Raw genomic sequence first — 50,554 nt, 5'->3', positions numbered from 1 at the left:
GACCTCGATGGATCTGGTGTGACCGAAGGACGCCTTCGTCTCGATCGCCTTGACCGCAACGGCCGCTCACAACTTTCTTCCCCTGCGAACAGGTTCGCATTCCTCGCGCGACCAAGAAAGCCGCTCCCGGCCGTCCTCCACTGACGGTTCCGGCCGCCAGGCGGTGCGGTGTCGATCGCCCCCGGTCTTAACACCGTCATCGAGGCCGCGATCGGCGCGGCCCGAACAACCGGAAAGGAACGCGACCATGGCAGTCATCGGCGAATTCACCACCAACGGCAACAACTCGATCGTCGGCACGGTGCGCACGCTCACCGTCAGCATGAAGGCCCGCCTGAACCCGATCGAGCGCGTCTCACGCGACGCCCCGGACTTCCGCATCACCGCCGGCAACGGCGTCGAGGTCGGCGCCGGCTGGAAGGCGGTCTCCAACGACGGCGAGGAATACATCTCGGTCAAGCTGGACGATCCAAGCTTCAATGCCCCGATCACCGCAGCCCTTTGGCCGGGCGAGAAGGACGGCGAATACGCCCTCATCTGGAACCGCCCCAAGCGCGAGGCCTGAGACCGCAACCCAAGGAGCCTCGTCGGACAAGGCGGGGCTCTTCTTCCTGTGCCGCATGGCGAAACCGGCCGCGGGCATCGAGCCCGCCTCCGGCTTTCCTGGTCTCGCACAGGGCTGGATATGGAGGCCCTTTTCGCCTATATGGATATTATGGATATTCTGGACAGAGGCCGCTATGAAATCATTCACCACCGCTGATCTCAACAAGCATGTCGGCGACGTGACCACCGCGGCACGGCGCGAGCCGGTGTTTATCACCCATCATAAGAAGCCGAAGTTCGTTCTCATGGCGATCGAGGATTATGATCGCCTGCGCGGCGAACAGGATCAACGTCGTGCCTTCTCGCTCGACACGATGCCCGGCGATATCGAGGACGGGCTGCTGGCACTTGCCGACTCCATCGAAAACGATGGCGCCAACGATGATTGATCCCGAAACCGGCCTCGTCATTTCCTATCATTATCTCTGGACACATCAACATGACCGCGGCGAGGAGAGCGGGCGAAAGGCGCGGCCCGCCTGCGTCGTTGTTCCCGTCACATCCGATGGCAAAAGCGTCGTCATCTTCCCTTTGACGACGAAGGAGCCGGGACCGGACCGGCTGGCAATCAAGGTACCCGATACCGAGCGCAAGCGTCTGACGCTGAGGGGGCGTGGCCCAACCTGGCTCATTCTCGATGACGCCAATGCGGACGTGCTTCCGGGGTCCTTTCACGTCGAACCTGTCAGCTACGACCCGCTGACGATCAGCTATGGCAAGTTCAGCAAACCGTTCATGGACCTGGTCATCAAGACGGTTGCCAACGCAATCCGTGCCAGGAAGATCCAGATCGCGAAACGCAAGCGCTGAAGTCGGCCGTTCTGAACGAACCTTTTCAGTACCAGGCCAAGCCGGGACTGACCTTGCGGATCGGCGAATAACGCGTCGACCATGCGCCGTTTTCGATCCTGGTGCAACGATGATGCGACCGAGGACGTCGGCGATGGCATCGAGGGCGGAAGCGGGCCTGCAGCGCTGACGAGGGCATGATCATAGGCACGAATGTTGCGCAGCCTGATGGCGGATGATCGTCAATCCGGTTGCCGCGCATCGCGTTCCATCCACCCCGAGCCGGCCACACCGACGCGGACCTCGATGGATCTGGTGTGACCGAAGGACGCCTTCGTCTCGATCGCCTTGACCGCAACGGCCGCTCACAACTTTCTTCCCCTGCGAACAGGTTCGCATTCCTCGCGCGACCAAGAAAGCCGCTCCCGGCCGTCCTCCACTGACGGTTCCGGCCGCCAGGCGGTGCGGTGTCGATCGCCCCCGGTCTTAACACCGTCATCGAGGCCGCGATCGGCGCGGCCCGAACAACCGGAAAGGAACGCGACCATGGCAGTCATCGGCGAATTCACCACCAACGGCAACAACTCGATCGTCGGCACGGTGCGCACGCTCACCGTCAGCATGAAGGCCCGCCTGAACCCGATCGAGCGCGTCTCGCGCGACGCCCCGGACTTCCGCATCACCGCCGGCAACGGCGTCGAGGTCGGCGCCGGCTGGAAGGCGGTCTCCAACGACGGCGAGGAATATCTCTCTGTCAAGCTGGACGATCCGAGCTTCAATGCCCCGATCACCGCAGCCCTTTGGCCGGGCGAGACGGACGGCGAATACGCCCTCATCTGGAACCGCCCCAAGCGCGAGGCCTGAGACCCAATCCCGAGGAGCTCCGCCAGACATGGCGGGGCTCTTTTCCTTGTGCCGCATGGCGAAGCCGGCCGCGGGCATCGAGCCCGCCTCCGGCTTTTTAGGTGCCATACGGGGAGGAGAAGTCTGCTCAGAATGACCAATCGTGCCGGAGAGCCGGGAAAGCGTCGAAGCACGAGCGGTACCCCCAAAATGCTGGCGCATTTCGGCTCCCCCACTCGCCGGCTCCGCCGGTCGCCTCTGGCGATGCTTGACCCTGTCCCGTCTCCCCGACCGCGGACGCCGTCTTTCACGAAACGTCAAGGAGACGAACGATGACGATGGAACTCGAAATGCAACGCGAAGAGCTTAAAGCCGAACTCAGGAACGCCTGCGACGCGAACGAACGCCGCCAGATTGTGGCGGAGCTGGAAATCGTGTTGGCCGAGCTTGCGGTCATCGAGGCCGAACAGGACGGCCGCTTGGGCACGGAGCCTCCCTTCTGAGGAGGCTTCCTTCATGCTGCCGGAAACGGCAGCGAATTCGCCTCAGCCGTTCAGCGCGTCCTTGACCGCCTTGCCCGGCGCAAACGTCAGCTTCTTCGACGCGGCAATCTTGATCGTGGCGCCTGTTGCCGGGTTGCGGCCTTCGCGCTCCGGCGTTGCCTTGAGTTTGAACTTTCCGAACGAAGGTATGGACGTCTCCGAGCCTACCAATGCCGCATCGGTGATCTGCTTGAACACGCTTTCGACGATCGCCTTGGCCTGCGCCTTGGTCAGGTTCTGCTCGGATGCGATCTTGTCGGCGATTTCGTTGGTGGTCGTCATGATTGGATGGTTCCCTCGTTCTGGTTTATCCATCCGGTATGACGAAGAAGATGGTCCGAGGATAGGGGTGAAGCTCGAGGCGCTGCCGCAAACGCCTCAAAAACCACAGGAAACATCGGGTTACCGGGTATGACACCCTCAATCGGCGAGAGCGACGTCGCGATAGCCGCGCTTTCTTTTCGTCCGCTCGAGGCGTGAGAACGCTTGGTCGGCGTCCTTCTGGCTGTCGAATGTCTCCATCATCATCTGGCCGTTCGCTCCGATCCGGCCCCAGTTCCTGATGACCGAGGCGCCGCCAAAGAGCGTCGGCTGGATCGAGAGCGCATAGAAGCGGCGCATGTTTTGTGTTGCGTCGATACGATGAAGATGAACCGGGTTTGTAGCCTTTTTCTCCATGGCCGGATTGTCGCTTCCCGACAAAGCGGCGTCCAACAACTTATATGAATCGCTCAGGGCTCATCGATTCATCTTCCTGATGTGTTTTCCGTGGCCTTCGGCTCGACAAAACTTTAAGTCGCGCGGCAGATATTTTCGGGAGAAGATCGTGGAAGAGACTGTACAAATCGGCAGCCGCGGCGACTTCGGCCTCTGGGCGATTGAAGTTGCCAAGCAGATCGTCGGCGAACAAGGCTTTGAGCTCGCCAGGGCAGCGCGTGACGGTACAGAGGACGATGTACGGGCGGCTGGCAATGCACTGGGGCAGGCGATCACCAATGCGCTTCTCGAAGTCTTTGACGGGCTCCTCGAAGACGCGCCTGCCGACGCGTCCTGAAGCTGCGGCATTACTGCTTGTCTCTGCTGTCGCGGAAGAACCGACTCGGATTGACGCAGGCCTTCATCTCCTCGCGCCTGAACCAGATGGCGCGGCCGCACTTAAGCGGCGGATTGCCCGATGTGAAGACGATCTGCTCGTCGGCGCGCATACGCAGGACCTCGTGCGGCAGGATCAACGGCCGTCGGCTCAACTGCTTCGAGCGCGACCGCGACGACCCCTTCATGCCGGACGAACGATTGGTCTGGTCGACCTCGACGGTGGTGTCGCCGCAGCGCTTAGAGATGTAGTCGGCGGTCTCGGGATCATTGATCGCCGAAAACGAAATCCAGCTGGCGCTTTCGAACCATTTCGAGGTTGCGTCGCGGCCGCCATAGGCCTCGCGCATCTGGCCGATCGACTGGAAAATCATCGTCAGCGTGATGCCGTATTTGCGGCCGGCGTCGCGGGCGGTTTCGAGGATGCGCAGGTAGCCGAGACGCGCCACCTCGTCGAGCAGGAAGAGCGTTCTTCCTTTCACGTTTCCATTGCGATTGTAGATGGCGTTGAGCAGCGCGCCGATGACGACGCGGGCAAGTCCCGGATGGGCTTCGAGCACCTTGAGATCAAGCGCGATGAAGATGTCGGTTTCGCCGTCGGCGAGATCGTCGGTCGAGAAACTGTCGCCCGACACCAGCCCGGCATAGCTCGGATAGGAGAGCCAATGGGTTTCCTTGACCGCATTGGCATAGACCCCGGAAAATGTCTCCGGCGTCATGTTAACGAAGACGGAGACGTTCTCCTTCACGAAGTCGGATTGCGACTGTTCGTAGATGCGCGTCAGGCGCTCGCGCAGTTTCGGTTCCGGCTCGGAGAGATTGGCGCGCACGCGCCTCAGCGTCTGGTCCTTGTCGTCGGTATGGCCGGACAGGCAGACGTCGGCGATCAGCGCCGTCAGGAGCTGCATGGCTGAGGCCCGAAAGAAGTCGTCGCGGGCAGACGCGGTGCGCGCATTGTCGGTCATGATCCAGGTGGCGACGGCGACGATATCCTCTTCCCTCGTGTTGCCGTGGCGGCCGATCCAGTCCATCGCGTTGAAGCCGGCGCCGGACGCGGAGGGATCGAGAACGATCACCTTTCGGCCGGCCTTGCGCCGGTGCTCGGCGACCATCGGCGCGACCTCGCTTGAGGGATCGAGCACAACGAGCCCGCTGCCCCATTTGAGCGCGGTCGGGATCGTCACCGATGTCGTCTTGAAGCCGCCGGAGCCGGCAAAGACGATGCCGTGCGAGGAACCGAAGGAGCCGTCGAAGCAGAGAAGCGGCGCCTTTCCGCCGGTCCCCCAGCCTTGCGGTTCGTCGGCGCGAAACGGCATGGCGGCGACGCTGTCCCGGTCGACGCGGTAGCGCTCGCCGATGACGATGCCGCCGGCGTCGGGGAAAAGCTTTGCCGCTTCCGGCAACCTCATCCAGTCGGCCTCGCCGTGTACGGCGCGTTTGCCGACGATGCGGCGTGGCCCTGCGTGAGCAAAGGCGGCATTGCCTCTGATTGCCACACGCAGGGCGAAGATGCCTGTGAAGAGTGCGGCTGCCGTCCCCAGCATCGTCGCCGGATCGGCGTAGGCGAGAACCGATTGTCCGGCGGGCACACTGCCCGCGATGCCCGCAAGCCGGATCGTCTCACGGATGACGGCGACGGCGATCACCGCGCCGTTGCCGGCGAACACGCTGAAGCCCGCCGCCTTGATGTTGACCGATCCGTTCGCGGCGAAGAGAGCGATGACGCCGATCGCGGCCGCCGCGACATAGGGCAGCGCAATCCCGCTGCGTCCAAGCATCAGCCTTGCCTGAGTGTTGGTTCCGAGGCCCGCAAGCTTGTGCTCCATGCCCGACGTTGCGACCATCGCGGCGAGCATGATTGTTGCGGGCAGGGCCAGCAGCAAAAATCTATTCGCCGTCATGACCGAAGGCCTCCGCGCCGATGGCAGTCAGGCGCGATCGCTCTGCCTCATCGCCCCTGATCCGGCGCCCGGCGTCGATCAGCAGGCCGAGCAGCAGCGCGCGTTTCTCAAAGCGCAGCCCCGCCTTGACGATCAGCCCGCCAAGCTCGATTTTTTCGCGCGTGTCCTTTTTCCGCGCATCTGATTTCATTGCCTTCGCCATCCGCTCAAGCCTCGCCAGACCCGCCCGCAGCCGCGCCAGACGCGAACGTCGCGGGCGAGCCGTGATCCGGCTTGTCGCCACCGCCATGTCTCTTCCCGCTCGCATCGCCCTTGCCTCCGCGAAAGCGTTTCGCGATCTCCTCGAAGGCGGCCTGCAATGCGGTTTCCTCGATCTCGATATCGCCGAGACCGGCCTTCAGCGCGACCCTGCCGATCCGCTCGGCCTCGCGCGTCTCGGCGGCTCTCAGCTGGTCCTGCAATCTCGCGATTTCTTCCCTGATCTTCGATGACGGCTTCTTCATTCCGGTGGCATCTCCTGATGGTTGCGGTGTTGCTTCAGCGACGCCCACTCTCTCCCGAATGCGCACTTGAGGAAATGTGCAGATCTGCACATCGGCAAAGCCGATCCTTTGGAGCATGATCCCGGCCGTTCCGAAGGAGCGGCATCCAAGGGGGCGCAATTATACGTCGCTAACGCGACGTCCTTGCTTACCGGCCCTGGCGGGGCCGCCGCGGCTGCCGCTCCGGACGAACGTGGTTCAAAACCGGAGTTTCTCGCGCCGTGGCCATCGCCCATTTCTCAGCCAGCATCGTCAGCCGTGGCTCCGGCCGCAGCGTCGTGCTGTCGGCGGCCTACCGGCATTGCGCCAAAATGGACTATGAGCGCGAAGCCCGAACCATCGATTACACGAGGAAGCAAGGGCTGGTGCATGAGGCGTTCGTGCTTCCGGCCGATGCCCCGCAATGGGCGAGGGCGCTGATCGCCGACCGCTCGGTTGCCGGCGCGTCGGAAGCCTTCTGGAACAGGGTCGAGGCTTTCGAGAAACGCTCCGACGCGCAACTGGCCCGTGACCTGACGATCGCATTGCCGCTGGAGCTCTCGGCCGAACAGAACGTCGCGCTGGTGAGGGATTTCGTAGAGAAGCACGTGCTGGCGAAAGGCATGGTCGCCGACTGGGTCTATCACGACAATCCGGGAAATCCGCATATTCACCTGATGACGACCTTGAGGCCGCTGACAGAGGACGGCTTCGGGGCGAAGAAGGTCGCAGTCATCGGCGACGACGGCCAGCCGGTCCGCACCAAATCCGGAAAGATCCTCTATGAGCTCTGGGCGGGTTCATTGGGCGATTTCAACGTCCTGCGCGACGGATGGTTCGAGCGGCTCAACCATCATCTGGCGCTCGGCGGCATTGAACTCCGCGTCGATGGCCGCTCCTACGAGAAGCAGGGGATCGATCTCGAACCGACCATCCATATCGGGGTCGGCGCCAAGGCGATCGAGCGCAAGGCCGAGAGCCAGGGTGTTCGGCCGGAGTTGGAACGGATCGAACTCAACGAGCAGCGCCGCGCGGAAAACACCCGCCGTATCCTTCGCAACCCCGCCATCGTGCTCGACCTGATCACGCGTGAAAAGAGCGTCTTCAACGAACGCGATATCGCCAAAGTGCTTCATCGCTATGTCGACGATCCCGCGCTCTTCCGGCAGCTGATGGCGCGCATCATCCAGGATCCCATGGTGCTGCGTTTGCAGCGCGACACGGTCGAACTTGGCACGGGGGCCAGGGTGCCGGCGCGCTACACGACGCGGGCGATGATCAAGCTGGAAGTGACGATGGCGCGCCAGGCGATCTGGCTGTCGGACAAGGAGACGCATGCCGTTTCATCAACAGTGCTCGATGCGGCGTTCCGGCGGCATGAGCGGCTCTCGGAAGAACAGAAATCGGCGATCGAGCGCATCGCCGGTCATGCCCGGATCGCTGCGGTCGTCGGCCGCGCGGGTGCGGGCAAGACGACGATGATGAAGGCGGCGCGCGAAGCTTGGGAACTTGCCGGATACCGCGTCGTCGGCGGCGCGCTCGCCGGCAAGGCAGCCGAAGGTCTGGAAAAGGAAGCGGGCATTCAAAGCCGCACGCTCGCCTCCTGGCAACTGCGCTGGAAACAGCAACGCGATACGCTCGACGCGAAGACCGTCTTCGTCATGGACGAGGCCGGCATGGTGGCGTCGAAACAGATGGCGGGCTTCATCGATGCGGTGGTCAGGGCAGGGGCCAAGATCGTTCTGGTCGGCGATCCCGAACAGCTCCAGCCGATCGAGGCGGGGGCGGCCTTCCGCGCCATTGTCGACCGCATCGGTTATGCCGAACTCGAGACGATCTATCGCCAGCGCGAGGATTGGATGCGGGCCGCCTCGCTGGATCTCGCCCGTGGCAATGTCGACAAAGCGCTCGACGTCTATCAGGGCCAGGGCAGGGTGCTCGGATCTCCCCTGAAGGCGGAAGCCGTCGAACATCTGATCGCCGACTGGAACCGGGACTACGATCCGAAACAGTCGATGCTGATGCTCGCGCATTTGCGCCGCGACGTGCGTCTGTTGAACGACATGGCGCGGGCGAAACTGGTCGAGCGCGGCATCCTCGGCGAGGGCCACGCGTTCAAGACCGCCGATGGAACACGCCGCTTCGATGCCGGCGACCAGATCGTTTTCCTGAAGAACGAGGGATCGCTCGGCGTGAAGAACGGCATGATCGCTCATGTCGTCGAGGCGAGCCCAAATCGCATCGTCGCCCTCGTCGGAGAAGGCGAAGGCCGCCGGCAGGTGACGGTCGAACAGCGCTTCTACAACAATCTCGATCACGGCTATGCGACGACGATCCACAAGTCCCAGGGCGCCACCGTCGACAAGGTCAAGGTGCTCGCGTCGCTCTCGCTCGATCGGCATCTGACCTATGTGGCGATGACCCGCCACCGTGAGGACCTGCAGCTCTATTACGGGCGCCGTTCCTTCGTCTTCAACGGTGGCCTCACGAAGGTCTTGTCGCGGAAAAACGCCAAGGAGACGACGCTCGATTACGAGCGCGGGCAACTCTACCGCGAGGCGCTTCGCTTTGCCGACATGCGCGGCCTGAAGATCGTCGAGGTGGCGCGCACGCTTGCGCGTGACCGGCTCGACTGGACGCTGCGGCAGGCGACGAAACTGGCCGATCTCGGGGCGCGCCTTGCCGCCTTCGCCGAGCGGCTCGGCCTTCGCCAATCACCGACTACCCAACAGAGGCAGGAGGAAAAGCCCATGGTCGCCGGCATCACCCGGTTCGAGAATTCCGTTGCCGACAGGGTCGGCGAGAGGATCGACGCCGATCCGGCCCTGAAGAGGCAATGGGACGAGGTCTCCGCCCGCTTCCGTTATGTTTTCGCCCATCCCGGGACAGCCTTCCGGGCGATGAACTTCGATGCGGTTCTGGCCGACAGAGAAAGCGCCAGGCAGATCCTGCAGAAGCTTGAGGCCGCGCCGGAGTCGATCGGACCGCTCAGGGGCAAGACCGGCATTCTCACCGGCAAGGCGGAGCGTGAAGCGCGCCGTATCGCCGAACTCAATGTGCCGGCGCTGAAACGCGATCTCGAACGGTATCTCAGCATGTGCGAGAGCGCGCAGCAGCGGCTTCGCCTGGACGAGCAGGCGCTGAGACAGCGCGTGTCGATCGACATCCCGGCGCTGTCGCCGGCGGCGCGCGTGGTGCTCGATCGGGTGCGCGATGCGATCGACCGCAACGATCTGCCGGCGGCGCTTGGGTTTGCATTGAGCAACCGCGAGACCAAGCTCGAGATCGACGGGTTCAACAAAGCCGTCACCGAACGTTTCGGCGAACGAACGCTCTTGACCAACAGCGCTCGCGAACCATCGGGAAAACTCTTCGACAAACTCTCCGAAGGCATGCGGCCCGAGGAGAAGGAACGGTTGAAGGAAGCCTGGCCGGTCATGCGCACGGCCCAGCAACTCGCCGCCCATGAACGCACCGTCCAGTCGCTCAGACAGGCGGAGGACCTGCGCCTCACCCAGCGCCAGACGCCGGTCCTGAAACAATGAGACGGTTCGGTCCGATCCTGTTTGTCGGTGCGTCCATCATGGTTGGAGCCGGCATGGTCACGGGCGCCATGGTCGGCGGTTATCGCATCAACCTGACACCGAGCGAGCCGCTCGGGCTCTGGCGCATCGAGGCGCTGCGACGTCCGGTCAGGACCGGCGATCTCGTGTTCGTCTGCCCGCCGGGAAACGCAACCTTCGCCGAAGCGCGACGGCGCGGTTATCTCCGGCGCGGGCTTTGCGCCGGCGATTTCGCGCCGCTGATCAAGACGGTCGCCGCCCTTACCGGTCAGCGCGTCGAGATCACCGATCACGTCATCATCGATGGGCGCCCGGTCGAAGCCTCGTCCGTCCGGGAGAGTGACGGCGAGGGCAGGCTGCTCATACCCGATCCCGGCGGCGTGGTGCCACCTGGATACCTGTTTCTCCACTCATCCTTTGCGAGATCCTATGACTCCCGATATTTTGGTCCGGTTCCGGCAAGCGGCCTTCTCGGTCTGGCGCGGCCCGTTCTTACCTTCGATCCCTGATCGTCCCGGTGACCGTCCATGGGATCGCTGGCGATCCGCTGTGCTCGTCGTCGCGTCCGTCGCCTGCGGCGCAATTGGCTGGAGCGGCCATGTCCTCCTCCTACCGGTCGCCATACTGTTTCCGGCGCTCTGGGCGATGGCGCCCTCGCGTGCGACCGCGGCGCTCGTCGCGACGGGCTATTTCCTTGCCGCTTCGCGCGGCCTGCCGCAGGGCGTCGCCAATTTCTATGCCGCCGATCTCTCGCCCGGCCTGCTGCTCTGGCTCATCGCTTCGGCCTCCTTCGTTGTCGTGCACACGGTGTTGTGGACGAAACCACGGGATGAAGCTGCTTCCGGGAGACAAGCGGCGGATGCGGCAAGGGCGGCGCGCTATCTTCTGGCCCTGGCGCTGATGGGGCTGCCGCCCTTCGGCATCACCGGCTGGGCACATCCGTTGACGGCGGCCGGCGTGCTCTTTCCCGCATGGGGCTGGTGGGGGCTTGCCGCGACCGTCGCCGGTCTCGCAATGATGACATCGCGAGGCCGGCTCGCCGCAGCACTGGTGCTGGGAGGCTTCTGGGCCTGGTCCGCCGCAACCTGGACAGCGCCGAGACTACCGGAAGGCTGGCGAGGCGTCGACCTCGAACTGGGCGAAACTCTGGGGCGCGACACGTCATTTGCGCGCCACCGAGTCCTGATTACCACAGTTCTCCGCAACGCTCACCGCGACGACCGCGTCATCGTCCTTCCCGAAAGCGCCTTTGGCTTCTGGACGCCGACCGTCGAGCGTCTGTGGCGCGAGGCTTTGCGCGGTCACGATATCACGGTCATTGCCGGCGCCGCCGTCATCGAGCACCAGGGCTACGACAATGTCATAGTCGCCGTCTCCGCCGACGGGGCGGGGGTCCTCTATCGCGAGCGCATGCCGGTCCCAGGATCCATGTGGCAGCCATGGCGGGAATGGACGGGGCAGGGTGGCGGCGTCCGCGCCCATGTCTTCGGCAATCCGGTGGTCGAGATCGGGGACGAGCGGATCGCGCCGCTGATCTGCTATGAGCAGCTCCTCCTCTGGCCGGTGTTGCAATCCATACTGCACGCCCCCGCGGTCATTGTCGCCACCGGCAATGGCTGGTGGACCAAGGGCACGTCGATCGTCTCGATCCAGAAAGCGAGCGTAATCGCATGGGGCAAACTCTTCGACATTCCCGTCGTCATGGCATTCAACACATAAAGGAGAAACCGGATGGTCGATGTCGCCCTCATCCAGCAATGCGCCGATCCTGGTCTGAAGCCCGCGATCATTGAGCAGTTCATCGCGCGGGCGGGATCGAAAGACCCGCTTGCCGTCACCGTGCGCTCCGGCAACCGCGTCGTACTCGTTCCGAAACCGGCAACAGCGGACGAGGCGATGGACCTGATCCGCAAGCATATCGGCCGCAATGCCACCCGCGTTGGTATCACCCAATATCCGGCCGGGCTCGGCATCCTCGAGGCGGGCCAGCTGAAACCGGACCTGGTCGATGCTTGCGCGAACATCCGCATGGGAACGGCGCTCTTCGCGAGAGTCTATCGCATCGTCCTCGAGTGGTACGGCAACCCGACCGGAGAAGACGGTGCGCGCCAAGTGTTCGAAGATGCGATCATCGCCTGGCAGACGGGGTATTTCGAGGGGGAGGCGGTGTTTCGGACGCCGGACCCGGGCGAAGAAAAGCACGCGGAGCCGGAGCCAGCCGAAAGCGACGAGGTCGGTGTGCAGACCGGCGATCGTCGGGAGGAGGACAATGCCGTACTTCCTGCCGATGCAGTCTCTTCCGATCCGAACAAGGCGGGGATCCGGATCGATCTTTCGGGCATCGGCGCAAAGCGGTGAGGTCATGCATGTGGAGATCTGCAGCGGGATTCTGCGGCTGTTGCACTAGCGGGAACGGCTTCGGCCTTCTATAAGGGCGGACAGGGCAGTACGCGCTGCCCCGGGGTGTGGAAACCTCTATCTGGCGGTTGGTGTCGGCCGTTGCGACACCAGAATCCTCTGGCCTTCGGCCGGTGGGCCTGCGACGTATGTCCAGGTGCTCCGGTACTAAAGGTCGCAGGACTGTCCAGGTACAGTTTCCAACCCCCGGCTCGGGATCAGAAGATTAACGTTTGCGGGGGCGCACCGCGGACAAGCCAGAGAGTGGGATTGGGATGGGAACGGACGCTTTAACGCTTGACGAGAAACTCGAAATTCGTGCCATCTTCGGGCTGACGCAGGGCCTTTCCAAGGCCGACGTGGAGAGCCTCGCGGTTGATGCCATCCGAACCCACCGCGTTCTGGTCGATGGAGCCGACAAGCTCTTCCAGGACCTGCCCGAGGACTATAAGTTGGGGAAGGAGTCCGGCGGCCCCCAACACCTGACCTACATCAAGGCCTGCATGGAGATGCACGCGCAGATGTATACAGTGAACACGCTGATCACCGTGCTTGGCTATATACCGAAAGTCATGGTCAACTGATCGTCAGATCAGTTTCCTGCGGATCGCAAGCGACGACATATGTGTGTTCGAGTGGATGTCGAAGGGTTTGCGTGCCTCTTGAAGCTTGACCCGGACAGTGTTGTATTTGACGCCCTCGATCGTCGCGATCTCTCCCATCGACTTTCCAACCGCAAACCAGCTCAGGTATGTGGCGGCCTTCGGATCGAGCGAAAGACCGTCGTCGACGGTCGGCGTGGGATCTGTAAAAACGATGCGGGCATGCAGTTGCCCTACCGCAGCAGCAGCTTCGATCGGGTCCAGTTCACGTGTCAGATTGATCGCGGGTTTGTCTGAGGCGAGCGTAAACATCGCTACCGTATTCTGTGCCGCCTTGATCGGGATAGTAATGCCGGAGCGGATCCCAAATTCCGCGGCGTCCGAATAAAAGGATTGCTCCGCCTTCGAAAGCCTGTGCCTTTCCTGTTCGCCGCTCCAGGCAAACGCGCCCTTCAGCATTTTGGCGCGGCGGATGACAGGATCGACGGCAGCATGATTCTTCTGGAAATAGGTGCTTTGCCATCCGCCGTTGTAGTTGGAGATGACCATCGTAAATCCGGTGCGGATATAGACGTAGGCATAGGCCGCATAGCCGGCATCCTCGGTGATATTCGCGAGGCCCGTCTTGAGGCCATCCTCGTTGCCCGGAAGTGCCGCGAGATCGGTTATTTTTTCCAGCAAATGTTGCATTCGGAATTCCTTGCGATCGTCAGATGGAACAGATCAAATGATTCCTCTACAATTGCTCTGACAGATTTGCATTCCAACCACGATGCAATTGCGATTATCTGCCTGGGCCCAAATTCCTCTCCGGCAATAAAGTCGGGGTGAGGCGACATCGCCTCACCCCACTAAACCGCGAGCTGATTGTGAAGTCAGTTCGGACTACGTCCATCAGCGACATACATTTCATCGACGAAGGCATCCATCATTTCTTCGTCGTGAAGCTGTCCAATCATGTCGTACCGACTACGGTCGCTGTTGCGAAGCCACAAGGCATAACCAAACCCTGCTAACGCAATGATCGCGACATAGAGAGGAATCAGTTTGACCACCATGATCTCACTTCCAGCAAGGAAAGTGATGTTTTCGAGCAGAAGCCAGACAACAACCGCTTGAGCAATCGCGCCCAATATCGGGGCGAGGATCGTCTTCCACCAATCGAGAGGGCCGGACCTTCCAATACGATTAAAGTAGCCAATAACAGCCAAAGACACGATGAACTGAACGACGATTACGGCCAACGTGCAGAAGATCGGAAGCCAAGTGCCGAGATGGAGAAGCGGATCGGCTCCGGCGAGCGCAAACAAGGCAACCGTCACGATTGCAATAGTCGCCTGGACGGCGGCTGCGATGTAGGGAGACTTCTGCTCAGAATGCGTAGATCCGAGGCTTTTCGGAAGAATGCCATCTCTGCCGAGGGAGAAGAGGTATCGCGTTGCGTTGTTATGAAATGCAAACGAGCAGGCAAAGAAGCTTGTGATCACCAAGAAGTCCATGATGACACGAACCGTATGTATCGTATGGATATCGGCCAGCTCGAAATAGTACTGGTCAATCAGTGTCCCGGCTTTCCCGGGGGCCTCGGCGCCGAAACCAACAATTCCGGCGTAGGCCGCAAACGTGTAGAACAACCCAAGTGTCAAAACCGCGATATACGTGGCTCGGGGAACCGCGCGCTTTGGATCCATTGTCTCTTCGCCGTAGATCGCTGTCGTTTCAAAGCCAATCCACGACCAAAAAGCTAAGAAGAAGCCAATTCCTACAGCCGGAGCGGTGCTCCACTGCGACAGGCTGAAAGCCTCGGGCATTTGGCCAGACGCACCACCTGAACCAACGGTAGCCAGACAAACGATGAGAATTACGAGCACTTCAACCGCAAGGAGAAAGCTAAGAATACTTGCGCCATACGTAATGCGATAGAACGAAATCATGAACATCAACGCCAGCGAAGCGATGCTACACCAATACCACGCAATATCCAGTCCAAAGTAAGCACTTAAAAGTTTTGTGGTATAGAACCCGAAGCCGCCTGCGATTGCAGGTGAGATCATGCTGTAGGCCGCCATGACGGTGAAGCCAACGGCCAAGCCGACCGGACGACCAAGTCCCTGTGTAGCGAAGGTGTAGAAGGCTCCTGCCGAAGTTATTCTTTTCGCCATTTGGGCGAAGCCAACTGTAAAGATCAGAAGGATAAACGTCGTGGCTGCATAGGTAAGGGCAACTGACATCCCCGCCCCTCCAGCAAGGGAGATTGGAATGTAGGCGGAGACCACAACCAATGGAGCAGCCGCTGCTGTCACCATAAAGACGATGTGAAAGAATGATATCGAGCTACGAAGTAGGCTATTCGAAGCCGACTGCGGATTTCCGGCATGTGAAGCCATTTTAATTCCCCCAGTTTGAGTTCCGACGATAGGGTGTTTTTGTTATCCCTATATGTTTCGTATTTGGAAACATGTTGCGTGTCAAGAATTCGATTGCCCACAACGACATGCAAGAATCTGCCGATAGGCCGTTATCAGGCGTAAAAGGCTCCAAAAGACTTTTTGTCACTTGGCTGAAACCCACCTCATGATCCGCAAAAAAGGAATTAGCTCCGGCGCTTAGAGTCTGACTCGAAAAGGTTTCAACAATATCCGTACCTTGCCAAGCGCCGTGTCAGGACCCGAATGTGGGCGATAGTGATCCAGGCCTCAGCTGATGCGATGGACTTTGACCAATCCTTCGCCAGTCGTCGGCGTCTGCCCAGCCATGCGAAGGTGCGCTCCACGACTCAGCGACGCGGCAGAACCTTAAAGCCTTTGGCCTCGTCCGTCCGCTTGACGATCTGGAGGGTGAACGCAGCGATCTCTTGCAGTGCGCCCTTCAGCTTCGGTCCCGCATAACCCCCCCCATCGGCGAAGATATGTCTCAGCCACGGCCAGCGCCTATGAGACGGTCACCTAGTCCAATTTCAACTCTATTTTTTGATTCAAAGAGTGGTGAGCAGTGACGTTGTGGTTCTTGACAGGATACATGTGTCGTAATAGGAAACACTAAAACGGAATTAGACACGGGGCGCCATTTTGATGACAAATGACAACCAATATGACTTGGCAATTATCGGTGCCGGCCCAGCTGGTCTTTTCGCCGCCTATTATGCTGGGTTTCGCGGCCTGAAAACCGTGATGTTTGATGGTTTGCCGCAAGTCGGCGGGCAGATTTCGACGATGTATCCGGAGAAGAAGATCCACGATGTTGCCGGGTTTGCCAGCATTCGAGGTGCTGACTTCGTGAAGAACCTCTTCGAGCAATCGAGACGGCAGGAGTATGAGCTCCGTCTTTCCGAGACTATCACAAACCTAGAGTCAATGGATGACGGCTCGTATGAGCTTCGATCCGACAAGGGGTCGGTATTCAGCGCGAAGGCCGTGATAATCGCCGCCGGGCTGGGAAAGTGCCAACCTCGTTCTCTTCCGATCCTCGAGGAAGTTTTCTCCCCGAACATTATCCACTTTGTACCTGATCTTGCGGTGCTCGAAGGACACAACGTTGTGGTCGCCGGTGGCGGCGATAGTGCGGTCGACTGGGCGCTTGCTGCTCTCCCTCGAGCAAAGTCTGTCACGGTCGTCCATCGCCGCAATCGCTTTCGGGCGCACGAAGCTAGTGTCAAGGAAATGTACGACAGCGGCATCCGGATCGTCGCGCCAGGTGAAGTCGTCGCATATCGGTCCGAGGCGGGCCAGGAGTTTCTCACGATTGATGCGGCGGGAAAGTCAGAAGAACTGCAATTCGGCAAGTTTGTAGTTGCCCTCGGCTTTCAGTCCGATCTTGGCCCAATGAGCAATTGGGGCCTCAACGTCGATGGTTATCGCATACCGGTGCAGCCGGACATGCAAACTTGCCTGCCCCGTGTTTTCGCCATCGGTGATGTTAGTGAATATCCGGGGAAGGTGCGGCTCATGGCGGTCGGCTTTGGCGAAGCGTCCATCGCAGTGAACCATGCGGCTGCAGCAATAAACCCGGGCACGTCTGTGTTGCCCGGTCATAGCACCAACGAAGGATGAGCGATGCCATACGTCATCAACGACAATTGCATAGGCAGCAAAGACCAGGCCTGCGTCGATGTCTGCCCGGTCGACTGTATCTATGAGGCCGAAGGGCGACTTTGGATACAGCCTGACGAATGCACAACTTGCGGCGCATGCGAGTCCGTCTGTCCCGTCGAGGCGATTTATTACGCTGATGATGACAGCGACAGCCAGGATCTGAGGGAAGCGAGGGAATTCTTCGCTGCGGTTCTCCCTGGTCGCGACACGCCTGTCGGGAGCCCAAGAGGCGCTGCAAAATTAGGAATGATCCGTAGCGATCATCCACGAGTCTTGGAGGTGTTGGCAGGAGCAAAATAAAAAATACAGGGTTTAAGCTTTCCAATCCAAGCACACTGGGAGAAGATGAAATGGCGAATGATAAAGATGCGGAAATCGCAGATGCAAAAGCATTTGTGGAAGCGAACAACGTGGACACTCTCCGCGTTGGAGCAGTGGATATTGATGGCGTATGGCGCGGTAAACAGTTCGGCACTGAATATTTTCTGAATGCCGTCGCGAAAAACGGCACCAACATTGCAAACGTCCTGTTCGGTTGGGACGTCGCCGACGAAGTTGTGGAAGGTCTAGCTTACACCAATTGGGATACCGGTTATCCGGACATCAAACTTGTTCCCGACCTGCCTACGATGAAGCTCATTCCGTGGGAGGCGCGCACGGCTGCAGTATTCTGTGATATGCGGTCGATCGATGGTGATCCCCTGAATCTATCGCCGCGCGACATTCTCCGCAGTGCCGTGGACAAAGCCAATGGAATGGGGTTTGTGCCCAAGGCAGCCTATGAATTCGAGTTCTATCTTTTCAATGGCACCATTGCCGAACTCGCCGAAAATCAGTGGCGCGATCTGAAGCCTTTGCGCAAGAGCGGCTACTGTTACAGCATGCTTCATCACGCCGGCTCGGAAGACATTCTCGGCCAAATTCGCAATCAATTGCGTTCTGCTGGCATTGAAGTCGAGGCAACCATCAGCGAACACGGCCCGGGCCAACATGAAATTAATCTGAAGTATTCGGACGCTATTTCGGCCGCCGACAATGCGATTTTCGCAAAGTATGCCATCAAGGACATTGCTTCGAAGAACGGTTGCACCGCCACCTTTATGGCCAAGCCCAACGCGGTTTGGGCCGGCTCTTCCGGCCACATGCACATGAGCCTATCGGCCTTTGATGGAAAGCCTGCTTTTGCCAATAGCAACGATCCGAAGATGCTGTCGGAAATCGGAATGTCGTTCCTCGCCGGCATGAAAGAACTCTCCCGCGAGATGTCGGCGATTTATTTGCCGAACGTGAACTCCTACAAGCGGACCAACGGAGGATCATGGGCAGCAGCTAATTCTTCTTGGGGTGTCGACAATCGTACGACTTCGTTCAGGGCGATTCCTTCTTCGGGTCCGGCGGCGCGCGTCGAAAATCGCATTCCCGGTGCCGACACCAATCCGTACCTCGTCATTGCGACGAGTCTTCTCTCTGGTCTTTACGGCATCGAGAATGGCTTGAAAGCTGGTGAACCCTTCAAGGGGAACGCCTACCAGGCAACCGCCGCGCAAGCGCGACCACTCGCCGGCTCTCTTGAAGAAGCAATGGGCCTGTTCCAGCAGAGCAAGGTCGTTAGAGAGTTGTTTTCTGAGGATTTTGTCAATCACTACGTGCAAATGAAGAAATGGGAACTCCGTCGGACTAACACCCACATCACCGATTGGGAGTTGGGCCGCTATCTCGATATCATCTGACAGAGTAGCCGAAACGGCCCCGCCTTTGCGGGGCTGCCAAGCGCAAGGAAGGAGAAGAAAACTATGAGTAATGTAAGCGACGTGGCTAAAGCCTTCGACTATCATGGCGAAGCTCTCGACAACATTTTCGATACCTACGCCGAACTTCGTTCGAAGTGCCCTGTTGGTCGGAGTGAGCAACATGGCGGTTTCTGGTTCGTAACCAAGAGTGACGACATTTTTGCGGCCGAACAGGACCCTTCAACGTTCTCGGTTGGGCCGAGCATGATGTATCCGCCGGTTTCCGAGGTGCCGCTGCCGCCTATCGATATCGATCCGCCCGAGCATACCGCCTACCGCAAGATCCTGCTCCCGCTCTTCACGCCGCAGGAACTCAAGAAGCTCGAGGAACCAATTCGCAGGACAGCACAAAACCAGGCCCAGGAGTTCCTTAAGATGGGATCTGGAGCCGACGCCTCCTACGGATACGCTCGCCCCGTCCCGATGATCATCTTCGGCCGCCTTGCAGGCTATCCAGAGTCGGATTGGCCGAAATTCGACCAGTGGATCGATGACATCTTCTATGAGCGCATTCACAATGCGCCGAAGGCGGAAGCCGCGCAGCAGGCCGTCTATGACTACTTCGCGAATTTGTTGGACAACTGGAAAGACGACCCATCCTCGGCGACTCTCATCGATTACCTTTGCCGGGCCAAGATCGACGGCCGTCCGTTGAGCCGCGACGAACTGCTCCGCTATTGCTATCTCCTGTTCCTTGCAGGGCTCGATACGACGGCATGGGCCATTCGCTCGGGGCTGTGGTTCCTTGCCAACAACCCCGACGCGCAGAAGAAACTTCGCGATGATCCGAGTTTGATCCCACTTGCCTGTGAAGAGTTTCTGCGCTGCCTTTCGCCGGTGCAGGGCATGGCTCGCACATGCCTAAAGGACACTGTGATTCGCGGCCAGGAGATCAAGAAGGGCGAACGCGTCGTTCTTGTCTTCGGGGCAGGAAATCGGGACGAAGAAGTCTTCCCGAATCCCGACAAGATCGATATCGAGCGGCAGGAGAACCGCCATCTCGGCTTCGGCGGCGGCATTCATCGCTGCTTGGGCTCCAACCTGGGGCGTCGCGAGCTCGTTGTCGGAATCGAGGAATTCCTGAAGGCCGTACCCGAGTTCCGAGCTGCCGATCCTTCTCAGAAATGGCACGGCGTCGGCCCGCTCAATCTCACGTTCTAGGAAGGGATACCGAGATGAAAGTATCTATCAACGAAGGTCGTTGTCAGGGACATGCCCGGTGCATCTATTTTGCACCGGAGGTCTTCGAAATCGACGACGAGGGCTATGCCAAAATCAAGCCAGGCTTTGAAACCGTTCCTCCGGAGTTGGAGGACAAGGTTCGTAAGGCCTGTGCGAACTGTCCGGAACTCTCGATCATCGTGACCGAGTAACCGAGCGGGCTGGGACGTATGACGATGAAGCGAATTTTGATCGCGGACGGAAACATTCCAGCCGACCGCGCCGTTTTCACAAGATTCAACGGATGCGCCCCAAGTGGGATGTTCGATCAGCTGCTTCGCACGGGCTGGTCGAACATCGAAACAGAAATCTTGTATCCGACTGATGCAGATGCTGCTGCTTCTCTCCCGCTTGAGGCGTATGACGGCATTCTTATTACCGGCTCCAACTCAAATATCTACAAGCGGGAGCCCGGAACATTGCGGCAGATTGAATTCGCTCGCGAAGCGTTCAGATCAGGGACGCCAATGTTCGGAGTATGTTGGGGTCTTCAGTTGGCGACGGTCGCGTTGGGCGGTGACGTTGAGCCGAGTCGCAGTGAAAACTGTCGATGTGAAGCTCCTTTTGGAGAAGCAATCACGTTGGTCCAGGATGACACTGGTTGCATTCATCCGATGCATAAAGATCGTGCTAAAGTCTTTGATGCATTTGCATTTCATTCTGATCAAGTTTCGCGGCTGCCGCCAAACAGCACCATAACTGCGAGCAATAGAAATTTCATACAAGCCGCTGAGATACGTTCAGAGAAATCCGTTTTCTGGGGGGTCCAATACCATCCTGAGCTCAGCGGCGCTGGAATGGCTGGCTTTCTACGAGGATCGATCAACGAGCTTTATCAAGCGGGTCGGTACCATTCACTGGAAGAAATCGAGGCTGCGGCGGCCGCGATGGAAAGTTTTGCGCATGCTGTACCGATCGCTGAGGCCCATAGCCGTCATTTTGAGAAAATCGATCCAGCTCGCTTTGAATTCAGGCCACTTGAACTTATCAACTGGGTTGAAAAGCTCGTCATAGGGGCCGACAACGACCGGTGAGTGCAAAGGGCCGATGGCGCGCGTGATTTGGAGGATCAGTCAAAAATTTCGTGTACTTCTGCGGGCCATGATCTCTTGTCGCGATGGTTAGGTTGTTCTCCGCGGTGGGACGTTGCCAATACGGAACTGGGACAGTTAGGCAGTAGCTCATCCAGCTTCCGCAGACGGAAATAGAACGATAGGGATGATCTTGTGCGCTTGCCCAACGTTGCCATTGTTGCTGTTGACGGCTTCGGTCCCTATCAGATGGCCGTTCCGCTGGTAGTTTTTGGCAATTTTCTGCCTGGAGTCGAGCTCTTTAACCTAAAGATATGCGCTGGTGAGGTAGGTCCTCTGCGTTCCGGGCTCGGCTTGCAGATCGAAACAAGTGACGGTTTGGCTGAAATTGCGCATGCGGATATCGTGATAGTTCCATTCTGGCGGGACCCCGCAGAAAGGCCACAACAAGCACTCCTAGACGCGGTTGGCCAAGCGCATGCGCGAGGGGCATGGATAATCGGCCTTTGTCTCGGCGCTTACATTCCCGCCTATGCTGGATTGTTGGACGGTAGTAGGGCTTCCACTCACTGGGAAGTCGAGCAAGATTTCTTATCGCGCTTCCCAAAGGCTGTTTTGGATCGAAACGCCCTCTTTGTAGATGACAATGGCATAATCACTTCTGCAGGGACGGGTGCTGGAATGGATTGCTGCCTCTACGTTGTCCGCAAACTCTACGGCTCCACCATTGCAAACAGTGTTGCGAGAAGATTGGTCTTGCCGCCGCAAAGGGAAGGCACGCAGGTGCAACTGATAGAGAGGCCGGTTCCACCCGCTACGAAGGATGCGAGGATTTACCGCCTTCTCGATGAAGTGAGGATGAATTTACGCCGGGAGTACAGTATTGATGAACTCGCCAAGCGTACGTCGATGAGCAGGCGCAGTTTTACGCGTAACTTTTTTCGTGTCACGGGCATGTCCTTCGGCACTTGGTTGCGAGCAGAACGGATCAAGATTGGCAGGGAAATACTTGAAACGACCGATCACAACATAGATCGAGTGGCGGAAATCGCAGGATTTGGATCTACAGCCCTGTTTCGTCAGTATTTCAAGTCTGTTTTCGGATGTCCTCCAACAAAAATCCGTAGAAGAAACTCAGAAGCACCAAATGTGAGCGAGCTAGCCTCGTTGCAATGAGAGGCTTTCTCGGTCGGTTGTAGAAGTAGGGCGGCTGTTCGCTCTCTGTCCATCCCGGCGTGTGCACCCATTGGCGTCGCTGCCCCGCCGCCGCTTGATCCCCGTGAACACAAGGTACGTGGTGCGGCTGCCATCTGGCCCTAGAACGACGACAATTGGCCTGTCGCAAGCTTTTTCCTCGGCCCCGCAGGCATAACATGTGGTGGCGCTCCAGACGGACCAACCCAATCGGAGCTACACGCAAAGGGGAACAAAAATGCGAATTCGCCAGATAAGAAATGCTACGGTCTCGCTTGAGTTTGGCGGTATCAGATTCCTAATCGACCCTTGGCTCGCTGAAAAGGACGCTTATCCCGGCTTTGCCGGAACAGCCAATGATCATCTTCGAAATCCGACTGCTGCACTTGTTGTGCCGATGTCTGAGATCGTCGATGTGGATGCCGTCATCCTGACGCATGCGCATCCGGATCACTGGGATCATGCGGCGGCCGAAGCGATCCGCCCGGACATTCCGTTCTTCACGCAACATTTTGGCGACAAGGCGCTGGTGAGTGACGCCCGCTCTATCGTCTTGGACAATGGTCTGCATGTCAGACAGGTGGACGGCAAGACTTTCACTGATGTCCGCGTTCTCACAGGCAACCCTGAATTCATGGGCGTGAAGCTTAAGAAGGTTCCCGGCCAACACGGCTCGGACGTTGCGATCCAGAACGCTTATGATCTCTTGCAGGAAGTTTGCGGGCTGGTCATCAGTCATCCCGATGAGAAGACTCTCTACCTTGCCGGTGACACTATTTGGAACGAATATGTCGAGGCGAATATTGCCGAATACAGGCCCGACGTGATCATCGTCAATGCCGGCGACGCGCAGATTCCGGGGCTCGGTCACATCATCATGAACTGCGATGACGTTGCCCGTGTCTGCGAGGCGGCGCCCAACGCGACCATCATTGCCAGCCATATGGACGCGGTCAATCACGGGATGACATCGCGCTCCCAACTTCGCGACTACCTCCAGAAAGCCGGGCTGTCACATCGTGTTCTCGTACCTGAGGACGGCGAGAGCCTGACCGTCTGATCAGGCTAAATTGCAAAAGAGGAGAAAGTCATGTCACTTGATGAAAACAAGAAGCTGGTCCAGCAATTCTACGATGCGATCAACCGCGAAAAATTCGAAGAGCTTGATGCTCTTTGCCACAAGGACTTCGTCTTCTACAGTCAGGTCGATACACCGAAGCCTGGCGTGGCCGGCTTCGTTAATTCCGAGAAATCGGCATTCGATGCCTTCAAGTCGTTCCGCTTTCCGCTGGAACTCATGGTCGCCGAAGGCGACAGGGTTGCCGCCTACCTGATCTTCGAAGCCAAGGACCAGACTTTGCCGACAATGGGCGCTGAACCCCATGGCAAGAGCTGCAGGATCTCCGTGTTCTGCCTGCTAACCATCAAAGAAGGAAAGATCTTCGAAAAGCGCGCTCATTTCGATGTAGCCGATATTCGTAGGCAGCTTGCTGCTTGAACCTGCTGGAGCATTCCGAGTATGGAATGCTCCTTCCTCGTCAATCTTTGTGGATGAAAAGGTTGTATCCCTTCGGCGAAGCTTGCAATTACCCACATCTGAGTGTCGCTTGCCGATAATTGATCGGAATGCCGGCCGGCTTCACGTCGGAATCCGCATCGAGATTGAGTCAGACCCCAATTTTGACCCCCCACCTGTTTTGTCTGACCATCCGTCTTTTGCTGGCGGATGGGGGGGAGTTACGATAGCAACGCCATCCGGGCCAAGGCGGCCGAACGAGGGGCTTGGGCCAACATCCCGCCGAAAGCCAACCGCAAGGGAAGCGTCTCATTCTCAGACTGGGTCTACAGGCAACGCAATCTCGTGGAACGGTTCTTCAACAGGATCAAACACTTCCGAGGCATCGCCACCCGTCACGACAAAAACCAACACTCAATCCCATCGAGATGGCGTTTTCCAAGCTCAAGACACTCCTGCGAAAACAGAAGGCAAGAACCTATAATGACCTCTGGAAAGCCGTCGGAAAAGTCTGCGATCTCTTCACACAAGAGGAATGCTGGAACTATTTCAAACACGTAGGATGCGCTGCAGGGTAAGGGCCCGACGCTCTAATTATATGAATCAACTCGGTAACATGATCCGGCGACGTCTCCGGATGAATTCCGTGGCCAAGGTTGAAGATGAAGGGCCCATTTCCCAGTCCTTCGAGCAGATGTTGCGCGGCATCCCTAAGCGCGGAACCGCCTACCAAAAGGCGCAGGGGGTCTAAATTGCCCTGAACAGGGCCTTGCTTCTGCAACTCAGCGATGAAGGATAGCGGCTGGGTCCAATCTACCCCGAGACAATCCGCACCAGTGCGATCCCGGACATCTCGAAGCTTCACGCCTGCACCTCTTATGAACACTATGATCCTCGCTTGTGGCCTTTGTGACTTCACCAAGTAAATCATCCGTGCGATCGGCGCGATGGAAAACTGATCGAAATCCTCTTCACCGAGAACATCGGCCCACGATTCAAAAATCTGCAGTACGTCGGCACCTGCGTCAAACTGCCGAATCAGATAATCGGCAGAGACATCCGCGAGCAGGGACAAAAGCCGATTGAACGACTTGCGGTGTGCGTGCGCAAACTTTCGCGCGGGCAAATGATCGGCAGTCCCCTGACCCGCCACCATGTAAGTTGCGACGGTCCAAGGTGCACCACAGAAGCCAATCAAAGTCTTATCGTCGCCAAGATCTCTTCGGGCTAACCGGATTGCCTCGAATACTGGCATCAAGTGTTCGCTTATGCCTCCCACATTAAGCGCGGCTATCCGATCGCAATCGACAGGTGTCAGTGTGGGTCCACGGCTCTCAGAAAATTTCACCCCGCAACCCAAAGAGTCAGGAATCACTAGAATGTCCGAGAACAAGATTGCAGCATCGAGATTATATCTGCGCACAGGCTGAAGCGTGACCTCAGCAGCCAGTCTGGGCGTATAACAGAGGTCAAGAAATGACCCCACTGAGGCTCGTATTTCCCGATATTCAGGAAGATGCCGGCCTGCTTGGCGCATAAGCCACACAGGAGGCGGCCATTTCCGATTACCGTCGACAACACTTAAGACTTTCTTTTCCGAATCCATTTCCGGGTACTTCCTGATAAGCGAACGCTATGCCACGCGAGCGCGACCACGGTACGCCTGAGCAAGCCTGAACTTTGCGATGAGTTCGGAGAGTGCGTCTGCGCGCTCCCGAAGACCAAAGGCAGCAGCTGAAGTCTGCTCCACCATCGCCGCATTCTGCTGCGTAAAATGATCGATCTGAAGCACCGCGGAATTGACTTCGCTCAGGCCGTTTGATTGCTCGCGTCCGGACGTGACAATTTCGTTGATCAGCTGGTTGATCGCAGTAACTTCTGCAACGATCTGGCTGAGCACCTCGCTGGTGCTGTTCATCAATTGAACTCCATGGTCAACACGAGTAGAGCTCACATTGATGAGAGCTCGGATTTCTTTGGCGGCAGACGCGGAACGCTGTGCCAAGGCGCGCACTTCCGACGCAACCACAGCGAAACCCTTTCCGGCATCTCCCGCCCGGGCAGCCTCGACACCTGCGTTCAATGCCAGCAGATTCGTTTGAAACGCAATTTCATCAATGACGGTGACGATTTGGGTGATCTGCTGTGAGCTTTGAGCGATGTCGTCAATCGCACTCTCGGCTTGCTGCACGATACTCTCGGAGCGTTCGGCGTCCGCGTTCGCCTGAGCAGCGACATCCTTGACCTTCAGCGCGTTGTCCAGCGAGCGCCGGGCTCCCGCAGTTATGGCGTCCAGCGCGGCGGAAGCTTCTTTCAACGACGCCGCCTCGCTTTCCGTCCTTCGCGCCAGATCTTGCACAGCAGCAGCGATATCATCGGTTCCCGACAGAATATCATTCGATGTCGCGCTGATATGCGTCATGGCTTGCAGCAGGGTTGCCACCGCCGCGTTGAAGTCACGTTTCGCATCCTCGGTCTTGGTAGGAACGTCATCAGCAATCTGGTAGGCTAGGTTCCTCTCTGCCAATTCCTTCAATGCAGTGCGGAGTATTTGCATCGAGATGCGATCATTCTCTGTATCCTCAGCACGTTTCTGATCAAACACGGCTCGCTCCGCATCAGCTTGCTGCACAAGCTCGGCAAAGAAATGGTACATTGCGACCGAGACATCCACGAACACTGATCGCATAAGGCTGTGAATGAATTCGTTTCGTTTCGCTCGGGGCTTCCAGCGACATTCATCCACCAGCGCTATCATCAACTCGGCCGCGTATGTGGAGTAGGTTGGCGACAGAAATTGCGGATAGTCGATTTCACGGGCGACAGCCGAGGCTATCTCGGCCTGGGCCTGGAAATACTCCGGCGAAAAAGTGCCGGAGACTATGTTCCTGAAGACGAGTTGTTCCTTTCTGAGCACCTCGTCGTCGAGACCTTGAAAATTCGGCATGGTAACAGCGTATGTGGCCGTCAACACGTCTCTGAGGCGCGGCTCAAGCAGTGAAAGAACGATAGTCCCGGTTTTTTGCTGTTCCGCGGTCCATGGTGTGATCTGATCCTCGATCTTTTTCAACGTCTGCCCCCCGGTCAAACACCGCTCAAACTGCGGCCACTTTTGTCGTGGAAAAATAATCTCTATGCCTTCTTAATATAACGTGTATCAAATTTAGAAACGTTTCGCACCATACGAAACATGGCGCATAACCAAAAATCTTACAGACGACCTGGTGACGCATGCAGGCTGGCAAATGCCGAGCACTCAGCCCGAACGGAAGTCGATTGCGAAGGCCAATTTCTGCTGCCGATTGCAGCCGGGGAAGGTAAGCGCGACATCCCCTCCCCGCTGCCGTGAGAACAGCAAACTTCACCAAACGGTCGTTCCACTCGGCTGCTAGCCCCGAGCTTCCGACACGCGCTTTTGCTCGCCATCCAGCACCTTCTCCATCTCGATCAGAGCTTTCTCGAGCCGAACGAGAATTTCCTTCACTTCGTCCGCCGCGATCGTCAAAGGCGGAGTAAGGAGGATAGAGTTATTGAGAGGTGCCACGCCGGCCGGATAGACGATGAGGCCCAATGTGCGGCATAACTCCGTGAACCTCGCGGATACCATAAAATCCGTGCTCGGAGGCTCGAGAGTGTCGCGATCCAGTACGAACTCGAAACCCCACAGAAGGCCCCGTCCTCTGACATCGATCATATGCCTGAATCTCTGCGACAAAGTTCGAAGGCCTGCGCTGAGTTCGTCCCCCCTTTGTCGAACATTGTCGAGAACGTCATTCGATTGCATGTAGTCGAGAACCGCAAGGCAGGTCGCCGCGCTCAAAGGGTTTCCGGAGAAGGTGTGCCCAAAAGGTGCATGACCGCTCCCCTGGCGAATGGATTCCACGAGCCCCTCCCTCATCAGCACGGCGGCCATCGGAGTGTAGCCAGCGCTCAATCCCTTGCCGACGAGGAGTATGTCGGGAACCACGTCGAGCCATTGAGATGCGAACCAGTCTCCCGTCCGTCCCATCCCGGAGATCACTTCATCGAGAATGAGGAGAACATCGTACTTGTCGCAGATTTCGCGGACACGCCTGAAATAGCCCTCTGGTGGCATAAGAGCACCGCCAGCAGCCCCCACGATCGGCTCTGCTATGACGGCCGCGACAGTGTCAGGATCAGCCTCCAAAATGGCGTTTTCCCAGGCATCGGCGCATTGGCGATGATATTGCTCGATGCTAAGTCCCTTCGGCCGGCGCAATGTGTAAACTGGCGGCACAACTGGGAAGGGATGAAGGAGAGGTCCGTAATCCTTTCGGCGAACATCATGGCCGGACATCGACAAGGCCCCCATCGTCATACCGTGATAGCTGCGCTGGCGGCCGAGAATCTTGGTTTTCGAAGGCCTCCCCCGCTCCTTCCATATATGCAGTGCGACACGTATGGCATGCTCCGACGACTCCGATCCACTGTTGAGGAAGAATGCATAGTTCAGGTCTCCCGGTGCAAGCTCGGTGAGGCGCGTGGCAAGCTCCTCAGCGGGCAAGCTGGTAAACTGTGTGCGGTAGGTGAACGCGACCTTTCGGAGCTGGGCGTCGATAGCGGATGCGATTTCCGGAACGCCATGCCCTATGTTGGCTGTCATTGCACCGGATGCGGCATCCAGATAGCTGCGTCCTTCGGTGTCGAACAGCCAGACACCCTTCCCGTGGTCCACGACAGGATATACAGCACCAAGGCTCTGCTTTATCAACGCCGACATCAAGTTTCTCCTCATCCATTTTACGCGCCCGACCCGGCCAGAGCCGTCGAGATTGTTCCTTGAGCGAGATCGGCCTGCTCACCGATCGCGATCCAATTGCATAGCCACTCATATCCTTCGTGAGATCGAGGCGAGGCGCCCGTTGCCGAGGTAAGTGGATGATTCCCGACCAGCGTGGCGCTAGAACCTGTCGATGATCACCGCGCCAACGTCCTGGGAGCTATCGAGGCGCGGAAGAGCATTCGCAGCCTCTTCCAGGCTGATCGTTCGACCGATCAGTTTGTCCGGGTGCAGCTTGCCGGTCGTGATCATTGCCAGCATGTCGGCGTACCTGAACGGCTGCAGACCGTAGCTACCAATGATCTCAAGCTCACGCAAAACCACACGTCCCATTGGGATTGGAGGTAGCGCCTGATCACCTGCAAGCAGCCCTATCTGAACGTGCTTGCCGCGCTTGGTCAGGCATGCGATCGAGTTTCGGCAGGTCGTCATGCTTCCGAGCGCATCAACCGAGACATTCGCACCGCCTCCCGTCACATCTACAATTGCGCCGGGAACGTCAGGGGTTGTCCGGCCATTTATGACGACTTCCGCTCCGAGTGCGGTGGCAAGCTGCAGCTTTTCATCGGTGATATCGACTGCGATGACACGGGCGCCAAGGGCGTTTGCAATCATGATCGCCGAAAGGCCGACTCCACCACATCCGTGAATGGCGACCCACTGCCCGGGCGCCACGCGAGCCTGATGGGCAATCGCCCGAAAAGCCGTCGCAAAGCGGCAGCCGAGACCCGCCGCAGTCGCAAAGTCGATCGATTCCGGCAAAGCAACCAGATTGGCGTCAGCGTGATCGATGGCAACACATTCAGCAAACGAACCCCAATGCCTGAAGCCTGGCTGGAATTGATCGTCACAGAGTTGATGATTGCCCGAGGAGCATTGCGCGCAGGTGCCGCAGACTCCCATGAACGGCATCGTGACGCGATCCCCCGCCTTCCAATTCCGCACCCCTCGCCCGACTTCCCTGATCACGCCTGCGAATTCGTGGCCCGGCACGTGTGGCAGGTTGATATCGTCGTCATGTCCAACCCACCCATGCCAATCGCTCCGACACAGGCCAGTCGCCTTGACATCGATGACAACGCCCAGCTCGGCTGGGATAGGATCCGGAACCGTTTTGACAACGATTTCACCTTTGAACTTCTCATATACCGCAGCACGCATCTCTCACTCCCAGCAGTTCCAACTCAGGTTCATTCATCGCACCAGCCCGCTTTCCGAACGGCTGCGGTCCGCAACAAGTATGGCGCCTCACCGACGCTATGTTTTGGTCGCCACCATTACGAGCCATTTGAGCTTCCGTAACACGGCGTTTCTTATAAGGAAACATGTGTTACAAACAATCACATGACGAAATCAACGAGATGGGGGCCCTAGACACTAGCTTTCGAAGCAAAGGTTCGGCCTAACGCCGATAAGCGGAAAGGTTGGCGACCACGACCGGTTGGCCACTCCTCCACAGTTCCAGGCGCAAGGAATACGGCTCGTATCCGCTACACTCCTGGCGCGTGGTGTGTCTCTGGTTGTTTCAGGTGGCGCGGAGAGCTTATCTATCAAAAAAAGCACACAAAATTGCGAGAGCTTAGCGAGTTGTTGCGCGACTGTTTCCAATGATGTAAACATGTTTCGGAGGAAGCAAAAGGATAACGCCATCAGCAACACGGAGGCCGCAAAACAAAATCGGCTCCGAGAGATGTTGAAAGGATATCGAGGAAACGGAGGACGAGTGCTTTGGGATGGGGCTCTTGTCCAGAACCCGCAAGGATTACAATGACTCTCCTTCAATCGAGAAACAGATCGCTGTCTTCAGCCCAATCCGCACCTGGCTTGGCAAAACTTGCACCGCCTCCGGTTCCCGCAGGTACCGCGCAGTCGAAAATCGTGGCGACTTGGGGAGGCGACAAAATGAATGTCGAGAACGCCATCAGAACTCAGCGTAGCCAAAAGGGCATAAGTCTGAGGACGCTGGCCAATCATTTGGGAATCTCAGCGTCACAACTCTCAAAAATTGAGACTGGGAAATCCAAGCTTTCGGTCGATCTGGCGCTAAAAATCGCCGAGTTGCTTGAGGTTCCGGCTGCGAACTTCCTGTCGAGAGGCCGACCCGTAGCAAGCGGGCGGCGGACGATCACCCGCGGCACGGCAAGTGAGGGCCAGACGACTCCTGGAATGCGTTTCACTCCGCTTTGCTCCGAATTCAAGGACCACAACAGTCTCTATTGGGTTGTGACGCTGTCCGCAACCAGCCTGGAGGAGAATGGAGGCTGGAGGCAACATCCGGGGCAGGAGTTCTTCTATGTGCTCTCCGGCCAGGCACAACTTTTGAGCCAGATTTATGAGCCTGCGACGCTTGATGCAGGGGACAGTATATTGTTCGACTCGGATCAGCCGCACGCCTATCTGGCCATTGGCGGACCTGCCAACGTCCTCATGATAAACAGCCTTCCCTGAGATTCTTGTCAGCACAGACGCTGTTCGCCGTGACGATCGCCAAAACATGAAGCCCGGTCGGGGCCGGCCTTCGCTGGCCCCGATCGGTAAAGTTCGGATGCATGCGTCACCGACCGAGGGATGTTGCGGCTTTTTCAATCCCGACGGCAATCACTTCCGCCATTTCCGAGACGGCGGATGAGTCATGGATCAGATCGTTTCGGACCTCGATGTAGGCGTTCGGAACGGCGATTGACAGACCATGCCGATCCAATGTGAACCAGTCGCTATCGGCAAAACTGTAGGGTTGGTTTTCCTCTACCGTAAACCGACGCTGAACGTCCATCGCCTGAATCAGAGGCAATGCAAGGCGGCTGTCACACTTCCACATGACACCGATTTGACATGATCTGTAGACCGCCTCCCACACCGGCGAGAAGGAATGGATAGAGACGATCAATTTGCCGATGGGCCGTTCGCCTTCCAATAGATCTTCCAGGACACGCTCGACCGGAGATCTTGCGATCCTCTCCCGCCGGCACCTTTCCTCATCCGAAATATGCACGTTAGCCGGCACCGGAATGCCCCCCATATCGGGGCGAATGCAGCTAGGATCAGTGGCCTTGCGATTGTAATCGAGAAACAGCCTCGAATAGTTGGCAAGTACCGCTGTGGCTCCGAGGCGGTCCGCTACGGCGACCGTTAACTCCCTTGAGCCGATATCATGTGCGTAGTGAGTCTCGAAAAAGGCATCGTGCAAACCGAGGCCCCTCCAAGCAGCCGGGACTTGACTGCCCCCATGTTCACATAGCACCACGATGTCCGGGCGCCTCGCACCTTCAAGTACCGAAACCGCATCACTTGCGTAGGATGCGATCTCGGCTTCGCTCAACGTGACGGGCTGGCTCATTGCGGATTCCGGATATGAAACGACTTAACGTCCGTAACGCCGTAAAGACCTTCCTTGCCGTTTCCGCGGCCGAGTCCGGACATCTTCTGTCCACCCCACGGAAGATAGAGGTCAGCATGATCGCAACGATTGACGAAGACCGTACCGGCGTCCAGTTGATCCACAATCTGGAGGCCGGCATCGACGTCACGGGTCCACACGCTGGCCGTGAGCCCATATTGGTTGTCGTTCATCAGACGCACGGCTTCGTCATCGCTCTTTACGGTCTGCACGCAGGCAACGGGGCCGAAAGTCTCCTCCTGCATCACTGTCATCGTCCCGTCGACGTCGGTTAGAAGCGTCGGGGCAATGTAGCAATAAGCGTCTTTGACACCTGAGAGATTGAGTGGTTCCTCGGAATAGGCGGTTGCTCCCTTCATCACCGCGTCGGAAATTTGGCTGCGGATCAGTTCCGCTGCCGACTTCTTCACGACTGGCCCGACGGTTGCGTTGGGGTCGAGCGGGTTGCCAACCTTGTACTTCTTCATTTCCTGCTTGAAGCGAGCGAGGAACTGGTCGCGGATCGCCTCGTGAACATAGATGCGCTCGACGGAGCAACAGGACTGACCGGCATTTGAGAAGCAACCATCCGCGATATCCGTGACCGCCTGTTCGATATCCGCGTCGGCGCGCACATATGCTGGGTCTTTTCCGCCGAGCTCCAGATGGACGTGGGTGAGTGTCCCTGCGGCCGAGCGGTGGATGGAAAGTCCACCTGCGACAGAGCCGATGAAGTTGACCCCCTTCATCCTGCCGGAGCGGATGATGCGATCGACCTGATCATGGCTCAGTTCCAGAACCTGAAACACACCTTCAGGTCCGCCGATTGTCTCATAGGCTTCCCGGATGATCCGACCGACGTCGACGGTCTGCGCCGCATGCTTCAGGATTACGGGATTACCGCCGAGAAGAGGGGTCACGATCAGCCACGGAAGCAGTCCCACAGGATAATTCCACGGCGCGATGGAAAGATGGACACCCTGGGGACTGCGGCGCGTGAACCGTTTGATCGAGGCATCGGAAGGATAAGGGTCGTCGCCGATCGCGTTGAGCGCCTCGATCTGGGTCACAGTGACGGCCTTGAAGCGCTGGGTTTCGTCGGCTTGCGCCACCGGACGGCCAATCGACAAGGTCAACGCGCGAGAAAGCTCATCCTTCCGACGGATGAGTTCATCGGCGAGAGCGATGACCAGCCTAGCACGCTCGTCCTTGGAGGAATTCCGCCAAGTTTCAAATGCCGACTCCGCTTTTGCAAGCGCCGTGTCAACGGCCAAGTCGCTGGCGGTGTCGACTGAAAGAATCTTCGATCCATCAATCGGGGAAACAACCTCGATGGGCATTGTGCTCTCTCCTATCACAAATGTGTTGATATGGTCAGTTATGTTTCGTATAAAGCAACACGTTTCCAACAGCAACACGATTCTGCAACGAAATTGTTGTTTCGCAACGGGGCTCTTGGTGGCGACTTCTCAAACGCGAAAAAGAGGGAGTTTACATGATCAAGTTTGATTTCAGCGGCCGCGTCGCCATCGTGACCGGCGCTGGCGGGGGGATGGGGCTGTCGCTCGCCGAGGGGCTGCTTGCGGCCGGTGCGTCGGTCCTGGCGATCGACGTCAAGGAACAGCCGGAAGCACTCAAAGATGGCGCCAAATGCGTCTACGCCAAAGGCGATCTAACCGACGCAAAGTTCGTCAATGATGCCGTCGATGCGGCATACAAGAAGTTTGGCCGCATCGACTATCTCGCCAACATCGCCGGCGTGCTCTGGTTTGGCAAGGACGTCTCCCTTCTCAATATAGACCTCGATATCTGGGACAAGGTGATGGATATCAACCTGAAGTCCATGGTGCATACCATCAAGGCCGCTGTGCCCTACATGCGAAAGTCGGGCGGTGGCTCCATGGTCCACTTTGCAACGGTGCAGTGCCTCCGTGGCGATACTGCGCCGCAAGATGCCTACGTGGCATCGAAAGCTGGTGTCGTCGCGATCTCCAATTCCATCGCGATGCAGCTCTCCGCTGAGGGCATTCGATCCAATGTCATTCATCCGGGAATCACACACACGCCGATGCAGGCTCGCTGGGATTCCCCTGAGAAGCTGAAGAACGCATCCGACTATGTGCCGATGAAGAAGGTCGGCCAGCCGGAGGACATGGCCAACGCGGCGATGTTCCTGCTTTCCGACGCTGCCGGATATATCACCGGCACCAGCCTCATCGTCGATGGCGGCCTCATGCTCAAGTACTGAGCATGATCTGTGGTCCGAGGCGACCCGATTTGGTCGCCTCGGCGGTCGAATGTCGTTTTTAGCGTGGGCGATTGCCGACGGCCTACAAGAGGGAAATGCTTCCATGGATCAAAAAAGTGCATCTGCAGGCGCCGAAATCTGGCGTTCTCGCGCAGCGGACTTGAAGATAGAAGGTCGTGCGCTCATCGATGGCGAGATGACCAGAGCGACGGACGGAGCCAGTTTCGATTGTCTTTCTCCGATTGACGGGCGGTTGCTTGCCCAAGTTTCATCGGGTGGCGCTGCTGATATTGACCGGGCCGTCCGGGCTGCACGCGCGGCCTTCGAGGATCGCCGGTGGGCGGGGCAAGCGCCGGCTGCGCGCAAGCGTATCCTCCAGCGTTTTGCCGCGCTGCTGCGGGAAAACCTCGAGGAGCTTGCCCTTCTTGAATCACTCGACATGGGCAAGCCGATCTCAGCGGCTCTATCTGTCGACGTAAACGCGACGGCCCGTTGCTACGATTGGTATGCAGAGGCAATCGACAAGGTTTACGATCAGATCGCTCCCACCGCGGATCAGGATCTCGCCCTCATTACCCGCGAACCACTCGGTGTTGTCGGCGCAATCGTTCCATGGAATTTCCCGATGCTGACCGCCGCGTGGAAGACCGCGCCGGCGCTGGCCACCGGCAATTCGGTCGTCCTGAAGCCGGCGGAACAGTCGCCATTGACGGCAATCCGAATGGGGCAGATCGCACTGGAAGCAGGCATTCCGCCTGGGGTATTCAACGTGGTGCCCGGATTCGGGCATACAGCGGGTAAAGCTCTCGCCAGCCACATGGACGTCGACGGTATTTTCTTCACGGGTTCGACCTCGACCGGCCGGCTGCTCATGGAATATGCTGGCAAGTCCAACCTGAAGAAGGTTGGTCTGGAACTTGGCGGGAAAAGCCCGAACATCATCCTGTCGTCCTATGCAGATATCGAGAAGGCGGCCATCACAGCGGCTGAAAGCATGTTCGCCAATCAGGGTGAAGTCTGCATCGCTCCTTCGCGACTGATTGTGGAGCGACCGATTCACGACAAGGTCGTGGAGATAATCGCCGAGTTTGCAAAGAACAGGCAACCGTCTGACCCGCTCGATCCAGCAACGAATATGGGCGCGCTGGTGGATCTGCGCCACGCAGATCGCGTCATGAGCTACATCGAAACCGCGAAGGCCGAGGGGGCCAGAGTGGCTGCTGGCGGAACCCGCGCCCTGGTGGAGAGCGGCGGGGCATATGTAGCTCCTACGATCTTCGACAATGTCACAAACAACATGAAGGTCGCTCGGGAAGAGATATTCGGTCCGGTTCTCTCGGTCATCCCTGTCGATAGCGCCGACGAGGCCGTAGCGGTCGCGAACGACAGCCCTTACGGGCTTGCCGCCGCTGTCTGGACGGATCGCCTCTCAGACGCTCACAAGGTCGCCAGGGCGCTTCGAAGCGGGATCGTCTATGTCAACTGCTACGACGCTTGCGACATGACGACACCGTTCGGTGGATACAAGCAGTCCGGCAACGGCCGGGACAAGTCGCTGCATGCCCTCGACGAGTACACCGAGTTGAAGACGACCTGGGTGAGGCTCTGACCTGTGAATGCCCTTAACCCCATGTCGGACCAATGACGATGAGAATACTTATTGCAGAAGGAAACGTGCATGCCTCCAGACAGAGATCCAGGGAGATCGGAGGCTCTACACCCGGCGAAGGCTATGGAGATGTCATCACGGCGCTTTGTCCGTCGATTGAGATCGACATCTACAATCTGCCGGATGCCGGCGAGAAACCGCCGAAACCGATCGATGTATATGATGGCATCGTGTTAACCGGTTCGTCGCTGACGATCTATGAGGATCGTCCGGAGGTCCGCCGCCAGATAGAGTTTGCGCAAGAGGTGTTCGCATGTGGCGTCCCCTTCTTCGGATCATGCTGGGGACTTCAGGTTGCGACTGTTGCCGCTGGCGGTGAGGTTCTTCGAAATCAGCGTGGCCGGGAGGTGGGCTTCGCCAGAGCTATTCGCCTGACCTCCGAGGGGATTAGCCATCCGCTGCACGATGGAAGACCCGTCACCTTCGATGCGCCGGCAGTGCATGCGGATCATGTGACGCGCCCGGCCGATGGCACTATCGTTACGGCGTCAAATAGCGTCAGTGATGTTCAGGCGGCTGAGATATCCTACAAGAACGGCACTTTCTGGGGAGTGCAATACCACCCTGAATTTTCGCTGAAGGATATCGCAGACGTTCTCGTCCGATACGCTCCGGTGATCGTTGATGAGGAAAAGTTCTTCGAGGATCCGCAGCAACTCGCCGCCTATGCAGGCAACTTGCGACTGCTTCATGACGATCGGGAACGGCGTTCGATTTCTTGGCAATACGCAATCGGCAAGGACCTGCTTGATGACCGCGTGCGGTTAACGGAGATCGCCAACTGGTTAAGGGTCAAAGTTGGGGCCGCCGTTCATTAAGTCAATCGCACACTCTCGGTTTCGAACATAGGCTACTACGCGGTGTTACGATGCGAGATGTCCACGAGTACACACAAGTTCTGTCACGGAAGAATCTGATGAACAATAACTTCTTGCAGGCGGTGATGTGCCGCGCGGCACCAACTTTCCTGTTTCTCAACGGATTAAGTTCCCCGCCCCCTGGGCCAACTTGCCTGTCGTCTGAACGGCGACAGGCGCTTTCTTCCGCGGGCAGTCGCAGACCGGTGGGATGCGGGCGCATTTTTGCCCGCTGGCTACGAAGCTTTGCGACGTAGGCTAGATAATAGCTGAGAATGCCAGTGGCAACCGCTGTAAGTCCCTACGGTCTCCGAGACCACATGTTCATCAAGTCATTGAGGAGTCCGACTTGCCCATATCCAAGATCCTAGTCGCCAATCGATCCGAAATTGCCATTCGCGTGTTCCGCGCGGCCAATGAACTTGGCTTGAAGACGGTTGCGATATGGGCGGAGGAGGACAAACTGTCCCTCCATCGATTCAAGGCAGACGAGAGTTATCAGGTTGGACGTGGCCCTCACCTGGCCCGTGAACTCGGACCGATCGAAAGCTACCTGTCGATCGATGAGGTGATCCGTGTGGCCAAGCTTTCGGGCGCGGACGCCATTCATCCGGGCTATGGCCTCCTTTCCGAAAGTCCCGAGTTTGTCGATGCCTGCAACGATGCAGGCATTACTTTTATCGGACCGCGCGGGGAGACCATGCGGCAGCTCGGAAACAAGGTGGCGGCGCGCAATCTTGCGATCTCTGTCGGCGTCCCTGTGGTTCCGGCGACCGATCCGCTGCCCGATGATATGGCGGAAGTCGCCCGCATGGCCGAGGAGATCGGCTATCCGGTGATGCTCAAGGCATCCTGGGGCGGTGGCGGCCGAGGCATGCGTGCGATCCGTGACCCGAAGGACCTGGCTCGCGAAGTCACCGAGGCGAAGCGCGAAGCGATGGCAGCGTTCGGCAAGGACGAAGTCTATCTTGAAAAGCTGGTCGAGAAGGCCCGTCACGTCGAGAGCCAGATTCTCGGCGACATGCACGGCAACGTGGTCCATCTGTTCGAGCGCGACTGCTCAATCCAGCGCCGCAACCAGAAGGTCGTCGAACGCGCTCCCGCTCCCTATCTTAGCGAGGCACAGCGGCAGGAGCTTGCCTCCTACTCGCTGAAGATCGCCCAGGCCACGAACTATGTGGGCGCCGGCACCGTCGAATACCTGATGGATGCCGACAGCGGTAAGTTCTACTTCATCGAGGTCAACCCGCGCATCCAGGTCGAGCACACGGTCACCGAAGTCGTGACCGGCATCGACATCGTCAAGGCGCAGATCCACATCCTCGACGGACACGCGATCGGAACGGCGGAATCCGGCGTTCCGGCCCAGTCGGACATCCGGCTGAACGGCCATGCGCTGCAGTGCCGCATCACCACCGAGGACCCCGAGCACAACTTCATCCCGGACTACGGCCGCATCACCGCCTATCGTGGTGCGACAGGCTTCGGCATCCGCCTCGACGGCGGCACGGCCTATTCGGGCGCAGTCATCACCCGTTACTACGATCCGCTGCTCGAAAAGGTCACGGCCTGGGCGCCGACGCCGCAGGAGGCGATCCAGCGCATGGACCGTGCGCTGCGCGAATTCCGTATCCGCGGCGTGGCGACCAACCTCACCTTCCTCGAGGCGATCATCGGTCACGCGAAATTCCGCGACAACAGCTACACCACCCGGTTCATCGACTCGACGCCTGAGCTTTTCGCCCAGGTGAAGCGCCAGGACCGTGCAACGAAGCTCCTGACCTATCTTGCCGACGTGACCGTCAACGGGCATCCGGAAGCCAAGGGTCGCCCGCGTCCGCCCGAGGACGCGGCCGAGCCCGTCGTACCCTACATCGACGCGCCGATCCCGGACGGTACCAAGCAGCTGCTCGACACGCTCGGCCCGGTCAAATTCGCCGAATGGATGCGCAATGAGACCCGCGTGCTCGTTACCGACACGACGATGCGCGATGGCCATCAGTCGCTGCTGGCGACCCGCATGCGCACCTATGACATCGCGCGTGCCGCAGGTGCCTACGCGCGGGCCCTGCCGAACCTCCTTTCGCTCGAATGCTGGGGCGGTGCGACCTTCGACGTATCCATGCGCTTCCTGACGGAGGACCCGTGGGAGCGTCTCGCGCTCGTGCGCGAGGGTGCGCCGAACCTGCTGCTGCAAATGCTGCTGCGCGGGGCGAACGGCGTCGGTTACAAGAACTATTCCGACAACGTCGTGAAGTATTTCGTGCGCCAGGCCGCAGCCGGCGGCATCGATCTTTTCCGCGTGTTCGACTGCCTGAACTGGGTCGAGAACATGCGCGTCTCGATGGATGCCGTGGCGGAGGAGAACAAGCTCTGCGAGGCAGCCATCTGCTATACGGGTGACATCCTCAATTCCGCCCGGCCGAAATACGATCTCAAGTACTACACCGCGCTGGCGGCCGAACTGGAAAAGGCCGGTGCGCATATCATCGCGGTCAAGGACATGGCCGGCCTCCTGAAGCCCGCTGCGGCGCGGATCCTGTTCAAGGCGCTCCGCGAAGCGACCAGCCTGCCGATCCATTTCCACACGCACGACACCTCGGGCATTTCGGCCGCGACTGTTCTTGCCGCCGTCGAGGCGGGCGTCGATGCGGTCGATGCGGCGATGGACAGCCTGTCGGGCAATACCTCGCAGCCGTGTCTTGGCTCGATCGTCGAGGCGCTGCGCGGTTCGGAACGCGATCCGGGTCTCGACCCCTACTGGATCCGTCGCCTGTCGTTCTACTGGGAGGCCGTGCGCAACCAGTATGCCGCCTTCGAAAGTGACCTCAAGGGGCCGGCTTCCGAAGTCTACCTGCACGAAATGCCGGGCGGCCAGTTCACCAATCTCAAGGAGCAGGCCCGTTCGCTCGGCCTCGAGACCCGCTGGCACGAAGTGGCCCAGGCCTATGCCGATGCGAACCAGATGTTCGGCGACATCGTCAAGGTGACACCGTCCTCCAAGGTGGTCGGCGACATGGCGCTGATGATGGTCAGCCAGGATCTCACGGTTGAAGACGTCGTCGATCCGGCGAAGGACGTGTCCTTCCCGGAGTCAGTCGTCTCTATGCTGCGCGGCGATCTCGGCCAGCCGCCGATCGGATGGCCGGAGGGTCTGCAGAAGAAGGCGTTGAAGGGCGAACAGCCCTACACCGTGCGTCCGGGCTCGCTGCTCGAAGACACCGACCTCGAAGCCGAGCGCAAGGCGATCGAGGAGAAGCTCGACCGCAAGATCAGCGACATCGAGCTCGCTTCCTTCCTGATGTATCCGAAGGTCTTCACCGACTATGCGCTGGCCGCCGACACCTACGGTCCGGTCTCCGTGCTGCCGACGCCCTACTACTTCTACGGTCTGCCGGCCGGCGAGGAACTGTTCGTCGATCTCGAAAAGGGCAAGACGCTTGTCGTCGTCAACCAGGCCATGGGTGCCACCGACGACAAGGGCATGGTGACGGTGTTCTTCGAACTCAACGGCCAGCCGCGCCGCATCAAGGTCCCGGATCGCGCCCATGGTGCGGCCGGCAGCGCGGCACGCCGCAAGGCCGATCCGGCGAATGCCGGTCATGTCGGCGCGCCGATGCCGGGCGTCATCTCGACCGTGGCCGTGGCTGCGGGCCAGTCGGTCAAGGCCGGTGACGTGCTGCTGTCGATCGAGGCGATGAAGATGGAGACGGCGCTGCACGCCGACCGCGACGGTACGATCTCGGAAGTGCTGGTCAAGGCCGGCGACCAGATCGACGCGAAGGACCTGCTTGTTTCTTGGAGTTGAGGCGATCGGAGACAGACGGCATACCCGTGCTTCTGCGACTCGTATCCCTTCAGCGCGGAATCACGCTCTACGGTGCGGCTATCCAAGACGTGTTTCCTCCAGACATTGTCGCGGTTCCGATCTCCGATCCTCACGCGAGTTTTGAGATCAGCGTTGCGTGGGACGCTCGCCGCCATGTACCGATGATTAGGCAGTTCGTGAGCGCTGTAGTCGAATTCTGCTCAAATGGCGGACGCCGTACTCCAACTGATACGTCGGGCAGATAGACCGGGTTGTGACCAGCTCTGTCAGCGAGCTCTGACATCACGCATTTTCTGCTTGTCATAGTCAGCAGCATCCAATGGTGACCTGCCCGCACTACGCTTTTGTCGTGCCAAAGGAGGCCCTTCGAGAAGTTGCCTGGGCGGGTCTCCAGAATTCAACGTCGGTTTCGATCTTGGTTTGCCAATACATTGCGGATTGAGAAACTGGAATGAATCCGCTGGACGCCGGGCAACTTCGATAGGATTTCTTTATGAATGCCTTCAAACTCGCCCGCATTCGCGACGTCCACCCGAAGAAAGTAGTCCGAGCCGCCAGTCATCAAATAACATTCGCGGACCTCTGGGTGCTTTCGGACGGCAGCTTCGAAGCGATCCAAATAGTCTTCGGTCTGCTTTTCTAGAGTGATGTTGATGATGACGGCGATTGTAGCCTCTGCGTTCGACGCATCGACTAGTGTCGTGTAGCCGCGGATGATCCCGGCATGTTCCAAGTTTTTTATTCGTCTCAAGCACGCGGAGGGGGAAAGCCCCACTTCGGCAGCGAGATCGACATTGCTCATGCGAGCGTTCAGTCGAAGGAACCGCAAAATGTTTCGGTCGATCGCGTCGATTGAGGACATTGCAGAATATTCCAAAAACTCGCTGATAATTGCGGAGTATGGACAAATAGGCAATAATAAACTGCACAGTGGCAGGAAATTTGTCAATCGTTTCAATAGACTTCTGGAAACGAGGGCAAGGCATGAACAGTGTGATTCCGCACTTCTGCATTCGCGAGATGACGAGTGCAGTTGGAGCATCCGGCTATCTTACCATCGATCTCGGCGGCCTCCGCCGTAACTACGAGAAGCTTTCCGCCTCGGTTTCCCCGGCGAAGGCGGCCGCAGTGATCAAGGCCGACGCCTACGGACTAGGCGCCACGAAAGTCGCAGCCACGCTTTTTGCCGCCGGCTGCCGGCATTTCTTCGTCGCTCACTTCTGCGAGGCGACCGAGATCAAGCCACACCTTTCCGAGGAAGCCCGCATCTTTGTCCTCAACGGTCTTCAGCCGGGCAACGAACCACCAGCTGCGGAGGCCGGCATCATTCCGGTGCTGAACTCGATGGAACAGCTGCACCGATGGACCGCGACCGCACGCGCGCTCAGTCATCGTCTGCCCGCCGTACTGCAATTCGACACCGGCATGTCGCGGCTGGGCTTTCCGCCGGAAGAACGCGCCCTTCTGGCCGAAGAACTGCGTAACAATCAGGACATCGAAATCCTGTTTATCATGAGCCATCTGGCCTCGGCCGACGACGCAGATAGCCAGCAGAACGGCGACCAGCTCTCGGAAATGCGCCAGATCGCTGAAGAGTTTCCTGCATTCAGCGTCTGCTTTGCCAATTCAGGCGGTGTCTTCCTCGGCAGCGAATATCACGGCACGCTCGTTCGCCCTGGTATCGTCCTTTATGGCGGCGCGCCGAACAACGGCGGAACCAATTCGATGGAACCAGTTGTCCGCCTCGACGTGGCGGTGATCCAGACCCGGACCGTTCCCGCCGAGGCTCGGGTCGGCTATGGCGCAACACATGTTACCAAGACCGAGGCACGGCTTGCGACGCTTGCTGCCGGCTATGCCGACGGGCTGCCGCGCAGCCTCAGCGATCGCGGCGCCGTCTACTACAATGGCGTGCGCCTGCCGATCGTCGGCCGCGTATCGATGGACAGCATAACGATCGATATTTCCGCCCTGCCCGCCGGCACGCTTTCACTGGGCAGCCTGGTCGAAGTCATCGGCCCGAGCCAGACGCTGGAGATGCTGGCGGCAGACGCCGGAACGATCTCCTACGAAATGCTGACCAGTCTCGGCCATCGCTACCGTCGCCAATACCGCTAACAATTCTCTTCCGTCATTGAGGCATTCATGAAAGTCATCGTACTTGGCGCCGGCGTAGTCGGCGTGACGTCCGCCTATCAGCTCGCGAAGGCCGGACATGAGGTCATCGTCGTTGACCGCCAGCTCGGCCCGGCACTCGAAACAAGCTTCGCCAATGCCGGCGAAGTATCGTTCGGCTATTGCTCCCCCTGGGCCGCACCCGGTATTCCGCTGAAAGCCATGAAGTGGCTGTTCATGGAACACGCGCCGCTGATCCTGCGTCCGAAACTCGACATGGCCATGCTGTCGTGGATGTTCAAGATGCTGGCGAACTGCACCACGGAGCGCTACGCGATCAACAAGAGCCGCATGCTCCGCCTCGCCGACTACAGCCGGACGGCTCTTGCCGCCGTGCGCGAGGAAACGGGCCTTGCCTATGACGAGCGCATGCAGGGAACGCTGCAGCTTTTCCGCACGCAGGACCAGCTCGACGCTTCCGCCAAGGACGTGAAGGCGCTTGCCGCAGACGGCATCCCATATGAAGTTCTGGATCCGGATGGCTGCATTCGGGTTGAACCGGCTCTCCGGCACGTCCGCGAAAAGATCGTCGGGGGTCTGCTGACGCCAAAGGACGAAACAGGAGACTGCTTCAAGTTCACCAATGCGCTGGCCGAAAAGGCCGCGGCACTTGGCGTCTGGTTCCGGTATGGCACCACCGTCAAGGGCTTCGACATCGAAAGCGGCCGCGTACGTGGCATCGTGACGGACGGAGCGCCGGTGCACGGCGATGCCGTGGTCGTGGCGCTCGGGAGCTATTCGCCGTTGCTGCTCAAGCAGGTCGGCATCAAGCTACCGGTCTATCCGGTCAAGGGTTACTCCCTGACGATCCCGATCACGGATGCCACCCGCGCACCGGAATCGACCGTCATGGACGAAACCTATAAGATCGCCATCACCCGCCTCGGCGACCGCATCCGCGTCGGCGGTATGGCCGAAATCTCAGGCTATACCAACGACCTCGGTGCTACCCGCCGCCGCACGCTCGAGCATTCCGTAACCGATCTCTTCCCCGGTGGGGACGTGTCCCAGGCGCTCTTCTGGTCCGGTCTTCGTCCAATGACGCCGGATGGCACACCCGTTATCGGTCCGACAAAAGTCCAGGGACTGTTCCTCAACACTGGCCACGGCACGCTCGGCTGGACGATGAGCTGCGGCTCCGCCCGCGTCATCAGCGATCTGGTCAGCGGCCGCAAGGCTGAAATCGATGCAACCGACCTCGCGATCAGCCGCTACGCCTGATTCATCGTCATTCAAACCTTACAAACGCAGGAGACGCAAATGCTGACTGAAATCTCTACAACTGATGCTCCCGGTGCCGTTGGCCCATTCTCGCAGGCAATCAGGGTTGGAAATCTCCTGTTTGTCTCGGGTCAGCTTCCAATCGATCCTTCGACCGGTGAATTCAAATCCGATGACCCAGTTGTTCAGGCAGAGCAGTGCCTTCGCAATATCGAAGCGATTGCAAAGGCCGCCGGAACGGATCTGGCAGCGACAGTAAAGACGACAGTTCTCCTTACCGACATAGGACAATTCGCAGACGTGAATCGTGTCTATTCCACCTTCTTCAGGAAGCCGTATCCCGCTAGAGCATGCTATGAAGTCGCAGCCCTGCCGAAGGGTGCTAAGGTTGAGATCGAAGCAGTCCTTGCTCTGCCGTAAGGCACTAGCCAAGATTTGCCAAATCACGATCGGCAACGTTCCAATTCACGCTTGTGTCACCTGTATAATAAGTTGACGCAAGCGATGCGCAATCCGGTTTGAAGCTTCCCCTGTATCTGTCCTGCGTCGCGTGCCTTCTGGCCTGCCAGACTTTCACTGTTCCATCGGAATAGTACGACCGGGATTCATGATTCCGTTGGGATCGATCAGTTCTCGAATGGACTGCATCAGTTTGATTTCGGATCCGTTTCGGCTGTACCGGAGCCACGGCAGCTTGTCGGACCCGATCCCATGTTCTGCAGAAACCGAGCCCCCCAGCTCTCGAACGGCTCCATAGACGGCAATCTCGATCTCTTGATCGAGGTCAGATTCAGCGCTGCTCACGGACAAGTGCAGTTTCCATCTCCCAAATGACCGAACCACAAGGTTTCGCGCTTTGGCCCGAGTACGCTGCTGATCGTTCTCAGCAACGTCTCCGTCTCGCTCACGCCAATGCTGATATCGAAACCGTGAAGTGTTGGAAAGTAACGGAAGAGTTCCGTATTGGCCTCGCGCAGAGCCCAGAAGTCGTTCGCTTGAGATTCGGATTGGGCGACCACCCTATCAAGAATCACTCCTCGCTCTGCCATTGCCTTCAGACCGGCAAGAAGTGCGTTGGACAGCGCAGTCCCCTCCCATCCGCGGGTTTTACCAGAAGGACGAGTTGGTCGTTGACCGGGATCTTTTGCAAGGGATCAAGACCTGTCACTTGCTTAGCGAATCTCCAATAGTCTGGCCACATCCCCTCGATAGCGGCGAGACCTTTCTTGCGCTCCAAAGATCGGAACACTTGGCGCGCAGCAGCAACATCTTGAACCAACAGCAAGGCGACAGCTCTTGCCGGTTCCAATTCGACCAGGCGGAGAACCGCTCGGGTAATGATGCCGAGCATCGAGCGCTTCTACAATCCGAAGCGACGCCATTCGACACTGGGCTATCTCAGCCCGATGGAATTTGAAAACAAGGTCGGATTAGCTTAACTCGGTGTCCGAAAACCCGGCAGTAGGCCAAAACGCCGATGCCGAGGGCCGACGTTTACGACCAGCCTCTCTTGCTTGCTTGATCCATTTCCTCAAAAGGTTGGCATTGATACCGTGGTCCAGTGCAATCCGCGAAACCGACGCAGCCGGCTCGAGGCTCGCCGCAACAAGGCGTGCCTCCGACGCTGCGTCATGCCGCTGTCCGCCGTTTCGCAAAATCCGCCGGATAACCAGCCGACCTTCATCACTCTCAATCACTTGGTGTCCATCTCCGTTAGGTGGACACTTCATGCAGCACGGCACTCAAGGACAAAAGGTGCACGGAAATTCGCGCTTATGATCAATTCCTGTATGAGCTAGGAAACACCATGTCCTGATCGACCACGACGTTGAACTTGTATCCGGGCCGGATCTCCAGCGTGGGCTGAACATTGAGGTTCCGGCTGATCGTCTGCTCGGCGACGCGCCCGAAGCTTTCCGCAAAATTCCGCCTTGCGGCATCCGAGGCCGTCTCTTGTGTCGCCAGGGTCGAGCTTTCAGGCATCGAGGCATCGATGCCTGTCCCGATCAGCGCGATTAGCACCGCCGAACCGAAAGTTCGGAAGTAATGGTTGTTCACCTTGTCATGGAAGCCGCCATATCCCTCGGCATCCGTGCCGGCCATGCCGCCGATTTGCAGTGTTGAGCCGTTCGGGAAGATCAGGTCAGTCCAGACAACCAGAACGCGGCTTTGCCCGAACGAAACCTTGCTGTCATATCGGCCGAACAGTTTGGCGCCTTGCGGGATCAGCAGCCGGTGGCCGGTGGCGCTGTCATAGACGTTCTGGCTGACCTGCGCCGTGATGCGGCCCGGAAGGTCCGAATTGACGCCCGTGATCAGCGTCGCCGGGATCACCGAACCGCGCTTCAGCTCAAAGAGCGATTGTTGCGGCACGACGCGATTGGGCAGATAGCCGAGCTCCTTGAGATCGCTGTTGAAGAAATCCTCTTTCGAGCGTTGGCCATTCTGATCGGCGTCCTGGCCGGTCAGGCCGTTCTGGAGTGCTGTGGCATAAAGGTCGGGCAAGGCGGCGCTGGTGTTCGACGCCACTGTGCTCTTGTCGGCCGATGCCTGATCGCTTGATTTCGCATTCGTCTGCAGCTTGCCGCGGTCGATCGCGATCGGGGCGTCATAGGCGGCATCGCTCGCCTGCAGCCGTGCCATACGCTGCCGTTGTCGCTCGCGTAGATATTGCTCCTGTTGCTCACGCTGCAGACGCGCCCGCCAGACCGCCTGCGGTTCGAGTTCCTGCGTCTTTGGTGTCTCTTCCTTGCTCGCCGGTTGCGCCACAAAGGGATTGGCGGATTTGTCATCGCTTTTCTCGACCGGCGTCGGCTGGAACGTCATCTGCTGTTCGGGATCGCCAATGATGCCGTCTGTGACACCGCGCTTTATCTGATCGGCGAAGGTCGAGGCGGGCGTTCCGCTGCTGGTCTCCAGGCCCGCATCCTTGTTGAAGAACAGTCCGCGCGTGGAAAGCCCGTAGAAGATGATGCCGAGGAAGGCGGTCACCAGCACGATCACGATGACGATCGGCAGACGATTGATCCGGCGCATGCCCGTTTGCGCCTGCTCGTTGGCGGCGGCGCCAAGTTTGAGGGACTGTACCATGGTATCCTCCCCTCAACCGCGTTTCAGGAGCGAAAGCGCGCTTGCCGGCGCAGCACCGTTGGCCGTTATCGCATAGGCGCGTCCGAGTTCGACCGTATCGGTCGAGAGCCGGGCGAGCACCTGTCCCTCGAAGGGCACGACCACATAGGCGAGCGGAATGACGTTTGTGCCTTGATCCGTCTTCTGGTCGGTGACGACGGCATAGCCCCAGCCTTTCAGCGCCGCTTCCAGCGCCTGTCCGAAGGGCGAGCCATCGGGTTTCAGTACAATCGTCGCCTTGCCCGGTCCGATCTGTTCGGCGAGCTGGCTCACCATGTCGCCGGCGATCGCACTTGCCGCCGGACCGGAGATGTACGGCCGCGCGTCGCTCTCCAAAAGCCCGCCGACCCCCGACGACTGGCATCCGGAAAGGAGGAGGACGAGGGTGCAAGCCGAGGCTAAGCTGCGGAGGAGGCGGGGAAGGAGGATGCGCATCACCGCCCTCCTCGTCTGATCGTGACCTTCTGCTGTCTCCAGCCGACACCCGAGACGAGCACAGCGCGGTCGACATTGTAGTCGACGATCATCATGTCGTTCTTCATCCGGTAATTGACGATCCGGTTCTGCCCACCGGAAACGACGAACAGAACCGGCGCATCCTCGCCAGAGATCCTGCGCGGAAACTGGATGTAGGTCTTCTCGCCGTCGCTATAGACGCGCGTCGGCCGCCAGCCGGCGCTGCCCGAGACGGAATAGGCAAAACTCAGCCGCTCCGGGGGGATGCCGGCGCCAGGAATGGTGCTCGCCTCCAGTCTCGCATTGATGTCTGCGAGTTTGGCCGACACGTCCTCGGGATATTCGAAGCCTACGCGTGCCATATATTGGGTCGGATGGGATTTGAGCTGGATATGGTAGGTGCGCCGAGAGGTCGTCACCACCATGGAGGTGACAAGGCCTGGCTCTGACGGCTTGACGATCAGATGGATCGCCTGGCCGCCGGCAGCCCCCGATGTCGCAGGTTCGACCTTCCAGCGCACCGTGTCGCCGACGAGCACGTCTCGCACTACCTCTCCCGGCTGCAGCTCGATATCGCAGACCTGCAAGGGTGAGCAGACGACCGAGGGCTGGACCTCGCCATAGAGAAAGACGACCTTGCCGTCATCGCCCCTCGTCACCAGGCCGCGGTGTCCCCGCCACTTGCCGGAAATGTCGATCCCCTTCGCTTCGTTGGCGGAGACGTCAGCGGCAAGCGCAACCGGGGATATGGCGGCGGCGAGGATCAGGCCGCTTGCCAGCGCAAGCATCGGTCCGGCGCGGCGGATGGTCGTTGTCATATTCATGTGGGCCGGCCTTTCAAAGCTGTGCTGTCCAGTCGAAGTCGCGGAGATAGAGACCGATCGGGTTGAGACGAATGACCGCCTCGTCCTGGGGCGGGGTGAGCGTCACCGTGGCGATGCCGCGAAAGCGGCGCTGGGCTGTTTCCTTGCCCTTGCGGTCGCGTTCGAACTCGGTCCAGTCGATCTGATAGGACTGGTTCGAGAGCGCCACCACATTGTTGACCTCGATGGCGACCGTTGCGCTCTTCGCCTTTTCGAAGGGCGAGTTCGATCGGAACCAGGCATTGATCTTCTCGGTCGCCGGATCGGAGGTTCGAAGCAGCGCATAGGTCCGGTCGATATAGCGCTTCTGGACGACGGCGTCGGGGGTCACGGACCGGAAGTTCGACGCGAAGCCGGCCAGGGTGGCGCGTACCACGCGCGGGTCGGCATACTCGATCTGTTGCGGCAAACCGGCGGTGACCGCCGAGCCGAGCTTGTCGACCTCGACGATATAGGGGACGAGCTTGACCTCGGTGCTCTGATAAAGCGCATAGGAAAAGCCGATCACTGCCATGACCATGCCGGTGATGCCGACGATGCGCCATGAAGACGCCGCCTTCACATAGGAGCCGTAGCGCTCGTTCCATTCGTTGCGGGCGGCAAGATAGGGGTTATCGGGCGGAATGCGGTGAGACATGCGGGCGTCGGCTTTCGATCAGGTGTTTTCATGGAGGGGCGGCGGCGATGTCACCGGCTTGCCGGGTTTCTTCGCATTATCGAGCTTGGCGTTGGCAAGACCGAGCAATGAGCCGGCGTAAGCGCCGGGTGACGCGATCGTCTTTTCCTTCGCCGCCGATCCGACGGCGCCAGCTGCCCCGCCGAGACCGGCTTCCATTCCCTTCAGCGCCGCACCCGCAAGCGAGGCTCCACCGGCCCTTGCCGCACCCGCTGCCTGGTAACCCCGGTTTGCGGCGCCGACGGTGAGGAAGGCAGCACCCGCGGCAAACGAGGCCGCCTGCCCGCCGTGGCGGATCGCCTCCATGCCGCCGGAGACCGACGCGCCCTGTACCACGCCCTGGATGATCGGCGGCACGTACATGGCGATGACGAACACCACCACGGAAATCCCGGCGATCGCGAGCGTCGTGATGAACTGGTCGGAGGTCGCGGTCGGGGCTTCGGCCAGGCCCAGCAGGATGTCGGAACCGATCTTGGCGATCATCACCAGCGCCATCAGCTTCATGCCGACGCTGAAAGCATAGACGAGATAGCGGATCGCGAAATCCTTCGTGTATGAGGAACCGCCAAGCCCGAGCATGATCATGCCGGCAAGCAGGCCGATATACATCTCCACCATGACGGCGACGAAGATCGCGGCAACCAGCGAGAAGGAGACGACCACCACGATCATGGCGAAGACGGCGGCGATCGCCAGCGCATTGTCCTCGAAGACACCGAACTTCGCCTGCTCCGACATTTTCGAGGCGACGCGAATGCCAGCGTCGAAGATATTGGCAGGTGAGGCCGACCCGCCGCCGGCGCCGATCTGGTAGAGGCTGTCGACGATCGCCCTGCCGAGTGCCGGACCCTGATCGAGAACGAAGGCGAAAAGCCCGATGAAGAGGATGCGGCGGACGAGTTCCGCGAACCAGGCGTCGAGCGAGGCGGCATTGATGGCAAGCCAGACAGCGGCAATCCCGACCTCGATGCCGGCGAGAATCCAGAACAGCGATCTCGCCGCGTTCATGATGGTCGTTTCCCACCCCTTGGCCGCCGCGGAAACCTGGTTCTCAAGGGTGGTGAGGACCGCACCCTGCTGCGCAAGGGCCGGCGCGCTCGCCAGCAGCACAAGGCCGATGGCGACGAAGACGAGTTCGAGTTTGCGGCAGGGGCGGACGATCACCATCGGGGTTTCATTTCCTGTCCGCCGCGCACGTCGCGCTTCGGGTCGCCGCTGAAGAATTTTTCCCGATATTGTCGCCGCTCGGCGTCGGAGACGGGATGCGTGGCCGATGCGCTGGCGCCGGCACCGACGCCAGAGTGGGCGACGGCCTGAGGCTGGATCAGTATCCAGCTCAATCCGGCGCCAAGCACAATGGCCGCGAAGGCAAGGGCGATGATCAGACGCGGGCTCACCAGCGCGGCTCCATCGTCTGGCCGCCGCGCATGTCGGTCTCGGGCGCGTTGAAGAACTGTTCGCGCCGCGCCTGGGCCAAGTCCTTTTGCGCCTGTTCCGACTGATACCAGGTCCCCATCATGGTCATCTGTTGCGAGACGAGGCCGCGCAGCTT

51 protein-coding genes and 3 pseudogenes (1 of these 54 cut by a window edge) are annotated in these 50,554 nt (G+C 59.0%); 29 read left to right on the top strand and 25 right to left on the bottom strand.

Going from position 1 to position 50,554, the window contains the following annotated elements:
* Window positions 1-247: 247 nt before the first annotated feature.
* The 5 genes from AC1Q6Z_RS30440 (at window position 248) to AC1Q6Z_RS30420 (ending at window position 2,741) form a co-directional block, all read left to right on the top strand.
* Complete coding sequence (locus AC1Q6Z_RS30440; RefSeq protein WP_192321133.1) at window positions 248-565, top strand: DUF736 domain-containing protein; 318 nt, start codon at window positions 248-250, stop codon at window positions 563-565.
* 175 nt (window positions 566-740) lie between these two features.
* Window positions 741-995 carry a type II toxin-antitoxin system prevent-host-death family antitoxin gene (locus AC1Q6Z_RS30435; protein WP_192321131.1) on the top strand — a complete coding sequence of 85 codons (255 nt, stop codon included), beginning with the start codon at window positions 741-743 and terminating at the stop codon, window positions 993-995.
* A complete protein-coding gene (locus tag AC1Q6Z_RS30430) occupies window positions 988-1,416 on the top strand; it encodes a hypothetical protein (protein ID WP_192321130.1) in 429 nt (142 codons plus the stop codon). The genes AC1Q6Z_RS30435 and AC1Q6Z_RS30430 overlap by 8 nt, the downstream gene beginning before the upstream one ends.
* Window positions 1,417-1,941: 525 nt before the next feature.
* Complete coding sequence (locus tag AC1Q6Z_RS30425; protein WP_192321128.1) at window positions 1,942-2,259, top strand: DUF736 domain-containing protein; 318 nt, start codon at window positions 1,942-1,944, stop codon at window positions 2,257-2,259.
* A gap of 311 nt (window positions 2,260-2,570) precedes the next feature.
* Complete coding sequence (locus AC1Q6Z_RS30420) at window positions 2,571-2,741, top strand: hypothetical protein (RefSeq protein ID WP_192321126.1); 171 nt, start codon at window positions 2,571-2,573, stop codon at window positions 2,739-2,741.
* A gap of 42 nt (window positions 2,742-2,783) precedes the next feature.
* Here AC1Q6Z_RS30420 and AC1Q6Z_RS30415 read toward each other — a convergent pair whose 3' ends face one another.
* Together AC1Q6Z_RS30415 and AC1Q6Z_RS30410 are read right to left on the bottom strand one after the other, a co-directional pair.
* Window positions 2,784-3,062: an HU family DNA-binding protein gene (locus AC1Q6Z_RS30415; RefSeq protein WP_192321124.1), complete on the bottom strand. Its 279-nt coding sequence runs from the start codon at window positions 3,060-3,062 to the stop codon at window positions 2,784-2,786.
* Window positions 3,063-3,200: 138 nt separating this feature from the next.
* Window positions 3,201-3,458: a WGR domain-containing protein gene (locus AC1Q6Z_RS30410; RefSeq protein ID WP_192321271.1), complete on the bottom strand. Its 258-nt coding sequence runs from the start codon at window positions 3,456-3,458 to the stop codon at window positions 3,201-3,203.
* Between the two features lie 148 nt (window positions 3,459-3,606).
* Here AC1Q6Z_RS30410 and AC1Q6Z_RS30405 point away from each other — a divergent pair, with 148 nt between their 5' ends.
* Window positions 3,607-3,834, top strand: a complete 228-nt coding sequence (locus tag AC1Q6Z_RS30405) for a hypothetical protein (protein WP_097523135.1) — start codon at window positions 3,607-3,609, stop codon at window positions 3,832-3,834.
* 10 nt (window positions 3,835-3,844) lie between these two features.
* Here the strand turns inward: AC1Q6Z_RS30405 and traG are convergent, their stop codons facing one another.
* Genes traG through traC form a run of 3 tightly spaced genes read right to left on the bottom strand, consistent with a single transcriptional unit; the run spans window position 3,845 to window position 6,276 of the window.
* Entirely contained in the window at window positions 3,845-5,773 is a 1,929-nt protein-coding gene (gene traG / locus AC1Q6Z_RS30400; protein WP_271046337.1) for a Ti-type conjugative transfer system protein TraG, read from the bottom strand.
* Window positions 5,760-5,975 carry a type IV conjugative transfer system coupling protein TraD gene (gene traD / locus AC1Q6Z_RS30395; RefSeq protein WP_192321292.1) on the bottom strand — a complete coding sequence of 72 codons (216 nt, stop codon included), beginning with the start codon at window positions 5,973-5,975 and terminating at the stop codon, window positions 5,760-5,762. Before traD ends, traG begins: the two co-directional genes overlap by 14 nt.
* Window positions 5,976-5,979: 4 nt before the next feature.
* Window positions 5,980-6,276, bottom strand: a complete 297-nt coding sequence (gene traC, locus AC1Q6Z_RS30390) for a conjugal transfer protein TraC (protein WP_192321122.1) — start codon at window positions 6,274-6,276, stop codon at window positions 5,980-5,982.
* A gap of 260 nt (window positions 6,277-6,536) precedes the next feature.
* On the opposite strand from traC, the gene traA reads away from it, so the two are divergent.
* The 5 genes from traA (at window position 6,537) to AC1Q6Z_RS30365 (ending at window position 12,838) form a co-directional block, all read left to right on the top strand.
* Window positions 6,537-9,839 (top strand): Ti-type conjugative transfer relaxase TraA, encoded by a 3,303-nt coding sequence (traA, locus tag AC1Q6Z_RS30385; RefSeq protein ID WP_271046336.1) that lies wholly within the window; start codon window positions 6,537-6,539, stop codon window positions 9,837-9,839.
* Between the two features lie 38 nt (window positions 9,840-9,877).
* Entirely contained in the window at window positions 9,878-10,366 is a 489-nt protein-coding gene (gene traF, locus AC1Q6Z_RS30380) for a conjugative transfer signal peptidase TraF (protein ID WP_371746616.1), read from the top strand.
* A 40-nt stretch (window positions 10,367-10,406) separates the two neighbouring features.
* On the top strand, window positions 10,407-11,576 hold the full coding sequence (locus tag AC1Q6Z_RS30375; protein WP_246765512.1) for a conjugal transfer protein TraB: 1,170 nt from the start codon (window positions 10,407-10,409) through the stop codon (window positions 11,574-11,576).
* Between the two features lie 12 nt (window positions 11,577-11,588).
* Complete coding sequence (locus AC1Q6Z_RS30370) at window positions 11,589-12,215, top strand: TraH family protein (protein WP_192321118.1); 627 nt, start codon at window positions 11,589-11,591, stop codon at window positions 12,213-12,215.
* A gap of 314 nt (window positions 12,216-12,529) precedes the next feature.
* Window positions 12,530-12,838, top strand: a complete 309-nt coding sequence (locus AC1Q6Z_RS30365) for a transcriptional repressor TraM (protein ID WP_192321116.1) — start codon at window positions 12,530-12,532, stop codon at window positions 12,836-12,838.
* Between the two features lie 3 nt (window positions 12,839-12,841).
* Here the strand turns inward: AC1Q6Z_RS30365 and traR are convergent, their stop codons facing one another.
* The 3 genes and pseudogenes from traR to AC1Q6Z_RS30350 all read right to left on the bottom strand — a co-directional run.
* The gene (gene traR / locus AC1Q6Z_RS30360; protein WP_192321114.1) at window positions 12,842-13,546 is read right to left on the bottom strand and encodes an autoinducer-binding transcriptional regulator TraR; all 705 of its coding nucleotides are present in this window, start codon (window positions 13,544-13,546) and stop codon (window positions 12,842-12,844) included.
* 185 nt (window positions 13,547-13,731) lie between these two features.
* Window positions 13,732-15,243 (bottom strand): APC family permease, encoded by a 1,512-nt coding sequence (locus AC1Q6Z_RS30355; RefSeq protein ID WP_192321112.1) that lies wholly within the window; start codon window positions 15,241-15,243, stop codon window positions 13,732-13,734.
* A gap of 242 nt (window positions 15,244-15,485) precedes the next feature.
* A pseudogene (locus tag AC1Q6Z_RS30350) lies at window positions 15,486-15,785 on the bottom strand (transposase); the annotation flags it as partial.
* A 142-nt stretch (window positions 15,786-15,927) separates the two neighbouring features.
* On the opposite strand from AC1Q6Z_RS30350, the gene AC1Q6Z_RS30345 reads away from it, so the two are divergent.
* The 10 genes and pseudogenes from AC1Q6Z_RS30345 to AC1Q6Z_RS30300 all read left to right on the top strand — a co-directional run.
* Entirely contained in the window at window positions 15,928-16,905 is a 978-nt protein-coding gene (locus tag AC1Q6Z_RS30345; protein ID WP_192321264.1) for an NAD(P)/FAD-dependent oxidoreductase, read from the top strand.
* 3 nt (window positions 16,906-16,908) lie between these two features.
* Window positions 16,909-17,247 carry a ferredoxin family protein gene (locus AC1Q6Z_RS30340; RefSeq protein ID WP_192321110.1) on the top strand — a complete coding sequence of 113 codons (339 nt, stop codon included), beginning with the start codon at window positions 16,909-16,911 and terminating at the stop codon, window positions 17,245-17,247.
* Window positions 17,248-17,297: 50 nt separating this feature from the next.
* Entirely contained in the window at window positions 17,298-18,677 is a 1,380-nt protein-coding gene (locus tag AC1Q6Z_RS30335) for a glutamine synthetase family protein (RefSeq protein WP_192321108.1), read from the top strand.
* 63 nt (window positions 18,678-18,740) lie between these two features.
* The gene (locus AC1Q6Z_RS30330; protein ID WP_192321106.1) at window positions 18,741-19,898 is read left to right on the top strand and encodes a cytochrome P450; all 1,158 of its coding nucleotides are present in this window, start codon (window positions 18,741-18,743) and stop codon (window positions 19,896-19,898) included.
* Between the two features lie 14 nt (window positions 19,899-19,912).
* Entirely contained in the window at window positions 19,913-20,110 is a 198-nt protein-coding gene (locus tag AC1Q6Z_RS30325; RefSeq protein WP_192321104.1) for a ferredoxin, read from the top strand.
* Between the two features lie 24 nt (window positions 20,111-20,134).
* Complete coding sequence (locus AC1Q6Z_RS30320) at window positions 20,135-20,992, top strand: type 1 glutamine amidotransferase (protein WP_192321262.1); 858 nt, start codon at window positions 20,135-20,137, stop codon at window positions 20,990-20,992.
* Window positions 20,993-21,184: 192 nt separating this feature from the next.
* Window positions 21,185-22,165, top strand: a complete 981-nt coding sequence (locus tag AC1Q6Z_RS30315) for a GlxA family transcriptional regulator (RefSeq protein ID WP_492650151.1) — start codon at window positions 21,185-21,187, stop codon at window positions 22,163-22,165.
* Between the two features lie 256 nt (window positions 22,166-22,421).
* Window positions 22,422-23,243, top strand: a complete 822-nt coding sequence (locus AC1Q6Z_RS30310; protein ID WP_192321255.1) for an MBL fold metallo-hydrolase — start codon at window positions 22,422-22,424, stop codon at window positions 23,241-23,243.
* 30 nt (window positions 23,244-23,273) lie between these two features.
* Window positions 23,274-23,681 carry an ester cyclase gene (locus AC1Q6Z_RS30305; protein WP_192321253.1) on the top strand — a complete coding sequence of 136 codons (408 nt, stop codon included), beginning with the start codon at window positions 23,274-23,276 and terminating at the stop codon, window positions 23,679-23,681.
* Window positions 23,682-23,921: 240 nt separating this feature from the next.
* Window positions 23,922-24,107 (top strand): annotated as a pseudogene (locus AC1Q6Z_RS30300) (IS5/IS1182 family transposase); the annotation flags it as partial.
* Between the two features lie 136 nt (window positions 24,108-24,243).
* On the opposite strand, the gene hemE reads toward AC1Q6Z_RS30300, so the two are convergent.
* The 4 genes from hemE to AC1Q6Z_RS30280 form a co-directional block, all read right to left on the bottom strand.
* Window positions 24,244-25,305 (bottom strand): uroporphyrinogen decarboxylase, encoded by a 1,062-nt coding sequence (gene hemE / locus AC1Q6Z_RS30295; protein ID WP_271046333.1) that lies wholly within the window; start codon window positions 25,303-25,305, stop codon window positions 24,244-24,246.
* A gap of 27 nt (window positions 25,306-25,332) precedes the next feature.
* Complete coding sequence (locus tag AC1Q6Z_RS30290) at window positions 25,333-26,769, bottom strand: methyl-accepting chemotaxis protein (RefSeq protein WP_192321250.1); 1,437 nt, start codon at window positions 26,767-26,769, stop codon at window positions 25,333-25,335.
* A gap of 318 nt (window positions 26,770-27,087) precedes the next feature.
* The gene (locus AC1Q6Z_RS30285) at window positions 27,088-28,440 is read right to left on the bottom strand and encodes an aminotransferase family protein (RefSeq protein ID WP_192321248.1); all 1,353 of its coding nucleotides are present in this window, start codon (window positions 28,438-28,440) and stop codon (window positions 27,088-27,090) included.
* A 180-nt stretch (window positions 28,441-28,620) separates the two neighbouring features.
* Window positions 28,621-29,661, bottom strand: coding sequence for a zinc-dependent alcohol dehydrogenase family protein (locus tag AC1Q6Z_RS30280; RefSeq protein WP_192321246.1), 1,041 nt, complete (start codon window positions 29,659-29,661; stop codon window positions 28,621-28,623).
* A 741-nt stretch (window positions 29,662-30,402) separates the two neighbouring features.
* Between AC1Q6Z_RS30280 and AC1Q6Z_RS30275 the strand changes: the two genes are divergently transcribed.
* Window positions 30,403-30,948: a helix-turn-helix domain-containing protein gene (locus AC1Q6Z_RS30275; protein WP_192321244.1), complete on the top strand. Its 546-nt coding sequence runs from the start codon at window positions 30,403-30,405 to the stop codon at window positions 30,946-30,948.
* Between the two features lie 106 nt (window positions 30,949-31,054).
* Here the strand turns inward: AC1Q6Z_RS30275 and AC1Q6Z_RS30270 are convergent, their stop codons facing one another.
* Together AC1Q6Z_RS30270 and AC1Q6Z_RS30265 are read right to left on the bottom strand one after the other, a co-directional pair.
* A complete protein-coding gene (locus AC1Q6Z_RS30270) occupies window positions 31,055-31,837 on the bottom strand; it encodes an N-formylglutamate amidohydrolase (RefSeq protein ID WP_192321242.1) in 783 nt (260 codons plus the stop codon).
* Window positions 31,834-33,216 (bottom strand): aldehyde dehydrogenase family protein, encoded by a 1,383-nt coding sequence (locus tag AC1Q6Z_RS30265; RefSeq protein WP_192321240.1) that lies wholly within the window; start codon window positions 33,214-33,216, stop codon window positions 31,834-31,836. The genes AC1Q6Z_RS30270 and AC1Q6Z_RS30265 overlap by 4 nt, the downstream gene beginning before the upstream one ends.
* Window positions 33,217-33,371: 155 nt before the next feature.
* On the opposite strand from AC1Q6Z_RS30265, the gene AC1Q6Z_RS30260 reads away from it, so the two are divergent.
* From AC1Q6Z_RS30260 to pyc, 4 genes are all read left to right on the top strand, one after another.
* Window positions 33,372-34,124 carry an SDR family NAD(P)-dependent oxidoreductase gene (locus AC1Q6Z_RS30260; protein ID WP_192321238.1) on the top strand — a complete coding sequence of 251 codons (753 nt, stop codon included), beginning with the start codon at window positions 33,372-33,374 and terminating at the stop codon, window positions 34,122-34,124.
* A 103-nt stretch (window positions 34,125-34,227) separates the two neighbouring features.
* Window positions 34,228-35,733: an aldehyde dehydrogenase gene (locus AC1Q6Z_RS30255; RefSeq protein ID WP_192321236.1), complete on the top strand. Its 1,506-nt coding sequence runs from the start codon at window positions 34,228-34,230 to the stop codon at window positions 35,731-35,733.
* Between the two features lie 38 nt (window positions 35,734-35,771).
* Window positions 35,772-36,611 carry a type 1 glutamine amidotransferase gene (locus AC1Q6Z_RS30250; protein ID WP_192321234.1) on the top strand — a complete coding sequence of 280 codons (840 nt, stop codon included), beginning with the start codon at window positions 35,772-35,774 and terminating at the stop codon, window positions 36,609-36,611.
* Between the two features lie 388 nt (window positions 36,612-36,999).
* On the top strand, window positions 37,000-40,458 hold the full coding sequence (gene pyc, locus AC1Q6Z_RS30245) for a pyruvate carboxylase (protein ID WP_192321232.1): 3,459 nt from the start codon (window positions 37,000-37,002) through the stop codon (window positions 40,456-40,458).
* Between the two features lie 418 nt (window positions 40,459-40,876).
* Here pyc and AC1Q6Z_RS30240 read toward each other — a convergent pair whose 3' ends face one another.
* Window positions 40,877-41,341 (bottom strand): Lrp/AsnC family transcriptional regulator, encoded by a 465-nt coding sequence (locus AC1Q6Z_RS30240; RefSeq protein WP_192321230.1) that lies wholly within the window; start codon window positions 41,339-41,341, stop codon window positions 40,877-40,879.
* 122 nt (window positions 41,342-41,463) lie between these two features.
* On the opposite strand from AC1Q6Z_RS30240, the gene alr reads away from it, so the two are divergent.
* Genes alr through AC1Q6Z_RS30225 form a run of 3 tightly spaced genes read left to right on the top strand, consistent with a single transcriptional unit; the run spans window position 41,464 to window position 44,295 of the window.
* Window positions 41,464-42,597 (top strand): alanine racemase, encoded by a 1,134-nt coding sequence (gene alr / locus AC1Q6Z_RS30235; RefSeq protein WP_192321228.1) that lies wholly within the window; start codon window positions 41,464-41,466, stop codon window positions 42,595-42,597.
* A 27-nt stretch (window positions 42,598-42,624) separates the two neighbouring features.
* Window positions 42,625-43,875: a D-amino acid dehydrogenase gene (locus AC1Q6Z_RS30230; protein ID WP_192321226.1), complete on the top strand. Its 1,251-nt coding sequence runs from the start codon at window positions 42,625-42,627 to the stop codon at window positions 43,873-43,875.
* Between the two features lie 39 nt (window positions 43,876-43,914).
* Window positions 43,915-44,295 carry a RidA family protein gene (locus AC1Q6Z_RS30225; protein WP_192321225.1) on the top strand — a complete coding sequence of 127 codons (381 nt, stop codon included), beginning with the start codon at window positions 43,915-43,917 and terminating at the stop codon, window positions 44,293-44,295.
* Between the two features lie 153 nt (window positions 44,296-44,448).
* On the opposite strand, the pseudogene AC1Q6Z_RS30220 reads toward AC1Q6Z_RS30225, so the two are convergent.
* The 10 genes and pseudogenes from AC1Q6Z_RS30220 to trbJ all read right to left on the bottom strand — a co-directional run.
* Window positions 44,449-44,924 (bottom strand): annotated as a pseudogene (locus AC1Q6Z_RS30220) (FAD-linked oxidase C-terminal domain-containing protein).
* Between the two features lie 5 nt (window positions 44,925-44,929).
* The gene (locus AC1Q6Z_RS30215) at window positions 44,930-45,226 is read right to left on the bottom strand and encodes a hypothetical protein (protein ID WP_192321219.1); all 297 of its coding nucleotides are present in this window, start codon (window positions 45,224-45,226) and stop codon (window positions 44,930-44,932) included.
* 79 nt (window positions 45,227-45,305) lie between these two features.
* On the bottom strand, window positions 45,306-45,605 hold the full coding sequence (locus tag AC1Q6Z_RS30210; RefSeq protein WP_246765511.1) for a transposase: 300 nt from the start codon (window positions 45,603-45,605) through the stop codon (window positions 45,306-45,308).
* 49 nt (window positions 45,606-45,654) lie between these two features.
* Window positions 45,655-46,965: an IncP-type conjugal transfer protein TrbI gene (gene trbI, locus AC1Q6Z_RS30205; protein ID WP_192321215.1), complete on the bottom strand. Its 1,311-nt coding sequence runs from the start codon at window positions 46,963-46,965 to the stop codon at window positions 45,655-45,657.
* Between the two features lie 12 nt (window positions 46,966-46,977).
* Window positions 46,978-47,439: a conjugal transfer protein TrbH gene (gene trbH / locus AC1Q6Z_RS30200; protein ID WP_192321213.1), complete on the bottom strand. Its 462-nt coding sequence runs from the start codon at window positions 47,437-47,439 to the stop codon at window positions 46,978-46,980.
* Window positions 47,439-48,278 carry a P-type conjugative transfer protein TrbG gene (trbG, locus tag AC1Q6Z_RS30195; RefSeq protein WP_192321290.1) on the bottom strand — a complete coding sequence of 280 codons (840 nt, stop codon included), beginning with the start codon at window positions 48,276-48,278 and terminating at the stop codon, window positions 47,439-47,441. The genes trbH and trbG overlap by 1 nt, the downstream gene beginning before the upstream one ends.
* A gap of 19 nt (window positions 48,279-48,297) precedes the next feature.
* Window positions 48,298-48,960, bottom strand: a complete 663-nt coding sequence (locus tag AC1Q6Z_RS30190; protein WP_192321211.1) for a conjugal transfer protein TrbF — start codon at window positions 48,958-48,960, stop codon at window positions 48,298-48,300.
* Between the two features lie 18 nt (window positions 48,961-48,978).
* Window positions 48,979-50,169 (bottom strand): P-type conjugative transfer protein TrbL, encoded by a 1,191-nt coding sequence (gene trbL, locus AC1Q6Z_RS30185; protein WP_192321209.1) that lies wholly within the window; start codon window positions 50,167-50,169, stop codon window positions 48,979-48,981.
* A complete protein-coding gene (gene trbK / locus AC1Q6Z_RS30180) occupies window positions 50,163-50,399 on the bottom strand; it encodes an entry exclusion protein TrbK (protein ID WP_192321207.1) in 237 nt (78 codons plus the stop codon). Before trbK ends, trbL begins: the two co-directional genes overlap by 7 nt.
* A protein-coding gene (gene trbJ / locus AC1Q6Z_RS30175) for a P-type conjugative transfer protein TrbJ (protein WP_492650150.1) crosses the window boundary here: on the bottom strand, window positions 50,396-50,554 show its end. 657 nt of this gene lie beyond the right edge of the window; the window shows 159 of its 816 coding nt (coding positions 658-816); its start codon lies off the right edge, out of view; its stop codon occupies window positions 50,396-50,398. The genes trbK and trbJ overlap by 4 nt, the downstream gene beginning before the upstream one ends.

Source organism: Shinella sp. GW835-FHT14H05 (assembly GCF_058793575.1).
The sequence above is the reverse complement of the archived record's forward strand: the minus strand, read 5'-3'. Positions and strand labels throughout refer to the sequence as shown.

Excerpts from the sequence above, each read along its gene's own strand:
- AC1Q6Z_RS30440 (WP_192321133.1), top strand. The coding sequence starts at position 248 with ATGGCAGTCATCGGCGAATTCACCACCAACGGCAACAACTCGATCGTC.
- AC1Q6Z_RS30435 (WP_192321131.1), top strand. The coding sequence starts at position 741 with ATGAAATCATTCACCACCGCTGATCTCAACAAGCATGTCGGCGACGTG.
- AC1Q6Z_RS30430 (WP_192321130.1), top strand. The coding sequence starts at position 988 with ATGATTGATCCCGAAACCGGCCTCGTCATTTCCTATCATTATCTCTGG.
- AC1Q6Z_RS30425 (WP_192321128.1), top strand. The coding sequence starts at position 1,942 with ATGGCAGTCATCGGCGAATTCACCACCAACGGCAACAACTCGATCGTC.
- AC1Q6Z_RS30420 (WP_192321126.1), top strand. The coding sequence starts at position 2,571 with ATGACGATGGAACTCGAAATGCAACGCGAAGAGCTTAAAGCCGAACTC.
- AC1Q6Z_RS30415 (WP_192321124.1), bottom strand. The coding sequence starts at position 3,062 with ATGACGACCACCAACGAAATCGCCGACAAGATCGCATCCGAGCAGAAC.
- AC1Q6Z_RS30410 (WP_192321271.1), bottom strand. The coding sequence starts at position 3,458 with ATGGAGAAAAAGGCTACAAACCCGGTTCATCTTCATCGTATCGACGCA.
- traG (WP_271046337.1), bottom strand. The coding sequence starts at position 5,773 with ATGACGGCGAATAGATTTTTGCTGCTGGCCCTGCCCGCAACAATCATG.
- traD (WP_192321292.1), bottom strand. The coding sequence starts at position 5,975 with ATGGCGAAGGCAATGAAATCAGATGCGCGGAAAAAGGACACGCGCGAA.
- traC (WP_192321122.1), bottom strand. The coding sequence starts at position 6,276 with ATGAAGAAGCCGTCATCGAAGATCAGGGAAGAAATCGCGAGATTGCAG.
- traF (WP_371746616.1), top strand. The coding sequence starts at position 9,878 with ATGGTTGGAGCCGGCATGGTCACGGGCGCCATGGTCGGCGGTTATCGC.
- AC1Q6Z_RS30370 (WP_192321118.1), top strand. The coding sequence starts at position 11,589 with ATGGTCGATGTCGCCCTCATCCAGCAATGCGCCGATCCTGGTCTGAAG.
- AC1Q6Z_RS30365 (WP_192321116.1), top strand. The coding sequence starts at position 12,530 with ATGGGAACGGACGCTTTAACGCTTGACGAGAAACTCGAAATTCGTGCC.
- traR (WP_192321114.1), bottom strand. The coding sequence starts at position 13,546 with ATGCAACATTTGCTGGAAAAAATAACCGATCTCGCGGCACTTCCGGGC.
- AC1Q6Z_RS30355 (WP_192321112.1), bottom strand. The coding sequence starts at position 15,243 with ATGGCTTCACATGCCGGAAATCCGCAGTCGGCTTCGAATAGCCTACTT.
- AC1Q6Z_RS30345 (WP_192321264.1), top strand. The coding sequence starts at position 15,928 with ATGACAAATGACAACCAATATGACTTGGCAATTATCGGTGCCGGCCCA.
- AC1Q6Z_RS30340 (WP_192321110.1), top strand. The coding sequence starts at position 16,909 with ATGCCATACGTCATCAACGACAATTGCATAGGCAGCAAAGACCAGGCC.
- AC1Q6Z_RS30335 (WP_192321108.1), top strand. The coding sequence starts at position 17,298 with ATGGCGAATGATAAAGATGCGGAAATCGCAGATGCAAAAGCATTTGTG.
- AC1Q6Z_RS30330 (WP_192321106.1), top strand. The coding sequence starts at position 18,741 with ATGAGTAATGTAAGCGACGTGGCTAAAGCCTTCGACTATCATGGCGAA.
- AC1Q6Z_RS30325 (WP_192321104.1), top strand. The coding sequence starts at position 19,913 with ATGAAAGTATCTATCAACGAAGGTCGTTGTCAGGGACATGCCCGGTGC.
- AC1Q6Z_RS30320 (WP_192321262.1), top strand. The coding sequence starts at position 20,135 with ATGAAGCGAATTTTGATCGCGGACGGAAACATTCCAGCCGACCGCGCC.
- AC1Q6Z_RS30310 (WP_192321255.1), top strand. The coding sequence starts at position 22,422 with ATGCGAATTCGCCAGATAAGAAATGCTACGGTCTCGCTTGAGTTTGGC.
- AC1Q6Z_RS30305 (WP_192321253.1), top strand. The coding sequence starts at position 23,274 with ATGTCACTTGATGAAAACAAGAAGCTGGTCCAGCAATTCTACGATGCG.
- hemE (WP_271046333.1), bottom strand. The coding sequence starts at position 25,305 with ATGGATTCGGAAAAGAAAGTCTTAAGTGTTGTCGACGGTAATCGGAAA.
- AC1Q6Z_RS30285 (WP_192321248.1), bottom strand. The coding sequence starts at position 28,440 with ATGTCGGCGTTGATAAAGCAGAGCCTTGGTGCTGTATATCCTGTCGTG.
- AC1Q6Z_RS30280 (WP_192321246.1), bottom strand. The coding sequence starts at position 29,661 with ATGCGTGCTGCGGTATATGAGAAGTTCAAAGGTGAAATCGTTGTCAAA.
- AC1Q6Z_RS30275 (WP_192321244.1), top strand. The coding sequence starts at position 30,403 with ATGAATGTCGAGAACGCCATCAGAACTCAGCGTAGCCAAAAGGGCATA.
- AC1Q6Z_RS30270 (WP_192321242.1), bottom strand. The coding sequence starts at position 31,837 with ATGAGCCAGCCCGTCACGTTGAGCGAAGCCGAGATCGCATCCTACGCA.
- AC1Q6Z_RS30265 (WP_192321240.1), bottom strand. The coding sequence starts at position 33,216 with ATGCCCATCGAGGTTGTTTCCCCGATTGATGGATCGAAGATTCTTTCA.
- AC1Q6Z_RS30260 (WP_192321238.1), top strand. The coding sequence starts at position 33,372 with ATGATCAAGTTTGATTTCAGCGGCCGCGTCGCCATCGTGACCGGCGCT.
- AC1Q6Z_RS30255 (WP_192321236.1), top strand. The coding sequence starts at position 34,228 with ATGGATCAAAAAAGTGCATCTGCAGGCGCCGAAATCTGGCGTTCTCGC.
- AC1Q6Z_RS30250 (WP_192321234.1), top strand. The coding sequence starts at position 35,772 with ATGAGAATACTTATTGCAGAAGGAAACGTGCATGCCTCCAGACAGAGA.
- AC1Q6Z_RS30240 (WP_192321230.1), bottom strand. The coding sequence starts at position 41,341 with ATGTCCTCAATCGACGCGATCGACCGAAACATTTTGCGGTTCCTTCGA.
- alr (WP_192321228.1), top strand. The coding sequence starts at position 41,464 with ATGAACAGTGTGATTCCGCACTTCTGCATTCGCGAGATGACGAGTGCA.
- AC1Q6Z_RS30230 (WP_192321226.1), top strand. The coding sequence starts at position 42,625 with ATGAAAGTCATCGTACTTGGCGCCGGCGTAGTCGGCGTGACGTCCGCC.
- AC1Q6Z_RS30225 (WP_192321225.1), top strand. The coding sequence starts at position 43,915 with ATGCTGACTGAAATCTCTACAACTGATGCTCCCGGTGCCGTTGGCCCA.
- AC1Q6Z_RS30215 (WP_192321219.1), bottom strand. The coding sequence starts at position 45,226 with ATGCTCGGCATCATTACCCGAGCGGTTCTCCGCCTGGTCGAATTGGAA.
- AC1Q6Z_RS30210 (WP_246765511.1), bottom strand. The coding sequence starts at position 45,605 with ATGAAGTGTCCACCTAACGGAGATGGACACCAAGTGATTGAGAGTGAT.
- trbI (WP_192321215.1), bottom strand. The coding sequence starts at position 46,965 with ATGGTACAGTCCCTCAAACTTGGCGCCGCCGCCAACGAGCAGGCGCAA.
- trbH (WP_192321213.1), bottom strand. The coding sequence starts at position 47,439 with ATGCGCATCCTCCTTCCCCGCCTCCTCCGCAGCTTAGCCTCGGCTTGC.
- trbG (WP_192321290.1), bottom strand. The coding sequence starts at position 48,278 with ATGACAACGACCATCCGCCGCGCCGGACCGATGCTTGCGCTGGCAAGC.
- AC1Q6Z_RS30190 (WP_192321211.1), bottom strand. The coding sequence starts at position 48,960 with ATGTCTCACCGCATTCCGCCCGATAACCCCTATCTTGCCGCCCGCAAC.
- trbL (WP_192321209.1), bottom strand. The coding sequence starts at position 50,169 with ATGGTGATCGTCCGCCCCTGCCGCAAACTCGAACTCGTCTTCGTCGCC.